The sequence below is a fragment of the Rhodococcus sp. NPDC060084 genome, from assembly GCF_042730335.1.
Lineage (GTDB): Bacteria > Actinomycetota > Actinomycetes > Mycobacteriales > Mycobacteriaceae > Rhodococcus.
Window position 1 is genome coordinate 1 of the sequence record NZ_JBHWWX010000033.1, and the last position, 48,113, is coordinate 48,113.

40 protein-coding genes are annotated in these 48,113 nt (G+C 68.1%); 20 read left to right on the forward strand and 20 right to left on the reverse strand.

Annotated elements, in window-relative coordinates; all coding sequences use genetic code 11:
- Positions 1-254 precede the first annotated feature (254 nt).
- Positions 255-1,982, reverse strand: a complete 1,728-nt coding sequence (locus tag ACFWBU_RS16060; RefSeq protein ID WP_378528719.1) for a DEAD/DEAH box helicase — start codon at positions 1,980-1,982, stop codon at positions 255-257.
- Positions 1,983-2,213: 231 nt separating this feature from the next.
- Here ACFWBU_RS16060 and ACFWBU_RS16065 point away from each other — a divergent pair, with 231 nt between their 5' ends.
- Positions 2,214-3,509 (forward strand): YihY/virulence factor BrkB family protein, encoded by a 1,296-nt coding sequence (locus ACFWBU_RS16065; protein ID WP_240952122.1) that lies wholly within the window; start codon positions 2,214-2,216, stop codon positions 3,507-3,509.
- Here the strand turns inward: ACFWBU_RS16065 and ACFWBU_RS16070 are convergent.
- A complete protein-coding gene (locus tag ACFWBU_RS16070; protein ID WP_169620671.1) occupies positions 3,479-3,718 on the reverse strand; it encodes a DUF3039 domain-containing protein in 240 nt (79 codons plus the stop codon). The genes ACFWBU_RS16065 and ACFWBU_RS16070 overlap by 31 nt on opposite strands.
- Positions 3,719-3,791: 73 nt before the next feature.
- On the opposite strand from ACFWBU_RS16070, the gene ACFWBU_RS16075 reads away from it, so the two are divergent.
- The 3 genes from ACFWBU_RS16075 (at position 3,792) to ACFWBU_RS16085 (ending at position 6,792) form a co-directional block, all read left to right on the forward strand.
- Positions 3,792-4,151 carry a DUF3099 domain-containing protein gene (locus ACFWBU_RS16075; RefSeq protein WP_169620670.1) on the forward strand — a complete coding sequence of 120 codons (360 nt, stop codon included), beginning with the start codon at positions 3,792-3,794 and terminating at the stop codon, positions 4,149-4,151.
- Positions 4,152-4,178: 27 nt separating this feature from the next.
- Entirely contained in the window at positions 4,179-5,657 is a 1,479-nt protein-coding gene (locus ACFWBU_RS16080; RefSeq protein WP_378528720.1) for a methyltransferase, read from the forward strand.
- A 172-nt stretch (positions 5,658-5,829) separates the two neighbouring features.
- Entirely contained in the window at positions 5,830-6,792 is a 963-nt protein-coding gene (locus ACFWBU_RS16085) for a sigma-70 family RNA polymerase sigma factor (protein WP_169620668.1), read from the forward strand.
- An 89-nt stretch (positions 6,793-6,881) separates the two neighbouring features.
- Here ACFWBU_RS16085 and ACFWBU_RS16090 read toward each other — a convergent pair whose 3' ends face one another.
- Together ACFWBU_RS16090 and ACFWBU_RS16095 are read right to left on the reverse strand one after the other, a co-directional pair.
- Entirely contained in the window at positions 6,882-9,566 is a 2,685-nt protein-coding gene (locus tag ACFWBU_RS16090; RefSeq protein WP_169620733.1) for a bifunctional GNAT family N-acetyltransferase/acetate--CoA ligase family protein, read from the reverse strand.
- Positions 9,567-9,621: 55 nt separating this feature from the next.
- Positions 9,622-10,893, reverse strand: a complete 1,272-nt coding sequence (locus tag ACFWBU_RS16095) for an acetoin utilization protein AcuC (RefSeq protein ID WP_296551177.1) — start codon at positions 10,891-10,893, stop codon at positions 9,622-9,624.
- A 104-nt stretch (positions 10,894-10,997) separates the two neighbouring features.
- Between ACFWBU_RS16095 and ACFWBU_RS16100 the strand changes: the two genes are divergently transcribed.
- Together ACFWBU_RS16100 and galE are read left to right on the forward strand one after the other, a co-directional pair.
- A complete protein-coding gene (locus tag ACFWBU_RS16100; protein ID WP_169620666.1) occupies positions 10,998-11,684 on the forward strand; it encodes a metal-dependent transcriptional regulator in 687 nt (228 codons plus the stop codon).
- A 52-nt stretch (positions 11,685-11,736) separates the two neighbouring features.
- Positions 11,737-12,735, forward strand: coding sequence for a UDP-glucose 4-epimerase GalE (galE, locus tag ACFWBU_RS16105; RefSeq protein WP_169620665.1), 999 nt, complete (start codon positions 11,737-11,739; stop codon positions 12,733-12,735).
- Position 12,736: 1 nt separating this feature from the next.
- On the opposite strand, the gene ACFWBU_RS16110 is transcribed toward galE, so the two are convergent.
- Complete coding sequence (locus ACFWBU_RS16110) at positions 12,737-13,864, reverse strand: DUF4192 domain-containing protein (protein WP_169620664.1); 1,128 nt, start codon at positions 13,862-13,864, stop codon at positions 12,737-12,739.
- A gap of 148 nt (positions 13,865-14,012) precedes the next feature.
- The gene (locus ACFWBU_RS16115) at positions 14,013-14,819 is read right to left on the reverse strand and encodes a sensor domain-containing protein (protein WP_346765352.1); all 807 of its coding nucleotides are present in this window, start codon (positions 14,817-14,819) and stop codon (positions 14,013-14,015) included.
- Between the two features lie 148 nt (positions 14,820-14,967).
- On the opposite strand from ACFWBU_RS16115, the gene ACFWBU_RS16120 reads away from it, so the two are divergent.
- The 4 genes from ACFWBU_RS16120 to ACFWBU_RS16135 all read left to right on the forward strand — a co-directional run bounded on the left by ACFWBU_RS16120 (position 14,968) and on the right by ACFWBU_RS16135 (position 20,540).
- Positions 14,968-15,912 (forward strand): proteasome assembly chaperone family protein, encoded by a 945-nt coding sequence (locus tag ACFWBU_RS16120; RefSeq protein WP_169620663.1) that lies wholly within the window; start codon positions 14,968-14,970, stop codon positions 15,910-15,912.
- 191 nt (positions 15,913-16,103) lie between these two features.
- Positions 16,104-17,141: an alpha/beta fold hydrolase gene (locus ACFWBU_RS16125; RefSeq protein WP_169620662.1), complete on the forward strand. Its 1,038-nt coding sequence runs from the start codon at positions 16,104-16,106 to the stop codon at positions 17,139-17,141.
- Between the two features lie 76 nt (positions 17,142-17,217).
- On the forward strand, positions 17,218-19,722 hold the full coding sequence (locus tag ACFWBU_RS16130; RefSeq protein ID WP_378528721.1) for a DEAD/DEAH box helicase: 2,505 nt from the start codon (positions 17,218-17,220) through the stop codon (positions 19,720-19,722).
- Positions 19,723-19,760: 38 nt separating this feature from the next.
- Positions 19,761-20,540, forward strand: coding sequence for a LysR family substrate-binding domain-containing protein (locus tag ACFWBU_RS16135; protein WP_378528722.1), 780 nt, complete (start codon positions 19,761-19,763; stop codon positions 20,538-20,540).
- 7 nt (positions 20,541-20,547) lie between these two features.
- Here ACFWBU_RS16135 and ACFWBU_RS16140 read toward each other — a convergent pair whose 3' ends face one another.
- On the reverse strand, positions 20,548-21,477 hold the full coding sequence (locus ACFWBU_RS16140; protein ID WP_169620659.1) for a hydrogen peroxide-inducible genes activator: 930 nt from the start codon (positions 21,475-21,477) through the stop codon (positions 20,548-20,550).
- 174 nt (positions 21,478-21,651) lie between these two features.
- On the opposite strand from ACFWBU_RS16140, the gene ACFWBU_RS16145 reads away from it, so the two are divergent.
- Both ACFWBU_RS16145 and ACFWBU_RS16150 read left to right on the forward strand, forming a co-directional pair.
- Positions 21,652-22,242 (forward strand): peroxiredoxin, encoded by a 591-nt coding sequence (locus ACFWBU_RS16145; RefSeq protein ID WP_169620658.1) that lies wholly within the window; start codon positions 21,652-21,654, stop codon positions 22,240-22,242.
- Positions 22,239-22,772 carry a carboxymuconolactone decarboxylase family protein gene (locus ACFWBU_RS16150; protein WP_169652381.1) on the forward strand — a complete coding sequence of 178 codons (534 nt, stop codon included), beginning with the start codon at positions 22,239-22,241 and terminating at the stop codon, positions 22,770-22,772. The genes ACFWBU_RS16145 and ACFWBU_RS16150 overlap by 4 nt, the downstream gene beginning before the upstream one ends.
- 72 nt (positions 22,773-22,844) lie before the next feature.
- On the opposite strand, the gene ACFWBU_RS16155 is transcribed toward ACFWBU_RS16150, so the two are convergent.
- Entirely contained in the window at positions 22,845-23,567 is a 723-nt protein-coding gene (locus ACFWBU_RS16155) for a hypothetical protein (protein ID WP_169620656.1), read from the reverse strand.
- A gap of 50 nt (positions 23,568-23,617) precedes the next feature.
- On the opposite strand from ACFWBU_RS16155, the gene ACFWBU_RS16160 reads away from it, so the two are divergent.
- Positions 23,618-23,881: a hypothetical protein gene (locus ACFWBU_RS16160; RefSeq protein ID WP_169620655.1), complete on the forward strand. Its 264-nt coding sequence runs from the start codon at positions 23,618-23,620 to the stop codon at positions 23,879-23,881.
- 4 nt (positions 23,882-23,885) lie between these two features.
- Here the strand turns inward: ACFWBU_RS16160 and ACFWBU_RS16165 are convergent, their stop codons facing one another.
- On the reverse strand, positions 23,886-25,148 hold the full coding sequence (locus ACFWBU_RS16165) for an aspartate aminotransferase family protein (RefSeq protein WP_296551188.1): 1,263 nt from the start codon (positions 25,146-25,148) through the stop codon (positions 23,886-23,888).
- A gap of 137 nt (positions 25,149-25,285) precedes the next feature.
- On the opposite strand from ACFWBU_RS16165, the gene hrpA reads away from it, so the two are divergent.
- Positions 25,286-29,179, forward strand: coding sequence for an ATP-dependent RNA helicase HrpA (gene hrpA, locus ACFWBU_RS16170; RefSeq protein ID WP_378528723.1), 3,894 nt, complete (start codon positions 25,286-25,288; stop codon positions 29,177-29,179).
- A gap of 21 nt (positions 29,180-29,200) precedes the next feature.
- On the opposite strand, the gene nrdR is transcribed toward hrpA, so the two are convergent.
- Entirely contained in the window at positions 29,201-29,671 is a 471-nt protein-coding gene (nrdR, locus tag ACFWBU_RS16175; RefSeq protein WP_296551190.1) for a transcriptional regulator NrdR, read from the reverse strand.
- A gap of 197 nt (positions 29,672-29,868) precedes the next feature.
- The gene (locus ACFWBU_RS16180; protein WP_378528724.1) at positions 29,869-30,300 is read right to left on the reverse strand and encodes a hypothetical protein; all 432 of its coding nucleotides are present in this window, start codon (positions 30,298-30,300) and stop codon (positions 29,869-29,871) included.
- A gap of 372 nt (positions 30,301-30,672) precedes the next feature.
- Here ACFWBU_RS16180 and lexA point away from each other — a divergent pair, with 372 nt between their 5' ends.
- Positions 30,673-31,398, forward strand: coding sequence for a transcriptional repressor LexA (gene lexA, locus ACFWBU_RS16185; RefSeq protein ID WP_296551193.1), 726 nt, complete (start codon positions 30,673-30,675; stop codon positions 31,396-31,398).
- Positions 31,399-31,497: 99 nt separating this feature from the next.
- On the opposite strand, the gene ACFWBU_RS16190 is transcribed toward lexA, so the two are convergent.
- The 4 genes from ACFWBU_RS16190 to ACFWBU_RS16205 all read right to left on the reverse strand — a co-directional run bounded on the left by ACFWBU_RS16190 (position 31,498) and on the right by ACFWBU_RS16205 (position 37,089).
- Positions 31,498-32,640 (reverse strand): acyl-CoA dehydrogenase family protein, encoded by a 1,143-nt coding sequence (locus ACFWBU_RS16190; protein ID WP_378528725.1) that lies wholly within the window; start codon positions 32,638-32,640, stop codon positions 31,498-31,500.
- Between the two features lie 104 nt (positions 32,641-32,744).
- Positions 32,745-34,052, reverse strand: coding sequence for a uracil-xanthine permease family protein (locus ACFWBU_RS16195; RefSeq protein ID WP_378528732.1), 1,308 nt, complete (start codon positions 34,050-34,052; stop codon positions 32,745-32,747).
- A 139-nt stretch (positions 34,053-34,191) separates the two neighbouring features.
- The gene (locus tag ACFWBU_RS16200; protein WP_378528733.1) at positions 34,192-35,262 is read right to left on the reverse strand and encodes a DUF2776 family protein; all 1,071 of its coding nucleotides are present in this window, start codon (positions 35,260-35,262) and stop codon (positions 34,192-34,194) included.
- A gap of 159 nt (positions 35,263-35,421) precedes the next feature.
- Entirely contained in the window at positions 35,422-37,089 is a 1,668-nt protein-coding gene (locus tag ACFWBU_RS16205) for a phosphoenolpyruvate--protein phosphotransferase (protein WP_378528726.1), read from the reverse strand.
- 113 nt (positions 37,090-37,202) lie between these two features.
- Here ACFWBU_RS16205 and ACFWBU_RS16210 point away from each other — a divergent pair, with 113 nt between their 5' ends.
- From ACFWBU_RS16210 to ACFWBU_RS16225, 4 genes are read left to right on the forward strand one after another with little or no spacing between them, the layout of a single operon-like run.
- Positions 37,203-37,970 carry a DeoR/GlpR family DNA-binding transcription regulator gene (locus ACFWBU_RS16210; RefSeq protein WP_378528727.1) on the forward strand — a complete coding sequence of 256 codons (768 nt, stop codon included), beginning with the start codon at positions 37,203-37,205 and terminating at the stop codon, positions 37,968-37,970.
- The gene (locus tag ACFWBU_RS16215) at positions 37,967-38,968 is read left to right on the forward strand and encodes a 1-phosphofructokinase family hexose kinase (protein ID WP_378528728.1); all 1,002 of its coding nucleotides are present in this window, start codon (positions 37,967-37,969) and stop codon (positions 38,966-38,968) included. Before ACFWBU_RS16210 ends, ACFWBU_RS16215 begins: the two co-directional genes overlap by 4 nt.
- A 9-nt stretch (positions 38,969-38,977) precedes the next feature.
- Entirely contained in the window at positions 38,978-41,092 is a 2,115-nt protein-coding gene (locus ACFWBU_RS16220) for a fructose-specific PTS transporter subunit EIIC (protein WP_378528729.1), read from the forward strand.
- 31 nt (positions 41,093-41,123) lie between these two features.
- On the forward strand, positions 41,124-41,381 hold the full coding sequence (locus ACFWBU_RS16225; protein WP_169620645.1) for an HPr family phosphocarrier protein: 258 nt from the start codon (positions 41,124-41,126) through the stop codon (positions 41,379-41,381).
- Here the strand turns inward: ACFWBU_RS16225 and ACFWBU_RS16230 are convergent.
- The 5 genes from ACFWBU_RS16230 to ACFWBU_RS16250 all read right to left on the reverse strand — a co-directional run bounded on the left by ACFWBU_RS16230 (position 41,362) and on the right by ACFWBU_RS16250 (position 46,534).
- Positions 41,362-42,408 (reverse strand): hypothetical protein, encoded by a 1,047-nt coding sequence (locus ACFWBU_RS16230; protein WP_378528730.1) that lies wholly within the window; start codon positions 42,406-42,408, stop codon positions 41,362-41,364. The two genes, ACFWBU_RS16225 and ACFWBU_RS16230, sit on opposite strands and share 20 nt — an antisense overlap.
- Positions 42,408-43,874, reverse strand: coding sequence for a GTPase HflX (hflX, locus tag ACFWBU_RS16235; protein ID WP_169652389.1), 1,467 nt, complete (start codon positions 43,872-43,874; stop codon positions 42,408-42,410). The genes ACFWBU_RS16230 and hflX overlap by 1 nt, the downstream gene beginning before the upstream one ends.
- A 73-nt stretch (positions 43,875-43,947) precedes the next feature.
- Positions 43,948-44,814, reverse strand: a complete 867-nt coding sequence (gene dapF / locus ACFWBU_RS16240; RefSeq protein ID WP_169652390.1) for a diaminopimelate epimerase — start codon at positions 44,812-44,814, stop codon at positions 43,948-43,950.
- Between the two features lie 62 nt (positions 44,815-44,876).
- A complete protein-coding gene (gene miaA, locus ACFWBU_RS16245; RefSeq protein WP_378528731.1) occupies positions 44,877-45,833 on the reverse strand; it encodes a tRNA (adenosine(37)-N6)-dimethylallyltransferase MiaA in 957 nt (318 codons plus the stop codon).
- Positions 45,821-46,534 carry a class III extradiol dioxygenase subunit B-like domain-containing protein gene (locus tag ACFWBU_RS16250; RefSeq protein ID WP_296551217.1) on the reverse strand — a complete coding sequence of 238 codons (714 nt, stop codon included), beginning with the start codon at positions 46,532-46,534 and terminating at the stop codon, positions 45,821-45,823. The genes miaA and ACFWBU_RS16250 overlap by 13 nt, the downstream gene beginning before the upstream one ends.
- Positions 46,535-46,686: 152 nt before the next feature.
- On the opposite strand from ACFWBU_RS16250, the gene ACFWBU_RS16255 reads away from it, so the two are divergent.
- A complete protein-coding gene (locus tag ACFWBU_RS16255) occupies positions 46,687-48,102 on the forward strand; it encodes a DUF349 domain-containing protein (RefSeq protein WP_296551218.1) in 1,416 nt (471 codons plus the stop codon).
- Positions 48,103-48,113: the final 11 nt, after the last annotated feature.

The window sequence follows — 48,113 nt, forward strand, 5'->3', positions numbered from 1 at the left end:
ACGACTCCAAGCCCTACCGGCGCTTCCTGATCGAGACCTACGGCGGCACGGTCCACGCGAGCCCGTCGGAATTGACCGAGGCGGGGCGTGCGGTGGGGGGCCCGGGCCCCCCCCCCCCCCCCCCCCCCCCCCCCCCCCCCCCGCCCCGCCGGCGGGGGGGCGGGGGGGGACCCCCCCCCCCCCACACCCCCCCCGCGGCGGCCCACACCCCCTGTTGGGGCCCCCCGCTTCCGTCTGTTCCGGCTCTCCGTCTGTCACCAGGTCCGCAGGATCGCGATCCGATCTCGCAACTGCTCGACATTGGCCATCGCCGTCGGCGGACCTCCGCACTGCCGGCGCAAATCCCCGTGGATCACCCCGTGCGGCTTACCGGTCCGGTGGTGTACCACCGCGACGAGCGAATTGAGCTCACGACGCAACTGCGCCAGCGAATCGGCGGTCGCGACCCGCTCCGTGACCTGAGGGGGAGGTTCGTGCGCGGGAACCGCTTTCGGCTTCTCGAGTTGCTGTTCCTGACGTTGCCGCAGCAGGGCTCGCATCTGGTCCGCGTCGAGCAGGCCGGGCAACCCCAGATAGTCGGCTTCCTCGTCGCTCCCGGAGAACGTGGCGGTGCCGAACGAGGAACCGTCGTAGATCACCTGATCGAGTTCGGCGTCGGCACCGAGCGACTGGAACGCCTTCTCGTCCTCCCCCGGCTCGTCCTTGCGGCGATTGGCGTCGGCGAGCAACTCGTCGTCGAACCCCTCCTTCACCCGGTGGGGTTTGCCGAGAATGTGGTCGCGCTGAGCCTCGAGCTGGCTGGCGAGGTCGAGGAGGACCGGAACGGACGGGAGGAAGACGCTGGCGGTCTCGCCTTTGCGGCGTGCACGCACGAACCGTCCGATCGCCTGCGCGAAGTACAGCGGGGTGGAGGCGCTCGTCGCGTACACCCCCACTGCGAGACGGGGCACGTCGACGCCTTCCGACACCATTCGCACCGCGACCATCCAGCGCTGGGTGCTGGCGCTGAACTCCGAGATCCGCTTCGAGGCGGTGGGATCGTCGGACAGGACGACAGCGGGCGCCTCCCCGGTGATGACCTCGAGCGCTCGGGCATACGCGCGGGCGACTGTCTGATCCGTCGCGATGACGAGCCCACCGGCGTCGGGCATCCCCCCGGCACGCAACTGTTCGAGGCGGGTGTTCGCCGCCCGCAGAACGGCCGGGATCCAGTCGCCCTCGGGATCGAGAGCGGTACGCCACGCTCGCGCCGTCTGTTCGGCGCTCAGCGGCTCGCCGAGGCGTGCGGTGAACTCCTCCCCCGCATTGGTACGCCACCGCGCCTCGCCCGAATAGGCGAGGAACACCACGGGCCGCACCACGCCGTCGGCGAGGGCGTCGGCGTACCCGTAGGAGTGGTCGGCTTTGGACTGCATCAGTCCGTCACCGTTCGGCTCGTACGTGACGAACGGAATGGCGCTGTCGTCACTGCGGAACGGGGTACCGGTCAGCGCGAGACGCCGGGTGGCGTCACCGAATGCCTCACGGATGCCCTCACCCCAGCTCTTGGCGTCACCACCGTGGTGGATCTCGTCGAGGATGACGAGGGTGCGGCGCGCTTCGGTGCGTACCCGGTGTTTGAAGGGGTGCGAGGCCACCTGTGCATACGTGACGACCACACCCTGGAAATCACTCGAGGTCTGGCCCGTCGAGTTCGAGAAATTCGAGTCGAGGGCGATACCGACGCGCGCGGCACCCGCCGCCCACTGATGCTTGAGGTGTTCGGTGGGCGCGACCACCGTGATCTGATCGACGGTGCGGTCGCGCAGCAGTTCCGACGCGACACGCAGCGCGAAGGTGGTCTTGCCGGCGCCCGGGGTCGCCACCGCCAGGAAATCACGAGGCTTGGTCGCCAGGTACTTGGTCAGGGCGCGACGCTGCCAGGCGCGCAGCTGTCCCGCCGGGGCGGAGGTCGTAGCTTGTCCGACGGTTTCGATGCTCACCGGTTTCTCGTGCTCCTTGTCCGCATAGCTCTGATCGACCTCCGCCGGTGCCGCGACGCAGTGCGCCTCGACCGGACGCCGACCGTCATGAAGCCTAACGTCTCCGCGCGCCGATCCCGGTCACGAACCGCGCGCCGACGATCACCTCCGGCGGGATCGTGGCAGACTTTCCCTGCACCTACCGGCCCGGCTACGCGCATGACGGCACGTCGTCGGGAATGCTGGAAGCAGATGAACGACACACCCCGATCCCCCACCTCTCAGCCCCGCGGCCGCCTGCGGCACGCGGTACGCCGGACTGGGCAGGTCATCGGCCACACCTTGGCGATGTCCTGGAATCACTCGATCTTCAGCAAGGCGGCAACCGCGGCCTTCTGGCAGACACTGTCGTTGCCGCCACTGCTGCTCGGGCTGCTCGGCAGCCTCGGTTACGTGGGCGGATGGTTCGGACCCGACACGGTGGACATCATCACCTCCAAGATCGTCACGTTCACCCGTACGGCGTTCAGCGACAGCGTGGTGGACCAGATCATCCAGCCCACGGTCGAGGATGTCCTCAACCGCGGGCGCGCCGACGTGATGTCCGTCGGGTTCGTGCTGTCGCTGTGGGCGGGGTCGTCGGCGATTGCCACCTTCGTCGATTCGATCGTGGAAGCCCACCATCAGCAGAACCACCGCAACCCGATCTGGCAGCGCATCTTCGGACTGCTGCTCTACGTGATGTTTCTCATCCTGGCGGTGTTCACCCTGCCGCTCGTCGCTCTGGGCCCGACGATGATCGGCCGGTTGCTGCCCGACTCCTGGTACACGCTCGGATCGAGCATCGTCGACACGTTCTACTACCCGGGTGTCGGACTGCTGCTGCTCCTCGGTCTCACCACGCTCTACAAGGTGGCCCTGCCGAAGTCGCTGCCCTGGCACCGGCTGCTCGGAGGTGCGCTGGTCGCCGGCGCGTTCTTCATCGCCGCGAGCGTGGGACTGCGCTGGTACCTGACGATCATCGCGTCGACCGGGTACACCTACGGAGCGCTGGCCGCGCCCATCGCGTTCCTGCTGTTCACGTTCTTCCTGGGATTCGCGGTCGTGCTGGGCGCCGAGTTCAACGCGACCGTTCAGGAGTTCTGGCCGGCGCGTGCGACCAGGATGGAACAGTGGAAAGAGTGGCTGTCGGCGCAGGCCGATCAGGTGCCGTCACCCGAACTCGGTCCGGTCACCAACCTCACGCGGCGGCTCACCGCGGCCAGCCCGATCCGGATTTCCGATCTGTTGCGCCCGGGAGACCAGCAACCCGAGGCGTGCCCGATCGACCGGCACGAGCGAGCCGACACCGACGGGGAGTGCATGGAACTCGAGCGGGGCGGCACGAAAGTCGACCGGCCCCGTCCGGACAGCACCGCACCCGAATATGCAGAAGCGGCCGGGGAAGAGAGTTCTCCCCCGGCCGACGATGCCGATGTACTACCGCTGGATCCGGGCGCCGGAACCGAGCCCGAGGCTCACTCGCCGCCTCTGCGGAGGCCTTCATAGACCTTCTTGCACTCGGGGCACACCGGCGAACCGGGTTTGGGCGATCGCGTCACAGGGAAAACCTCGCCGCACAACGCAACCACGTGGGTTCCCATGACCGCGCTCTCCGCGATCTTGTCCTTCTTCACGTAGTGGAAGAACTTGGGAGTATCGTCCTCGGTCGTCTCGTCGGGGGTGGTATCCGGCCGTTCCTTGGTATCCGTGCTCACGTATCCATGATGCCGCACGACGGCCGAGGATGCGCGTGTGCATCTCGGGACCTGTCGTGGGAAGGTGGAGGCTATGGCAAGAACTTCAGGTTTCGGTGGATCTCCCGACCACGGATCGCCCGATAACCCGGTTCTGATCACGGAGGCGTCGGCGTCTCTCGAGGACCAGCACCGAGCGCGGGTCCGCAAATACCTCACGTTGATGTCGTTCCGTATCCCCGCGCTCATCCTGGCGGCGATCGCGTACGGCGTCTTCGAAAACCCCTGGATATCGATGGCCATCATCGGCCTGTCGATCCCGCTCCCCTGGGTCGCCGTGCTGATCGCCAACGATCGGCCGCCGCGCAGCAAAGACGAGCCGAGCCGCTGGGACGGCCGTTTCGACACGAACCCCGCCATCGAGGCACCCGACCGCCGGGTCATCGACGGCTGACGCACGACGCCCTGCGAGAATGCCGGGGTGGACCGCGACCTGCTTCTGTCGATCTGCCCTGCCCTGCGCACGGCGCTGAACCGATCCCGCTACGACCTCGACGCCGTGCGGGAACTGCTCGGGCCCGAGGCGCACGCCGCATACGGTCGCGGGGAGCCGGTACCGGCGCGCCGCGCGGCCCGCGGGGCCGGTGATCTGGGCCTGCTCGTGCGCCTGTTCCTTTTGCAGGACACCTGCCCCGAGCACGACGTGGCACGCGCGCTCGCTCCCCTGTCCCCGGCCGACGCGATCCGGGCCGGACTCCTCGAACGCGACGGTGACGGCGTGCGCGCCGCACTCGACCTCCGCCCGTTCGACGCCGGGACCGGCACGCGGTGGTTGCTCTCGGACCTCGACGGCTCTCTCCGCCCCACCGTCACCCGCCCCGACCACGTTCTCGGCGTCGGGCAGGCCTCCCTGTCGCTGCTCCACGCCACTCCCACCGACCGGGTCGGATCGGTGCTCGATCTGGGCACCGGATGTGGCGTCCAGGCGATCCGCGCCGCCGAGTACGCGGAGACGGTGACCGCAACCGACATCACGCCGCGGTGCCTGACCCTCACCGCCGCCGGCGCGGCGCTCAACGAGATCGACCTGGAACTGCTCGAGGGATCGTGGTTCGAGCCGGTCGCGGGCAGGACATTCGATCGCATCGTCGCGAACCCGCCGTTCGTGGTGAGCACCGGCGACGTCGAGCACAGTTACCGGGACTCCGGGATGGATCTCGACGGCGCCAGCAAGCTGATGGTCTCGCAGGCGGTCCGGTATCTGAACCCCGGTGGAACCGCTGCGATGCTCGCGTCGTGGGTGCACGTCGACGGTGAGGACTGGCGGGCCCGCGTCGCCTCCTGGCTCCCTGCGCACGGCGTCGACGCCTGGGTCGTCCAGCGAGACGTCGCGGACCCCGCGCTCTACGTGGGGACGTGGCTGCGCGACGGCGACGCCGACGAGCGCGACCCCGACGGTGCAGCCCTCGCCGAGCAGTGGCTCGACCACTTCGAACGCAACGGCGTCGAGGGCGTCGGGTTCGGATTCGTCTATCTGAGGCGGACCGACGGCCCGTCGGACGTGCTCGCCGAAGACCTACGGCACGGATCCACCGATTCCCTCGGGGACGAGGCGATCGACTACTTCCGGCGCGTCGAGTGGCTCCGGAACCACGATGTGCTCGGCGCGCGGTTCACTCTGCGGCCCGACACCGCCCTCGAGCGGGTCTATCTTCCCGGCGCGGAGGGCTGGAAAGAAGCCGTCGTCCGCGTGCACCGCGGCAACGGACCCGGGTGGCAACACGAGATCGACGACCTCGCCGCCGCGCTGCTCGCAGGATTCCGGGCCGACGGATTGCCGTTGGAGGACCTGGTGACGTTGCTTGCCGCCGCACACGGGGAAGACGAGGACGCGCTGACAACGCACGCCGTCTCGCTCGTCCAGGGTCTGGTCCGGCACGGACTGGTCGAACCGGCCTGATTCCGGCGTCTGCGGCGGTGGCGGGTTCCGCCTGGACGATCTCTCAGGAACTTCTCAGGACGAGCGGCAGGTTTCCGCAGGTCAGTGCGGTCGTGCTCACAGTCTTACGGGAACTATCGGTGGGCTTCCGAGCGTTGAAGCTTGTAAGACACCACCGATGAGGAGGCACGTCATGGCACGCCCCGCAACAACCGCTCGCGTCGATTCGGACATCGACAGCCAGAGCCCCGCCGCTGATCTCGTCCGCGTTTATCTGAACGGGATCGGCAAGACAGCTCTGCTGACGGCAGCCGACGAGGTGGAGCTGGCCAAGCGGATCGAGGCCGGTCTGTATGCCAAGCACGTGCTCGAGACCAAGAAGCGGCTCACTGCTGCGAAGAAGCGCGACCTGTCGATCGTCGTTCGCGAAGGCCAGGCCGCCCGCAGCCATCTGCTCGAGGCGAATCTGCGTCTCGTGGTTTCGCTCGCGAAGCGGTACACCGGACGTGGTATGCCCCTGCTGGACCTGATCCAGGAAGGCAACCTCGGCCTGATCCGCGCGATGGAGAAGTTCGACTACGCGAAGGGCTTCAAGTTCTCGACCTATGCCACGTGGTGGATCCGTCAGGCCATCACCCGCGGCATGGCCGACCAGAGCCGCACGATCCGCCTGCCCGTCCACCTCGTCGAGCAGGTCAACAAGCTCGCCCGGATCAAGCGTGAGTTGCACCAGCAACTCGGCCGGGAAGCCACCGATGCGGAACTGTCGAGCGAATCGGGCATCGCGGTCGAGAAGATCGCCGATCTGCTCGACCACAGCCGCGACCCGGTGAGCCTCGACATGCCGGTCGGCAACGACGAGGAGGCGCCGCTCGGTGACTTCATCGAAGACGCCGAAGCCACGTCCGCCGAGAACGCCGTCATCGCGGGACTGCTGCACAGCGACGTCCGGACCGTGCTGGGCACGCTCGACGAGCGCGAGCAGCAGGTAATCCGCCTGCGGTACGGCCTCGACGACGGACAGCCCCGCACGCTCGACCAGATCGGCAAGCTGTTCGGGTTGTCGCGCGAGCGGGTCCGGCAGATCGAACGCGAAGTGATGAGCAAGCTTCGCGAGGGCGAACGCGCAGATCGCCTTCGCGCATATGCCAGCTGACCGGGCGCGTCAGCGGTAAAAGATCCCCGAGGACCGGGCTGGGTCCTCGGGGATCGTCTTGTCTGTGGGGCGCCCCCGCGGATCGGCGGTCAGCGCAGGCGCCGGGGCCCCAGATCGAGCGGGTGCGGTTCCGGGCCGACCCGCACGTGGGCGTCGGTCAGTTCCACACCCACAGGGGACGCGAGCAGCGGCTCACAGACGAGATCGCGCACCTCGGGCAGATCGTCGGCGAGAGCCGAGATCCGCTGGACGAAATCCACCAGCGCCGCCTTGTGCACCGGGGCCGCGTTGCGGTAGCCGGAGAGCAGCGGTGCGGCCTTCGGTGCGTCGATCAGTTCGGCCGCTTCGTCCTCGGTCAGGGGCAGCACCCGGTACGCCCGGTCGCCGAGAAGGTCGGAGATGACACCGGCGAGGCCGAACGAGATGAGTGCGCCGAACGACGGATCGTCCTGCACGCGGATCGCACATCCGATGCCTTTGACCGCCATCTTCTGCACGTGCAGCAGCGGCTCGCCCGACATCGCCGCAAGGTCGCGGTACGCGATCCGCACGGATTCCGCGTCGACGAGATCGAGCCGTACCCCACTCAGGTCGGGACGATGGCGCCACTGCGCCCCGGTGGCTTTCACGGCGACCGGAAAACCGATCTCCTTCGCCGCCGCGACCGCTTCGGACTCGGTGGTCACCGCCCGGAAATCCGCGACGTGCACGCCGTAACACGCCAGTAGCAGCGCCGCCTCCGTGTCGGACAGGTACCTGCCCTCGGGAGTGGTCTCGAGCCACCCCTGGACGAGCGCGCGGGCCCGGTCGGGATCGATCCCCGCCGGGCGCACCACCTGCGACGGCGGCCTGCTGCGCCACTTCGCATAACGCCATGCCCGCGCGAGCGCCTTGGCCGCACGCTCGGGCCCCGGGTACGACGGCACCGACCCGCGGGTGGGGTTGCCGGCGGAATCGCGCACGGCGAGAACATCCGGGATGCCTTCGGTGGCGAGGAAGGTCGTCACCACGGGCTTGTCGGATCCGGAGACCGCATCGCGCAGTGCCTGGGCGAACGGTTGCACGTCCACCGCGACCGGTGGCACGAACACCGCGATCACCGCATCGATGCTCGCCGAATCCAATGCGTGCGCCACGGCCTCGGCGAACTCGTCCGGGGTCGCTTGCGGCCCGAGGTCCACCGACTCCGGTGCCACGAGTCCTTCACCGCGTGCGGCGTCGACCGCGAGCACACCGAGAGCCGTGGAATTGCCGATGACGGCAACTCGCGGCCCGGCGGGCAGCGGCTGATACCCGAAGAGCAGAGCCGAGTCGAACAGTTGCGCAATGGATTCCACCTGCACGACACCGGCCTGTTCGAACAGACTGCGCACCATGGTGTCGTCCATTTCGCCGGTACGTGCCGCGAGGGCCGGCGGTACGGCATGGCGTCCGCTCTTGACCGCCACGATCGGTTTGCTGCGCGCCACCCGGCGGGCGATCCGCGAGAATTTGCGCGGGTTGCCGAAGCTCTCGAGGTACAGCAGCACCACCTCGGTCGCCGGGTCGGTGTCCCAGTACTGCAGCAGGTCGTTGCCGGACAGGTCGGCGCGGTTGCCGGCGGAGACGAACGACGACAGGCCCACCCCGGTCTTCGCGGCCTCGTCGAGGATGGCGATACCCAGAGCGCCCGATTGGCAGAAGAAGCCGACGTTGCCGAGCGACGGAAGTACCGGTGCCAGGGTCGCGTTGAGCAGAATCGACGGATCGTTGTTGGCCACGCCGAGCGCGTTCGGGCCGATCAGCCGCATGCCGTGGGAGCGGGCGGCGAGGGCGAGTCGCCGTTCCGCGTCGCGCCCCTCCGGCCCGGTTTCGCCGAATCCGGACGAGACGACGAGCAGCGCCTTGACGCCTTTGGCGAGACAGTCGTCGAGTACGGCGTCGATGGACTCGGCGGGCACCGCGGCGATCGCGAGGTCGACCTCGTCCGGGATGTCGCGGACCGTGGGGTAGGCGCGCACCCCCCGCACCGATCGGTGTTCCGCGTTGACCGGGTACACCGGTCCGGTGAACCCGCTGCGCAGCATGTTCACGAGCACCGCATTACCGACCTTGCGGCTGTCGGTGGACGCACCGATCACCGCGACGCTGCCGGGGCCGAGGATGTTGCGGACGCTGCGCGCCTCGGCGGCGCGTTCGCGGGCGTTCCGCACCGAGACGAGCGCTTCGGTGGGGTCGATGGCGAACTCGAGTCGCACCACCCCGCCCTCGAAACTGCGGCTGACCTGGTATCCCGCTTCGCGGAACACCGTGATCATGTGCCGGTTCTCGGCGAGAACCTCCGCGACGAAGGTGTGCAGGCCGTTCTCGGCTGCCGCACCCGCGAGATGCTCGAGCAGGATCGGCCCCAGACCGCGCCCCTGATGCGCGTCGGCGACGGTGAACGCGACCTCGGCGGACAACCCGTCCCCCTCGTCCGGGAGTCCTTCGTACCGCCCGACCGCGATGATCTCGTCGCCGAGCAGCGCCACGAACGCGACACGGGTGTGGTGATCGACGACGGTGAACCGGAACAGGTCCTTCTTCGAAATCGTGGGATACGGCCCGAAGTACCGCAGGTACCGGGTCCGTTCCGACAGTTTGCTGTGGAACTCCACGATGCGGTCGGCGTCCTCGGGGACGATGGGCCGCAGATGCACGACGCCGCCATCGGAGGCCAGGACGTCGGCGACCCAGTGACGGGGATAGTCCCGGGCGACGCTGAGCGCGCGCTCGCGTGCCGCATCGGCAGCGATCTCCGCCTCGCTTTTCCCGGACTCGAGGCCCGGGTCCGCCGGTACTTGCTGGGATTCAGTCACGCGGGTCCTCCGGATCCAGGCCGAGCAGCGGGAACGCCGATCGGCGTGTGGCGATGATCGCCGAGTCGATACGGGTGAGCGCCCGATCGAGAGACGCCACCCCGGTTTCCGGGGTACCTCCCGGGCCGTCCCAGGGAAGGTAGGACACGTCCGAGTCCTCCCCCATGACGGTCGGCAGATCCACTCCGGGTGCGAGGGCGCCGACCCGTTCGCGCCAGTCTTCCGGAACGGCGGTGGTGGGGTCGATCTCGCGGTCGAGCGCCGCCGCGATGAGGTGGGTCCATGCCCGGGGCACGACGCGAACCAACCCGTAACCGCCGCCGCCGACTGCGAGCCAGCGGCCTTCGCAGTGCCGGTCCGCGAGATCACGCATGGCGAGATAGGAGGCCCGCTGACCGTCGACGGTCAGCGCCAGATCTGCGAGAGGATCCTCGCGGTGACTGTCGGCGCCGCACTGGCTGATGAGGATCTGCGGGCGGAACGCAGCGAGCGCTCCGGGCACCACCGCGTGAAAAGCCCTCAGCCACAAGGAATCGACAGTGCCGGGCAGAACCGGCATGTTGATCGAGGTCCCCTCGGCCTCACCCGCGCCCACCTCACTCGACCATCCGGTGTTGGGCCACAGCGTCGCGGGGTGCTGGTGGAGAGAGATGGTGAGCACCCGCGGGTCGCCGAGAAAGGCGTGCTGGACTCCGTCACCGTGATGCGCGTCGACGTCCACGTAGGCGATGCGGTCGTAGCCGTTGTCGAGAAGCCAGGAGATCGCGATCGCGGCGTCGTTGTAGACGCAGAATCCGGCGGCCCAGTCGGCCATCGCGTGGTGCATTCCCCCGCCGATGCTCACCGCGCGCCGGGTCCGGCCCGAGGCGATCTCCCGGGCGGCGGCGAGTGTGCCGCCGGCGAGGGTGGCACTCGCCTCGTGCATGCGGGGGAAGATCGGATTGTCCTCGGTACCCAGGCCGTGCGGGGCGTCGGCGACGGCAGCGGTACCGGGGGCGACCGCGCCGGCCCGTTTGACGGCATCGAGGTAGGCCGGGGTGTGGATGCGCAGCAGGTCCACATCGTCCGCGGGAGACGGATGGACCGTCTCGACACCCTCGAGCAGACCGATACTCTTCGACAGCGCCATGGTGAGATCGAGCCGCGTGGGGTTCATCGGGTGTGTCGGGCCCCACCGGTAGTCGAGGTATTCGGGGCTCCACACCACCACTCGATCGCCGCCCAATTGTGTCGTACCGCCCTCGGCGGTGGAGCTAGTGGTCATGAACACAGACGCTACTGGTCCGGGATGGGACGCGCGAGCAACCAAGGGCACCCCCACCGCCCTATTCGCACGGTTAGAATCGGCGCAGACGAAGGGGTGTGAGAGTGAAGGACCTGGTCGATACCACGGAGATGTATCTCCGGACGATCTACGATCTGGAAGAGGAAGGCGTCGTGCCGTTGCGTGCGCGCATCGCCGAACGCCTCGAGCAGAGTGGACCCACCGTCAGCCAGACGGTCGCCCGCATGGAGCGGGACGGCCTGTTGCGCGTCGCCGGCGACCGCCATCTGCAACTGACCGAGAAAGGCCGCGACCTCGCGGTGTCGGTCATGCGCAAGCACCGTCTCGCGGAGCGACTCCTCGTCGACGTGATCGGCCTCGACTGGGAGAACGTGCATGCCGAGGCGTGCCGTTGGGAGCACGTGATGAGCGAGGAGGTCGAGCGGCGACTGGTCGAGGTGCTCAACAACCCGACGACGTCCCCGTACGGAAACCCGATCCCCGGCCTGGCACAGCTGGGCTTGGACAAGGATGCTGCTCCCGACGAGAAGCTGGTTCGGCTGACGGAGATTCCCGCCGGTAAACCGACCGCGGTCGTGGTGCGTCGGCTCGCCGAATACGTGCAGTCCGACCCCGATGTCATCGCGCGCCTGCGTGAGGCCGGAGTCGTCCCGGACGCGCGCGTTACAGTCGAGACGCGCCCGGGCTCGGTGACCATCACCGTGGCCGGGCACAACAGCTTCGAGCTTTCCGACGAGATGGCCCACGCCGTGCAGGTGAAACAGGTTTGATGCAGACCTCTTCACAGGCCCGCGGCGGGCCTGTGAAGAGGGGATCCACAGCGTGAGACTTCTGGTGACCGGCGGTGCCGGGTATGTGGGCAGCGTGTGCAGCACAGTGCTGCTCGAACAAGGCCACGAGGTGGTTGTGGTCGACGACCTGTCCACAGGCAACGCCGACGCGGTCCCCACCGGTGCCGAATTCGTCGAAGGCGACATCGCGACGGTCGCGACCGAGGTCCTCGGCTCCGGTGACGACGGCCCCCGCTTCGACGGCGTGCTGCACTTCGGCGCGCAGTCGCTCGTCGGCGAATCCGTCGAACACCCGGAAAAGTATTGGCAGGGCAACGTCGTCACAACCTTGACGCTGCTCGAGGCGATCCGGCGATCGCGCACTCCCCGTCTGGTGTTCTCGTCGACGGCGGCGACTTACGGTGAGCCCGACGAGGTACCGATCGTCGAGGACGCACCGACGAGACCCACCAATCCGTACGGCGCGTCCAAGCTGGCCATCGATCATGCGATTTCGTCGTACTCCCACGCGCACGGTCTGGCGGCGACGAGCCTGCGGTACTTCAACGTCGCCGGGGCGTACGGCGGTGCAGGTGAGAACCGGACGGTGGAGACCCACCTGATTCCCCTGGTGTTGCAGGTGGCGCTCGGGCAGCGAGACCACATCTCCGTGTTCGGCACCGACTGGCCCACCAAGGACGGGACCGCGGTGCGCGACTACATCCATGTCAAGGATCTCGCCGACGCGCATGTCCTGGCGCTCACGCGGTCGGAACCGGGTCGCCACCGCATCTACAACCTCGGCAGCGGTGAAGGTTTCAGTGTCCGAGAAGTGATCGCTGCGTGCGAACGCGTCACGGGACTGCCGATCGCGTCGGTCGACGCCCCCCGCCGGGCCGGCGATCCCGCGGTGCTGATCGCGTCGAGTGCTCGGGCGATGAACGAACTCGGATGGGCTCCGAAACACACCGATATCGACGAGATCGTCTCGGACGCCTGGGAATTCACCAAGAGCCTCGGCGATCGCTCGCACGCCGCACGTCGCGGCTGAGTCACCGGGCAGGTCCGTCCTGCGGTAGTGCGACACCCAGTCTCGCGGCGATCTCGTATCCGGTCGCTGCGAGGCTCCTGATCGCGTCAGGACGCAACCCTGCCTGCAACGCCTGATCGAGTAGATCGGAAAGCCGGTGTCGCGGATCGGATTCCAGCGCGACCCCGAGAGCGACGCCGGCGAACGGCCCGTCGCCGCGCACGTACGCTCCGAACGCCACCAGTGCGGCCGCATCGGCGCGTTCGGGGTCGGGCAGGGCGCGTACCAGATCCACCCAGAGGCGTTCGGCGGCGCCCGCCCACGGTCCTGTTGCGAGGGCCAGCGCGGCGTCCCGGACGGTCCGGTTCGCAAGGATCACAGCCAGTTCGGCGCATTCCCCCGGCAGCAGATGTTCCCCGTCGCGGCCCGGGAGGACCAGGGCCAGGAGGGTTTCCAGTTCGGCCCGGTCGGCGGCGGCGGATCCTCCGCTCCGTTCGGCACGCTCGTACGCGAGGTCGCGGGCGTGCACGGCCGCGTCGAGCCTGCTCGCGACGTCGGCGCGGAAACTCGCCGGGTAGGGCTCGAGGAGTGTGGTGAGTTCGCTGCGAGTTCGCCGGATGGGGTTGCCGTCGAACACCCGGGTGGCCGCCACGACGGAGGCGTCCGGGTCGGGCACCGTCCCGGAATCGTCGCGACCGGGAACGAACCACGTTGCGCCGGCATCGATGGCGGGGACCGCGAGCGCACCGCCGAGCACGATGTCGGCGGTCGCGAGATAGGCGGCGAACTCCTCGAGGAGGGCGTGAGCACGGCCGGCGGCAGGTCCGTGAGGGTCCTGAAGCCTGTCGTCGACGAGGATCGCGATCACCGAGTCGGCTTCCTCACGTGCGCACACGGCACGGAACCGGCGGAACGCCTCGCGCATCGGGTCCTGCGTCCCGTCTCGGGGTCCGTCGAGCAACAGGTCGTGCCGCATCACCGCTCCGATCGTGGCGGCCCCCGTCTCACCCGGCCGGGTTGTCACGGGCGAGAGGCTGAGAACGACGAGGGAGCGCGCGGGACGGAACCCGAGCAGCGCGGGCACCGCTGCGATCAGGTCTCCGATATCGGTGAGGCGGAGCGGGCGTGAGGACGAGGTGGGTGTGGTCATGCCCGAACGGTCTCCCGGCCCGAGGACAGGTCCGGTGCCTCCGGGGCTCCATCGGTGCGCTCTGGGGATCGACCCGCGCTCTGTGGACAACCGCGCGGCGTGCCGGTACCGCCGCGGACGCACGTGGCCGGCGCGTGGGTACCCGCGTCTACCGTGGCCGGGCTTCGAGCGCGTACCGCACCGCGTCCGCGTAGACCCGATCGACGTTCTCGGCGTCCGCGGCGCCCGATTCGAACGACATGTACGTCACCAGCACGCGCACGTCCCCGAGTTGGGCGGTATGCGTGAGTATCGACTGAGCGAGAGCGTCCGGGCCTTCCCCCGAGGTGACCGTCCGGGACAACGCCAGTGTCTCCGAGCCCGGGACGAGCACCGGCGGGTCGGGTTCGAGCGCCGTGGTGACGGTCGCGGTGACGCCCCGGTGGGTGGCCTCGACCCGCGCGCACTCGACCAGGTGGCGACGGTAGTCCGCGAGGGGCTCCGCCGGGGTCGTCACTTCGACGCTGAGCGTGGCGCGGCCGCCGGTGTCGGTGCCGACGGCCATCGCCGTCCCTCCCGGCCCGTAGTCCTGCGGCGGCGGCAGGCAGCCGCCTGGGTTCACGCGGGCACCCGGTGGGATCCCGGTGAGGTCCGGCGCCGCCTGCGCCACCGCCTGCGGGGGCAGGACCACGGCACTGTACGGCTCCGGGAAGCGGTCGACCGGCAAGAGCAATTCGGCTGGGGTGCTTCCGCTACCGGGAGCGGCGCCGGGTGGCGGCGCCGCGGTGGCCGGCGGGCTGCCGGTGTGCGGCGTGGCCTCGGGGCGTGCGACACCGGAAATGCTGGTCGTGCACGCTGCGACCAGGACTGATGCGCCGGTGAGGAGTATCGCTGCCGTGATCGTGCGGCGCGCGGCCGGGCGGGGCGGGCGAGGGTCGTCGGCGGTCCTGCACCGTGGAGCGTCGCACTTCGCCACCCGAACCTCCGTCGTCCACAGTCCAGCGGGGCCCGGACCCGGGAAATCGCCACCGCCGCTTCAATTAGACTCGGACACCACCATGCCACGCCGGTGCTGCACCGGCGGGAAGGCTACGACGGCGCAGTGTGATCGGAGTGGTTCCCCAATGGACGAGCAGTCCCGGATGTACGAGCTGGAGTTCCCGGCTCCACAACTCATGACCACCGACGGGCAGGGTCCGGTTCTCGTTCACGGCCTCGAAGGGTTCGCGGACGCCGGACATTCGGTCCGGCTGGCCACCACGCATCTGAGGGAGACGCTCGAGACCGAACTCGTGGCGTCGTTCGCGGTCGACGACCTCATCGACTACCGCTCCCGGCGACCGCTGATGACCTTCAAGTCGGACCATTTCTCCGACTATGCGGCCCCCGAGCTGAACCTGTACGCCCTCATCGACAATGCGGGAACTCCGTTCCTGCTGCTTGCGGGCAGCGAACCGGATCTCAAATGGGAGCGGTTCATCACCGCGGTGCGCCTGCTCGCCGAGCAGTTCGGCGTGCGGCGCACGATCGGCCTCAACTCCATCCCGATGGCGACACCGCACACCAGGCCGCTCTCGGTTACCGCCCACTCCACGAACAAGGACCTCATCGCCGGCCACCACCGCTGGTCCGGTGAGTTGCAGATTCCGGCGGGGGCGTCGTCGCTGCTCGAGCTCCGCATGGCGCAGCACGGACACGAGTCGGTGGGATTCTCCGTGCACGTGCCGCACTACCTGGCACAGACCGACTACCCGGCGGCCGCCGAGACGCTTCTCACCCACGTGGCGGAGATCGGCGATCTCGACATTCCGCTGCAGGCACTCGACGAGGCCGCGGCACGGGTCCGTGAGCAGATCGACGAGCACATCGAGGGCAACGAGGAAGTACAGGGAGTGGTGCAGGCCCTCGAACGGCAGTACGACAGCTACGTGGCCGCGCAGGAACAGCAGACCTCTCCCCTGCCGACCGACGAGAATCTGCCGACCGGCGAGGAACTCGGGGCGGAATTCGAGCGCTTCCTCGCGGAATACGACCAGCGCGGCGACGACGATACCGATCAGTCGCTCTGAGCGGAACGGGGCGCGTCACGACGCGGCGGGTCCACGGTGGGACGTTTCATGACCGTTACGATCGTCGCCCATCGCGTCACATACACTCGGTACGCTCTCGCGGCATGCAAGAGTGACTCCGGGCGGCGATTACCGTCAGGTCGAGAAACCGGCCGTACGTAGGTGCCTCCCCACGTCGGCAGGAGACGGTGATGACCACAGCGCGTCCGAGGAAGCTCCGCCCGGTTCCCGACAAGGAACCGCGCATGGTCTTCCGCACGATCCACGGCTACCGGCGCGCGTTCCGGATGGCCGGCAGCGGGCCTGCGCTGCTGCTCATCCACGGTATCGGTGACAACTCGTCGACGTGGACGGACGTGATTCCGCACCTCGCCGAGAAGTACACCGTGATCGCCCCCGATCTGCTCGGCCACGGCCGATCGGACAAGCCGCGAGCCGACTACTCCGTCGCCGCGTATGCCAACGGCATGCGTGACCTGCTGTCGGTGCTCGGGATCGACAAGGTTACGGTCGTCGGCCACTCCCTCGGCGGCGGAGTCGCGATGCAGTTCGCGTACCAGTTCCCGGGCAGGGTCGAGCGACTCGTGCTCGTGTCGTCGGGCGGCGTCACCAAGGACGTCCACCCTGTCCTGCGCATGGTGTCGGTACCCGTCGTCAGCGAGGTGCTCAAGCTCCTGCGCATACCGGGTGCGATGCCCGCCATGAGGCTTGCCGGCTCCGCGCTGGGCCAGCTCAACAAGTCGCCGCTCAAGCCCGGCGCACTCCTGCACGACGCCTCCGACCTGGTACGTATCCTCGGCGAACTTCCGGATCCGACGGCGTGCCAGGCCTATCTGCGGACCCTGCGGGCGGTTGTCGACTGGCGTGGCCAGGTGGTGACCATGCTCGACCGCAGTTACCTCACCGAGGATCTGCCGGTGCAGCTGATCTGGGGCGACCGCGACAGCGTCATTCCGGTGGGGCACGCTTACCTCGCGCATTCCGCGATGCCCGGTTCCCGGCTCGAAGTGTTCCGCGGCGCCGGCCACTTCCCGTTCCGGGACGATCCCCTGCGTTTCCTCCGGGTCGTGGAGAACTTCCTCGACAACACCGCTCCCCTGCAGTTCGACGAGGAGAGCTGGCGGAAGCTCCTCGTCTCCGGGGTGAGCGAATCGCGCATCACCGGCGGCCCGGCCACCCGCATGGCCGTGCTCGACGTGATGGAGTCCGACGAGCGCAGCGCCACGTAGCAGGCCTCGCGGTCCGCTGCCGCGACGGAACGGCAGCGCGGAAAGGCCCTCGCCACCGGGCGACTAGCCTGGAGCAGTGCTGCTTCCCGATCTGATACCCGACCCCGTCGACGACGACACCCTCTTCGACGCCTTCACCTCCTGGACGACGGATCGGGGACTGTCGCTCTACCCGGCGCAGGAGGAAGCGCTGATGGAACTCGTGGGCGGTTCGCACGTGATCCTCGCGACGCCCACGGGGTCGGGCAAATCGATGGTGGCGATCGGAGCCCATTTCTTCGCGCTCGCGGCCGGCAAGCGCACGTTCTACACCGCACCGATCAAGGCGCTCGTCAGCGAGAAGTTCTTCGCATTGTGCGAGGTCTTCGGAGCCGACCGGGTCGGGATGATGACCGGCGACGCCTCGGTGAACCCGACCGCCCCGATCATCTGCGCGACCGCGGAGATCGTCGCCAACCTCGCGCTGCGTGAAGGCCCGGACTCGGACATCGGCCAGGTGGTCATGGACGAGTTCCATTTCTACTCCGACCCCGACCGCGGATGGGCCTGGCAGGTGCCCCTCATCGAACTGCCCCACGCGCAGTTCCTGCTCATGTCCGCGACCCTCGGGGACGTGTCGTTCCTCCAGAAGGACCTCACTCGTCGCACCGGGCGCCCGACCGTCGAGGTCTCGGGGACCGAGCGACCGGTGCCCCTGACCTTCTCGTATTCGCAGGCCCCCATCGGTGAAGCGATCGAAGAGCTGGTCACCACTCACCAGGCACCGGTGTACGTCGTCCACTTCACCCAGGCCGCCGCGCTCGAGCGTGCCCAGGCACTGACCAGCGTCAACATGTGCACGAAAGCCGAGAAGGAGGCGATCGCGGCCGCACTCGGCGAATTCCGGTTCTCGACGGGATTCGGCAAGACCCTGTCCCGGCTCGTGCGGCACGGCATCGGCGTCCACCACGCGGGAATGCTGCCCAAGTACCGGAGATTGATCGAAAAGCTCGCGCAGGACGGTCTTTTGAAGGTGATCTGCGGCACCGACACGCTGGGTGTCGGAATCAACGTTCCGATCCGCACGGTGCTGCTCACCGGACTGACCAAGTACGACGGCACCCGCACGCGGCAGCTCAAGGCGCGTGAATTCCACCAGATCGCGGGCCGCGCCGGCCGGGCCGGGTACGACACCATGGGCACGGTCGTCGTGCAGGCGCCCGAGCACGAGATCGAGAACGTCCGGGCCCTCGCGAAGGCGGGCGAGGACCCGAAGAAGCGCCGCAAGGTGCAGCGGAAGAAGGCGCCGGAGGGGTTCGTCTCGTGGGGTGAGGGCACGTTCGACAAGCTCATCGTCGCGTCGCCGGAACCGATGCAGTCGCGGTTCGCCGTGAGCAACTCGATGCTGCTCAACGTGATCGCGCGGCCCGGCAACTGTTTCGACGCCATGCGGCATCTGCTCGAGGACAATCACGAACCCCGGCCCGCGCAGCGCAAGCACATCCTCAAGGCGATCTCCCTCTACCGGGGTCTGCTCCAGGCCGGTGTGGTCCAGCAACTCGACGAACCCGACGAATACGGCCGCAGGGCCCGGTTGACGGTCGATCTCCAGCGCGATTTCGCGCTGAACCAGCCGTTGTCGCCTTTCGCACTGGCCGCGATCGAACTGCTCGACATCGATGCTCCCGGCTACGCCCTCGATGTCGTCTCGGTGATCGAATCGACGCTCGACGATCCCCGGCAGATCCTCATGGCGCAGCAGCACGCGGCACGCGGGGAAGCCGTGGCCCAGATGAAGGCCGACGGTATCGAGTACGACGAGCGCATGGAATTGCTGGAGGAGGTCACCTGGCCGAAGCCGCTCGCCGAGCTGCTCGATCCGGCGTTCGAGACCTATCGCGGGGGCCATCCCTGGGTGTCGGAGACGCCGTTGTCCCCGAAATCGGTGGTGCGCGACATGATCGAGCGCGCGATGACCTTCTCCGAATTGGTGAGCCACTACGGTCTCGCGCGATCGGAAGGGCTCGTGCTGCGGTACCTCGCCGACGCCTACCGCGCGCTGCGCCAGACGGTGCCGGACGTGGCGCGCACCGAGGAACTCGAGGACATCATCGAGTGGCTCGGTGAGCTCATCCGGCAGGTCGATTCGTCCCTGCTCGACGAATGGGAATCGCTGACGAACCCGGGTGTCGAATCGGACGACCAGCAGGTCGCGTTCGGGGCCGACGTTCCGCGGCCGCTGTCCGCGAACACGCGTGCCTTCAAGGTCATGGTCCGCAATGCGATGTTCAAGCGCGTGGAACTCGCGGCGCGCCGCCGTTGGTACGACCTCGCCCAGCTCGGTGACGGTCTGGATGCGGAGGACTGGGAGGACCTCCTCGAGTTGTACTTCGAGGAGTACTCCGAGATCGGTACCGGGTCCGACGCCCGTGGGCCGCAACTCTTCTCGGTGGAGATGGACACCGACGTGTGGCGGGTCCGCCAAACGCTGCACGATCCTCAGGGCGACCACGGATGGGCACTGCTCGCCGAGGTCAACCTCGCGGAGTCGGATGCGGCAGGCGAGGTGGTGTTCGACGAGTTCGAGGTGGCAGAGGGCTGACGCGGTTCGGGCACGCGCCGTACCGGTAACCTGACCAGGTGAACGAAGAGTCCGCGCAGGCGTTCCGGCTGGCCTATGTCCCTGGGGTCACCCCCACCAAGTGGGTCCGGGTGTGGATCGAACGTATGCCGGACGTCCCGATCGAACTCGTCCCCGTGGAACCGACGGCGGGCGCCGACCCCCTGCGGGACGGAACCGCGGACATCGCTCTGCTGCGCCTGCCCCTCGAGCGGGACGGACTGTCGGTGATCAACCTCTACACCGAGGCCTCCGTGGTGGTTGTTCCGAAGGAACATGCGATCGCCGCGGTCGACTCCATCTCCGTCGCCGATCTCGCCGACGAAACGGTGCTGCACCCGCTCGACGACGTGCTGGACTGGGCCACCTTCCCCGGCGAAGAGGCGTTCGAGCGACCCGCCGACACGGAGACCGCGATCTCCCACGTGGCCTCCGAGGTCGGTGTGCTCGTCACTCCTCAGTCGCTCGCCCGCCTCCACCATCGCAAGGACCTCACCTACCGGCCCGTCACCGATGCGCCCGCATCGCAGGTCGGGCTCGTGTGGATGACCGAGAACACCACCGATCTCGTCGACACGTTCGTCGGTATCGTCCGCGGCCGCACCGCCAACAGTTCCCGGGGACGGCAACAGGATTCGGAAACCCCCGCGGAGAACACCAAGGACCGCAAGGGTCCTCGGCGCGGGGAACGACAAGGATCCCAGCCGCGGCGCGTCGTCGGCGACAAGAAGCCCAAGGCACGAGGCGGCAAAGCCACCCGGCCCAAGGGTTCGGGCCGGCCCCGCAAGGGACGCGGCTGACGCGCACTCAGGCGATGGGACGGACCTGCGGAGGCAGTTGCATCCTGATGAGATCGGCCAGCGCCCGATAGTCGGCCGCGCGGGCGGTGGACGACCGGACGACCAGCCCGACGGTGCGGCTCGGCGCGGGAGATGCGAAGTACGCCATCGCAAGATCTCCGCGCGCCGTCTCGACCGGAATCGACGACGCGGGAACGAGCGTGATCCCCAGTCCCCCCGCGACGCACCGCACGACGGTCGCGAGGGATGTCGCGCGGGTGTCGCCGGCCACCGGCCGGGCGTCGACGGACCGGCACAGATCGAGTGTCTGGTCACGCAGGCAGTGCCCCTCGTCGAGCAGCAGCAAGGGGGCGTTGTCGAGAGCGGAGAGCGGCACGTCCGTACGACCGGCCAGCTCGTGCCCCTTGGGCACGACGAGCACGAAGTCCTCGGAATACAACGGCATTTCGACCACCCCGGAGATGTCGGAGGGCAGCGCCACCACCGCAGCGTCGAGTGTCCCCGCCCGCAGCGCTCCGAGCAGCCGCGCGGTCTGGTCCTCGACGACGTGGAGCACCAGGTTGGGCATCGTCACACCGAGCGCGGGAAGCAGATCCGGCAGCACGTAGGGGGCGACCGTGGGTATGAACCCCAGACGGAGCGGGCCGGACAATCCGTCGGAGGCGCCGGCGGCCGCGGCGACGAAACCGTCGGCCGCGTCGAGGATCACCTGCGCCTGCGGCAACAGTCGTGCGCCCGCCGGAGTCACCAGCACGCGACGGGTGCTGCGCTCGATCAGATGGACCCCGAGACCGTTCTCGAGAGCCGCCAACGCCTGAGAAAGAGTGGGCTGGCTCACATTCAATCTCGTAGCCGCAGTACCGAAATGGCGATACTTCGCGACTGCCACGAAGGCACGCAGCTGCGACAGGGTGGGTTGATAACTCTGATCGGACACGCCTATCAGTCTAGTGCCACCAATCACCTTTACCTTTTGAAAGGTTTCCGGCAAGATGGTTTTCATACCGGAGAACGGTCCGACAGGATCGTCCGGTAACGCATGATTCCGTGCCGACCGGCGCGGAAGCGCGTGATCGACTCGCTTGTTCACGACTTATCGAGAGGACCGAGAATGGCACTGCTGACCATTGGCGATCAGTTCCCCGCTTTCAATCTGAAGGCCCTCGTCGGCGGAGACCTGACCCAGGTCGACGCCACCCAGCCCGATGACTACTTCACCACCATCACCAGCGACGACTACGCCGGTAAGTGGAAGATCATCTTCTTCTGGCCCAAGGACTTCACCTTCGTGTGCCCGACCGAGATCGCCGCATTCGGCAAGCTGAACGACGAGTTCGCCGATCGTGACGCACAGGTGCTCGGCGCTTCCGTCGACAACGAGTTCGTCCACTTCCAGTGGCGCGCACAGCACGAGGATCTCAAGACCCTCCCCTTCCCGATGCTGTCGGACCTCAACCGTGAGCTCGTCTCGGCCACCGGTGTTCTGAACAAGGACGGCGTCGCCGACCGCGCGACGTTCATCGTGGACCCGAACAACGAGATCCAGTTCGTCTCCGTCACCGCCGGTTCCGTGGGCCGGAACGTCGACGAGGTCCTCCGTGTCCTCGACGCTCTGCAGTCCGACGAGCTGTGCGCATGCAACTGGAAGAAGAACGACCCGACCCTCAATGCGGGTGAGCTCGTCAAGGCGGCGCTGCAGTGAGTGTCGAGAACCTGAAGAACGCTCTGCCGGAGTACGCCAAGGACCTCAAGCTCAACCTCGGCTCCCTTGCGCGTTCGACGGAACTCAACGAGCAGCAGCTGTGGGGCACGTTCCTCGCCGCCGCGGCCGCGACCAAGTCGCCGACCGTGCTCAAGGAGATCTCCGAAGAAGCTGCCGACGTGCTGTCCGCGGAGGCGTACAACGCCGCCCTCGGTGCCGCGTCCATCATGGGCATGAACAACGTCGCCTACCGAGCCAAGGGTTTCCTCGGTGACGACTACGCCCAGGTGCGGATGGGTCTGCGGATGAACATCATCGGCAACCCCGGCGTCGAGAAGTCCGACTTCGAACTGTGGTCGCTCGCGGTCTCCACGATCAACGGCTGCCACGATTGCACTGCTGCGCACGACAACGTCGTCCGCAAGGAGGGCCTCACCAAGGAACAGGTCTGGGAGGCCGTCAAGATCGCGGCAACCCTGCAGGGTGTCGCCCAGGCGATCACCACCGCCGAGCTTCTCGCCGGCGTTTGATCCGCCCTTCCGTTCGCTGAAAAGGACCCCTCCTCGGAGGGGTCCTTTTTTGCGCCGTCCCCGGTGCCGCGGTCATTCGGGAGGCGCAGCGCTCGCGGTGCCGCCGAGCGCCCGCCCCGTGGCGAGATCCTCGTCGTCGAGCAGAACCTCGATCTCGCCGCCGAAGTCCACGCCGGGCGCGAGGGGAAGCCGGTCCCCACTCCAGAACCGGCCCGGGTCGTACCAGTTGCTGCCGCGCCGCCGTTGCTCGAGCAGCCCCATTTCTTCCATCGTCACCGCCACCACCTCTGCGCAGTAAGCACTTTCGAGACCGCCTCCCCCGGGCACCCGGTCTCGTGCCGTCTTCCGGCTCAGCGGGAGCCGGCCGGCGAACCAGCGGCCCGTCAGCTTGGCGGTGGACGGGAACGGAGTGCCGTCGAGCCGGGCGACCGTTCGGAGCAACTGGTCCTCCTGCTCGGTGCTCACCGGCACGGAGATCTGCCGCAGCCATGCACGCTGCCCGTAGCGGGCGCTCCAGACCTGCACCGCACTGCGCAGGTCGTGCAACTGCACGCCGCGCTGGTGGCGGCCGGTCCACATGTCGGGCAAGGTTTTCCCGAGTTCCGCGTGCCACATCAACGGCGGCAGGTCGTCGAGCACGACCGCCATCCCGACGTGATTGACCGGAGCGTTGGTGAGGGCTTGGATCGCGCGATCCGCACCGCTGCTGCCGCGGAAGATCCAGAGATCGCCGGTGCGGGCGATGGACACCGCGTCGTCGAGGGTGATCTGCGACCGAGCCGGGTACGTGGGCATACCCGACAGCCTTCCACGCCGCGCGTGCGCACGACGCTAGGGTCGGGGGCATGGCACTTCGCGGCAGACAGTGGTGGAAGCTTCTCGGCTTGGCCGGAGTCGTGGGCGTCGCCGCGACCGGAGCGGTGACTCTGCGTGCGGAACGCAAGCGCCGCAGTTACACCCCCGACGAGGTGCGCTCGCGCCTCCACGAACGGTATGCGCGGGCCGTCGCGCAGCAGGACGGCCGCGGCGACCTCCCGCTCACCCAGGTCCCCGCGGGCGCACCGGCCCGGATCCGCCGTGTGCTTCGGCGGATCCGGGATCGCGGCTGAGCGGTCAGCCCAGCGCTGCGGCGAATCCGTCCGCGAGGTCGCGGACCTGCTCGTCGGTCATGACGAACGACGGCGAGATCTGCAACGCGCCCTGTCCTGCCGCCCGCCCCGAGATGCCGTGCGCACGGAGCTGTTTCACGAATTCCGGCGCCTCTGCCGGGTCGGTGAGCTGCACCGCTGCGACGGCTCCCAGTCCGCTGCGGACCTCCGCGACGCGAGGATGGTCGGCGAGCGGAGCCAGGGTCTCGTGCAGCGTCTTCTCGAGGCGCGCCGACTCGGCGAGCAGATTCTCGCGCTCGAGGATGTCGAGGTTCGCCAGAGCGGCCGCAGCGGCGGCGGCGTGGCCGCCGTACGTGTAGCCGTGACGCCACCACACGCCGCCCGCAAAGAAGGGCTCGGCCACCCGGGGAGCGATGAACACCGCACCCATCGGAAGGTAACCGGACGTCAGTCCCTTCGCGGTCGTGACCATGTCCGGCTGCAGATCGAACCGGGAGGAGGCGAACCACGAGCCACCGATCCGGCCGAAGCCGGTGACGACCTCGTCGACGACGAACAGGATGTCGTGCTCACGGCAGATGTCGCGGATCTCGGCGAGGTAGCCGTCCGGCGGCAGGTACACCCCGCCCGCGCCGATGATCGGCTCGCAGAAGAACGCCGCGATCGTGTCGGCACCGACCTTCTCGATCAGCGCGAGCAGTGCTTTCGCGTCGTCCCAGGTCACTGTCGCGGTGTCGTCCCACAGCCGGCCGTATCCGTCGCCGTTGACCGGGATACCCGCCAGCGAGGTGCCGCCGACGTGCATGCCGTGGTAGGCCTTCTCGCGTCCGACGAGCAGCGTCTTCGTGGGTTTGCCGACCTCCTGCCAATAGCGTCGCGCCAGTTTCGCGGCCGTGTCCACCGAATCGGAGCCGCCGGAGGTGAAGAAGATCTTGCTGCCCGGAACCGGAGCGATCGTCGCGAGGCGTTCGGCGAGTTCGACGGTCGGCTCGGAGGTCAGGTCACCGAAGTTCGAGTAGTGGGCCAGCTTCCCGATCTGGTCCGCGACAGCCGTCGCGATCTCGGTGCGCCCGTGCCCGACGTTGGTGAACCACAACCCTGCCGTCGCATCCAGGTAGCGGGTGCCCGCGTCGTCCCAGATGTAGGCGCCCTCACCACGGGCCACGACGAATGCGCCGTCACGCTCGACCACGCCCATATCGGCAAATCCGTGCCACAACGCGCCCACGACCAGCTCCTGTCCACGACCAAGATTGACGCCGGTCATCGTATGCGGCGACCGCGGTCGGGGCGCACACGCCCCGGCCCGGCACCGTGTTCCCTCGAGCCGGTCCCCGGTTTCCGGTTCGGCGCAGGCCTCCGCGAGCCCCGGGCCCGGGCGTTTCGCTAGGCTGTGTACTCAGCATGCCCATCTCCCCTGCCCCGAACCGCCGCGACCTGAAGTCGGCACTCGCCGACGTGTCGCTCCGCGACGAACACCGCCTCCGCCGCCGTCTCGACCGCGCACGTGGCGAGGACGCACTCGCCGGCATCGCCGCCGAGATCGAGCGCGCCCGCGGGCGTCTCGCCGACCGTGCCGCCGCGGTCCCGGCGATCACGTATCCCGAGGACCTGCCCGTTTCCCAGCGCAAGGACGACATCGCCGCGGCGATCCGCGACCACCAGGTCGTGGTGGTCGCAGGTGAGACGGGATCGGGGAAAACCACCCAGATTCCCAAGATCTGTCTCGAACTCGGTCGCGGGGTTCGCGGTCTCGTCGGCCACACCCAGCCGCGCCGGATCGCAGCCCGCGCGGTGGCCGAGCGGCTCGCCGAGGAACTCGGCTCGGAAGTGGGCGACACCGTCGGCTACACCGTGCGCTTCACCGACGAGGTGTCCGGGTCGACACTGGTCAAGCTGATGACCGACGGCATTCTGCTTGCCGAGATCCAGCGCGACCGCATGCTGCGCCAATACGACACCCTCATCATCGACGAGGCGCACGAACGCAGCCTCAACATCGATTTCCTGCTGGGATATCTCCGGCAGTTGCTGCCGCGACGGCCCGACCTGAAGGTGATCATCACCTCGGCCACCATCGATCCCGAACGTTTCGCCCGGCATTTCGCCGATGCGGACGGAACGCCGGCGCCGATCGTCGAGGTGTCCGGGCGGACCTATCCGGTGGAGGTGCGCTACCGGCCGCTCACCGTGGAGATCGGCGACCAGCTCGTCGACCGCGATCCCGTCGACGCGGTGTGCGAGGCGGTCGAGGAACTCCAGTCGGCCGGGGACGGCGACATCCTGGTCTTCCTCTCCGGCGAACGCGAGATCCGGGATACCGCCGACGCGCTGCACGACCGCAAACTCCGCAACACCGAGATCCTGCCGTTGTACGGCAGGCTCTCCGCCGCCGAACAGCACCGCGTGTTCTCCTCCCACACCGGCCGCCGGGTAGTCCTGTCGACCAACGTCGCGGAGACGTCACTGACGGTTCCGGGTATCCGCTACGTCGTCGATCCGGGTACGGCGCGCATCTCCCGCTATTCGGTGCGCACCAAGGTGCAGCGTCTCCCGATCGAGGAAATTTCCCAGGCCTCCGCTCGTCAGCGCGCGGGCCGATGCGGACGTGTCGCCGACGGAATCTGTATCCGGCTCTACTCGGAGGATGATTTCGAGAGTCGGCCGGAGTTCACCGAGCCGGAGATCCTCCGCACGAACCTGGCCTCGGTCGTGTTGCAGATGACCGCACTCGGTCTCGGCGACATCGGTTCGTTCCCCTTCGTCGAACCACCCGATCCGCGTGCGATCCGCGACGGTATCGCGCTGCTCGAAGAACTCGGAGCGCTCGAACCGGCCAAGCCCGGGGAATCTCCGCGGCTGACCGCGACAGGACGTGAAATCGCCCGGTTGCCGGTGGATCCGCGCATGGCCCGGATGATCGTCGAGGGCCATCGCAACGGATGTCTGCGCGAGATCCTCATCATCGTCTCGGCGCTGTCGATCCAGGACGTGCGGGAGCGACCCTCGGAGTTCCAGCAGGCGGCCGACGAGAAGCACGCGCGCTTCGCCGTGGAGGGCTCGGATTTCCTCGCCTTCCTCCGCCTGTGGGATTACCTGAAAGAACAACGGAAAGAGCTGTCCTCCAGCCGCTTCCGGAGAATGTGCCGCGACGAGTTCCTCCATTGGCTGCGCATCCGTGAATGGCAGGATCTGCAAGGGCAACTGCGCCAGATCACCGTCTCGCTCGGCTGGGAGACACATCACCGGACCGTGAGCGACGAGGCGATCCACCGCTCGCTCCTTGCCGGCCTGCTCTCGCACGTCGGCCTCCGCGAAGGCGACAAGCGCGATTACCTGGGCGCCCGCGGTACGCATTTCGCGATCTTCCCCGGCTCGTCCCTGTTCAAGAAACCCCCGCGGTGGGTGATGGCCGCAGAATTGGTGGAAACATCGCGGCTGTGGGCACGGATGGTCGCGCGCGTCGAACCGGAATGGGTCGAAAAACTCGCTCCGCATCTGATCAAGCGGACGTACTCCGAGCCGCACTGGTCCATCAAGCACGAGTCCGCGATGGCGTACGAGCGCGTCACCCTCTACGGCATTCCCCTCGTCGCCCAACGGCCCGTGCAGTACGGACGGATCGATCCCGAGGTCTCGCGTGAGTTGTTCATCCGCCACGCACTCGTCCAGGGCGAGTGGCGGACGCGCCACAAATTCTTCCACGCCAACCGGGCACTGCTCGAGGACGTCGAAGAACTCGAGCACCGCGCGCGCCGGCGCGACATCGTCGTCGACGACGACACGCTCTTCGAGTTCTACGACGAGCGGGTCGGTCCGGACGTCGTCTCCGCCCGGCACTTCGACACGTGGTGGAAGAAAACCCGGCACTCCCAGCCCGACCTGCTGACGTTCACCCCTGAAACCGTCGTCAACCAGGATGCCGCCGCGGTCCTCGAAGGGGACTACCCCGACGCCTGGCGTCAAGGGGAGATGCAGTTCCCGCTCACCTACCAATTCGAGCCGGGCACCGAGAACGACGGTGTGACAGCACGGATTCCGGTCGCACTGCTCGCCAACGTCCGCCCCGTCGGCTTCGACTGGCTCGTTCCCGGGATGCGGCAGGACCTCGTCACAGCGCTGATCAAAACGTTGCCGAAACCTCTTCGGCGCCAGGTTGTTCCCGCACCCGACTATGCGGCCGCGGTGCTCGCGTCGGTGACTCCTCGCTCCGAACCGCTCGTCAATGCGGTCGCGCGTGAATGCTCCCGGCTCGGCAACTGCCGTATCGAACCGGCCGACTTCGACCTTGCGGCCCTCCCCGACCATCTCCGCATGACTTTTGCGGCGGTGGACGAGAAGGGCACGGTTCTGGCGCACAGCAAGAGCCTGACCGAACTGCGGGCTCGACTGTCCACCCGGGTCGATGCGGAGGTGTCCCGGGCTGCGTCGGGCACCGAACGCGCGCCCGCAGTGGTCTGGACTGCGGAAACCCTCGGCACGCTCGAGCCGACCGTCACCCGCAGTGTCGGAGGCCAGCAGGTCACCGGTTACCCGGCGCTCGTGGCGGAGGGTTCGGGCGTGGCGGTCCGAGTCCTGAGCACCGCGTCGGCCCAGGCTGCCGCGACCCGACTCGGACTGCGGACGCTGCTCCTCGCGACCGCACCGACGAAGTCGAAAGCCATCACCTCCGGCCTCACCAACGCCGAGCGCCTCGCCCTCGGCCGCAACCCCGACGGGTCGTTCGACGCGCTGGTCGAGGACTGCCGCGCGTGCGCGGTGGACGAGATGATCGCTGCGCACGGCACGCCGGTACGCACACCGGCCGAGTTCGAGGAACTCGCGAGAACGGTTCGTAGCCGTCTTCCCGGTGCGGTCGCCCGTCTGCTCCGCGCAGTGGTCCCGGTCCTCTCGGGCGCACACGAGGTCAGCGTCGCACTCGAGCGGGTCCGCGGTGAGGCCGCGGACGACGTACGAGAACAGTTGTCCTCACTGGTCTTCCCCGGATTCGTGACCGACCTGGGTTCGCGCCGCCTCGCGGAACTGCCCCGCTATCTGGCGGCAGCGGTGCAGCGCCTCGATGCGCTGCCCGGTGGTTCCCAACGCGACGCGCAGGGCATGGACGTCCTGGACCGCGTGTACTCCGCGTACGACCGGTTGCTGGCACGGCTTCCCGAAGGACGCCGAACGGCGCCCGACGTCGTCGATATCTACTGGATGATCGAAGAGTTGCGCGTGAGCCTGTTCGCACAGGGCCTGGGTACCCGAATCCCGGTGTCCGAGAAGCGGGTCCTCAAAGCGATCGACGCCGTCCGCTGAGCGGAAGCGCAGACCCCGCGCTCAGTCGGCTTCGGGAACGCGCTGGGTCTGGTGCTGACGAAGTTCCGTGATCTCGCGCTCGAAATCCTCTGCCGAACTGAAGGACCGATATACCGACGCGAAACGCAGATAGGCGACCTCGTCGAGATCGCGCAACGGGCCGAGGATCGCCAGTCCGACCTCGTGACTGGGCACCTCGGGCGAGCCCTTGGCACGGATCGTGTCTTCGACCTGCTGAGCCAGTTTGTTGAGCGCATCGTTGTCGACGTCGCGCCCCTGACATGCGCGGGCGACACCTCGGACGACCTTTTCGCGGCTGAAGGGCTCGGTGACCCCGCTGCGCTTGACCACCGACAGAACGGCGGTCTCGACGGTGGTGAAACGGCGGCCGCATTCGGGGCATGCCCGGCGGCGACGGATCGCGGCACCCTCGTCTGCCTCGCGCGAATCGACCACCCGAGAATCGGGATGGCGGCAATACGGGCAGTGCATGTGGGTTCCTTCGTCGCTGCCGTGAGGGCCGCGACGCCGGCGTGGAACCGAAGCCGTCCTGGCGGAATCGCTACCACCCTCGGGTGCAGTGATGCCGACGCGACCACACGGGGTGGTGTGACTGACAGTCCACGACAATACCCGCATGTCCGGTTCGGCCGGGTGAGGCGGGTCGCCGGACGGCGTCGCCACCGGAATCACCCCCGGTCCGGCGCGGGCACCAGGAGTCGATGGCCCGAGGTCAGGTCCCCCGCGTCGAGGTCGTTCATCTCCGCGATCCGAGCGAGCGTGAGATCGACCGGAGCGTCCGGATCGACCCGCACAGCCAGCGCAGCAGGCGTCTCCCCGTCGCGTACCTCCGTCACGACTGCCGAGCCCGCGCCCGCCGTCACCTGGCTCGTCCGAACGTGCGCGACCGTGAGCAGCGCGCCGGTGGCGATCGCGCTGAACAGCACCACGGCGATCATCTGCCGCCACGTGACGCCGTCGGATACCGCTCGCTGCGACGGACGCGCCGCCACGATCCGGGTGCGCCGGAAGAGCGGATCCACCTGCGGCGCACGACCGGACCGGACACGCTCGTCTCCCGCCCACAAGGCACCGGCACCTCCTGGTGTCGCACGGGACATGAGCCGTGACGGCTGTCGCGTGCGGTTCCGTGCCGGTTGTCGCGTGCCGTTCCGTGCAGGTTGACCCGTACGAGGATGTGCCGGCGGCACCACACCCCCCGCTCGACTGTGCGCCGCATTCCGCCGAACCGCTGTTGCACCCATCGGAACCTCCGTGTGCGTTCGCCTTGTCGATCATACGTTCGATACCGTGAGGGTATTCGATCATCCGTTCGAACGAAAGTCTGTTCGAATTTCTATCACAGGGCGCGACGCACGTCACCCGTTCGCCGCATGAATCTCGAACAGGTGTTTGATATACGCGGGCGATGTCGATAGATTCGGTAGGTAACACCAATCGCATCCGACACTCGACCCACGGAGGTCACGACCATGGCGGACGGCAACTCCGCGGCAGGCCGGAGCCGGAAGGCGGCCGACGACACGACACCCGGCCTCACCGAGCGCCAGCGCCGCGTCCTCGAGGTGATCCGGGACTCGCTCACGGTTCGCGGGTATCCCCCCAGCATCCGGGAGATCGGCGACGCCGTCGGACTCAACTCCACCTCCTCGGTGGCGCACCAGTTGCGCACACTCGAGCGCAAGGGATTCCTGCGGCGTGACGCCAACCGTCCGCGGGCCGTCGACATCCGCGGACTCGACGACAACGGCTCGGTGACGGCTCCTGCCGAGACAGGCTCTGCCACGACGATCGTCGCGACCTCCGACCCCGATCTCATGGCCTCGGCCGCGATGGTGCCGGTGGTCGGGCGGATCGCCGCCGGCGGCCCCATCCTCGCAGAGGAGTCGGTGGAAGACATCTTCCCGCTCCCCCGCGAACTCGTCGGGCAGGGTTCGCTGTTCCTGCTCAAGGTCGTGGGTCAGTCCATGGTCGACGCGGCGATCTGCGACGGGGACTGGGTGGTCGTGCGGCAGCAGAACGTCGCCGACAACGGCGACATCGTCGCGGCCATGCTCGACGGCGAAGCCACCGTCAAGACTTTCAAGCGCGTGAAGAACGACGTGTGGCTCATGCCGCACAATCCCATGTTCGAGCCCATTCCGGGCAACGACGCCGTCATTCTCGGCAAGGTCGTCACGGTCATCCGCAAGATCTGAACGTCTGTTCCCGGACATGACGAGGCCGGGGTGCCGTCCGCATAGTGCGGGGCACCCCGGCCTCGTCCGATCCGGTCACCGGCCGAGCCGGTACGAAGGTCAGATCTCGAGTCCGCGCCCGATGACTTCCTTCATGATCTCGTTCGTTCCGCCATAGATCTTCTGCACGCGCGCGTCGAGGTAGGCGCGTGCCACGGGGTACTCACGCATGTAGCCGTATCCACCGTGCAACTGCAGGCAGCGGTCGATGAGCTCGACCTGCTTGTCGGTGGTCCAGTACTTCGCCATCGCGGCTTCCTGCACGGTGAGCGTGCCGGCATTGAGTTCCTCGATGCACTTGTCGACGAAGACACGCGCGAGCTTCGTTTCCGTCGCCAGTTCGGCGAGTTCGAAGCGGGTGTTCTGGAACTTGCCGATCGGCTTGCCGAAGGCCTTGCGGTCGCGGCAGTACTGGATCGTGTCCTCGAGGACCTTCTCCATCGCCGCAGCAGCGACGACTGCGATCGACAGACGTTCCTGGGGAAGGTTCTGCATCAGGTAGATGAAGCCCAGTCCCTCTTCGCCGAGGAGGTTGGCCGCCGGCACCCGCACGTCGGTGAAGTGCAGTTCCGCGGTGTCCTGGGCATCGAGGCCGATCTTGTCGAGGTTGCGTCCCCGCTCGAAGCCGGGCATACCTCGCTCGACGACGAGCAGCGAGAACCCCTGCGCGCCCTTGTCGGGGTCGGTGCAGGCCACGACGATCACCAGGTCGGCGTTGATGCCGTTCGTGATGAAGGTCTTCGAGCCGTTGAGCACCCAGTCGTCGCCGTCGCGTACCGCGCGGGTCTTGATGCCTTGCAGGTCACTGCCGGTGCCCGGCTCGGTCATCGCGATCGCGGTGATGATCTCGCCGGAACAGAAGCCCGGCAGCCAGCGCTTCTTCTGCTCTTCGTTGGTGAGCGCGAGGAGGTACGGCGCCACCACGTCGTTGTGCAGCATGAAGCCGACGCCGCTGAAGCCGCCTCGCGTGGTCTCCTCGGTGAGGACGGTGTTGTAGCGGAAGTCGTCCACCCCGCCGCCGCCGAATTCCTCCGGCACGGCCATGCCGAGGAAGCCCTGCTCGCCGGCCTTCTTCCACACCTCACGGTCGACGATCTTGTCCTTCTCCCACTGCTCGTGGAAGGGGGCCACCTCCTGTTCGAGGAACTTCCGGTACGACTCCCGGAAGAGTTCGTGCTCGGGCTCGAAAAGGGTGCGTTGCATCTGCGCTCCTGTGTGTGACGGCTTTCGACACCCCCAACCGTATGCACGGAAATGTGTGGTGACGCTGACAGGAGCGAGCGAGTTTTGTGACCGCGCACGCACCCTCAGCGACGAAGGTCACTCAATCGCCGAAGGATCGGGTACGCGATGAGGATGCCGATCGAGCCCCAGGCGATGCCCCCGAGCTCCACCGAACCGACGGACAGAGTGAGGTCACCGATGCCCGCGACCAGCGCCGCCGCGACGACGGTGAGATTCACCGGGTCGGTGAAGTCGACCTTGGCGTCCATCCAGATCCGCACGCCCAGAAGGCCGATCAGGCCGTACAGGACGAGTGTTGCGCCGCCGAGCACGCCGTCTGGCACGGTGAAGACGAGTGCGCCGAACTTCGGCGAGAAAGCCAGGACCACGGCGGTCACCGCCGCGACCCAGTAGGCCGCGGTCGAGTAGACACGAGTGGCAGCCATGACACCGATGTTCTCGGCATACGTCGTGGTTCCGGATCCGCCGCCGGCGCCGGCGAGGGTGGTGGCGAGTCCGTCGGCCAGCAGCGCATTGCCCGCCACGTCGTCGAGGTTCTTACCCGTCATGGCGGCTACCGCCTTGACGTGCCCGACGTTCTCGGCGACCAGGACGATGACCACGGGAAGCGTCAGCAGGATCACGGAGAGTTCGAACGTCGGCCCCCGCAACTCGGGCAGCCCGAACCACGCAGCCTCGCGCATGGCGTCGACGCGCTCGGATGCGAGCGATCCGGTCAACGCGGCGAAGATCCACCCGACGACGACGCCGACGAGGATGCCCAGTCGCCCGAGCATGCCCGGTCCTACCACGGTGACGAGAAGGATCACGACCAGTGTCACGAAGGCGATCAGCGGCTGCGCTTCGAACGAACCTGCCGCTGTGGGGGCGAGATTGAGGCCGATGAGTGCCACCACCGCGCCGGTGACCACCGGCGGCATGACGGCATCGATGACATGGGCGCCAAGCGCTTTGACGAGCAGGCCGATCAATGCGAGCACGACGCCGGCGACCAGGATGCCGCCGAGTTGAGCGGCGGGACCCGAACCGGCGGATGCGGTGAGCGGCGCGATGAACGCGAACGACGAACCGAGGTAGCTGGGCACCCTCCCACGGGTGAGTATCAGGAACAACGCGGTGCCGATACCGGAGAAGAGCAGCGTCGTGGTGACCGGGAAGCCGGTGATGGTGGGGACGAGCAGCGTCGCTCCGAACATCGCGATCACGTGCTGCATCCCGATGCCGATGGTTCGCGGCCACGACAGCCGCTCGTGCGGTGCGACGACCGCACCCTTGTCGATATGGCGTCCGTCGCCGTGCAGCGACCAACCCAGACCGCCGAAGCGTCGGCTCTCGGTGCCGCTCTCGCGGTCTCGCTCGGTCCCGTCCACTCGCTCGGACCCGCTCTCTCGCTCGGTCCCGTTCTCTCGCTCGGTCCCGTCCTCTTGTACGTTCACGAAACGCAATGTTAAGGCTCAGCGCCCACTGCCGCCCAGGTCGCCCCACCCGAGGTCGGCGACGCAGTGCGAATCAATCCCCGGATGAGGTGCCACTCTCCAAGATGCTGACGATGGAATAGAGCGAGAAGCAGATCGCGCCGAGCCCCACCAGCACCCGGGCGGCGATGAACACACTCTCGTCGTCGACGGCTGCCTGGAAGACGAATGCGGCCAGGAAGAGACACGTCAGCGCCGTCACGACCGGCAACAGCGGAACCCTGTTGGCGAGTTCGAACGTTCGGCGCCAGACGAGGGCGAGCAGGCCGACCTTGCTCAGAATGCTGAAACAGACGAGCCCCAGCCCGACCATTACGAAGCCCGGCGTCCGATAGTAGTCCGGCCCGTTCCACGCGAGCAGAACGATGCCCCAGACGAAAGCGATCGTCCCCGCCGCGATCACGAGCCAGGGCCAGATGATCCGGTGCCGAGGGCGGTAGGTGTCCTGGATCTGCCGCACGATGCTCACGACCAGCCCGATCAGCGCCGTACAGATCAGTGCCAGTCCTGCGACGACGTGCCCCACGGTGAAACGCGCGGGCGTCGTCCCGAGTACCAGGTTGGTGATCGCAAAGGCCCAGGCCACGATCGCAAGTACCACGGGAATCAGGCACAGCACCAGCGCGGTGGTCGGAGAGAAGGCCGTTTCCGGAGGCTCTCTGTCCCCCTCCGGCTCCGGTAGCTGTGAATTCTGCGGGATGAGCGAGAATTTCGTCGACGCGGTGGCAACGGTCGCGACACACCCACTGATCAGTCCGAGTCCGAACACCACGTGACCCGCCACATAGTCCGGGCTCTCCCCCGCACTCGATGCTCCGAGGAAGAGTGAGATGCCGTACGCGGCGGTTCCGATCGCCGCCGCGTATCCGAGCACCGGATAGAGGATCCGGTCGGTCTCGTTGAACCGGCCGATCAACTGGCGGATGATGGTCGCCGCAGTGCAGAACAGGCAGAGGCAGATCGCCCCGAGGAATGTCACCACCCTGCCCGCGACAAAGTTTGCCGGGTCGTCTGCCGCTGTCCAGACGTCGATTCCGTAGCCCACGCAGAGGGCCGCCATAGCGAGAGGGATAGCCCGGAACAGAACGCTCACCCAATAATTCATGCGGGTCACGATCCTCTCCACGCCGGCGGACCACGTCCCGGACCGCATGGCCGTCGGTGATGTCGAAGTCGAGCACGGAACCGGTTGTGCCTTCGAGAGTCCCGAGCAGCAAATTACGCTTCCCGCAACGTGACCGTTCCTGTTATCGCAGGATTCGCGTCACCCCAGGATCCGCAGCGCGGCCGATCGCGCGGCCGTCGCATCGACAGCGGTCGACACCGCGTCGGCCGCTTCTCGGCAGCGGTCCATGGTCACGGTGGACAAGCGCGCTCCCACCGAGCCGACCGCGGACGCCGCGCACGAGAGGGACGTCACGCCCATCCCGGCGAGCACACACGCAAGTAGAGGATCGGCACCCGCCTCTCCGCACACGCCCACCGGTTTGCCGACGGCTGCACCGGCCCGGGCGGTGTGCGCGACGAGCATCAGGACGGCCGGTTGCCAGGGTGTGGTGAGCGCAGCGAGCTGCGGCGACATCCGGTCCGCCGCCATCGTGTACTGGGCCAGATCGTTGGTGCCGATCGAGAGAAAGTCGACGTGTTCGAGTAATCGGTCGGCAAGCAGAGCGGCAGAAGGGATTTCGACCATGACACCCGGGGTTAGGTTGCGTTCCCGGACCAGTGCTGCGAACTCCGCGGCTTCGTCGATCGTCGCGATCATCGGAGCCATCACCCATGGGGACGCACCGGTCCGGATGGCAGCGTCGGCGACGGCGTCGAGCTGGCGTTCGAGAATGCCCGGTGCGGCCGACGTGATCCTGATGCCGCGAACACCGAGAGCCGGGTTCGACTCCTCGGGGTGGTTCGCGAAGCGCAACGGCTTGTCGGAACCGGCGTCGAGGGTGCGGACGACGACCTTGCGTCCGGCATACGCGTCGAACACCTCCGCGTAGATGTCGGCCTGTTCGGCCACCGTGGGCTCGGTTTCCCGGTCGAGGAAACACAATTCGGTACGGAACAGGCCGACACCCTGCGCGGGAGTCTCGCGCGCGGCTCGTGCGCCTGCCCCGTCCTGCACGTTGGCGAGGATATCGACGGGGTGACCGTCGGCGGTGGCGCCCGGTCCGGTCCATGCAGCGGTGCGCTCGCGCTCGGCGCGGTCGCGGCTCACCGCCTCGTCGGCCTCCTGCCGATTCGGTTCGATCACGATCCGCCCGGTGGCACCGTCTACGAGGACCGGCGTCCCGGGCGGGATGTCGTCGAGGCCGGTAGCCGCAACGACACACGGGATGCCGAGTTGGCGCGCGATGATCGCGGTGTGGCTCGTCGGACCTCCGAGAGTGGTCGCGATGGCCACCACGAGTGCGGGATCGAGGCCTGCTGTATCGGCGGGGGCCAGGTCGTCGGCGAACAGCACCGACGGCACGTCCGGGGTTTCGAGGCCGGGTTCGGGGAGACCCTGCAGTTCGGAAATCACACGGTCGCGCACGTCGAACAGGTCGGTGACACGTTCCGCCTGAAGACCGCCCATCTTCTCGAACACGGCAGCGAACTGTTCCGTGGCTGCGGTGGCAGCGGAGACGGCATCGGACCCGGAACGAATGCGGGTGGTGGCAGCACCCTTCCACGCGCGGTCCTCGGCGAGCATGGCGGTCGCGGCGAGCACCTCGGACGCGGCGCCGGACGCCCGGGACGAACGGACACGGAGACGTTCCGCGACATCGGCGACCGCACTTTCGAACCGGCCTACCTCCGCTTCCCGGGCCGTGTCCGGAATCGACACGGGATCCGGTGACACGATCGGCCGCGGAGCAGGGCGGATGACCGGGCCGAAGCCGATGCCCGGAACAACCGGTGTTCCGGACAGGACGCGTGCGGTGTTGCCCATGGATACCTCCTCGCAGGGGATCAATGTGATCGAGATTACTCCGAACCCTTGACATGTCAACACAGACGGGCGTAAAACAACATAAAGCAACAGAAAACCTCGAAGGAGTGTGGGTGTACGCGGAGGAACGCCAACAGGCGATAGCGGACCTGATCGGTCACAGAGGACGCATGTCCGTGGCCGCGCTCGCCGATCGGTACGGCGTCACCACCGAAACCGTGCGACGGGACCTCGCACTGCTCGAACGACTCGGCCACGTGCGCCGGGTCCACGGTGGCGCCATTCCCTTCGCGGCCCTGACGGTCACCGAACCCGCACTGGCGGACCGGGAACACTCGCGGGCCGACCAGAAGAACCGGATCGCCGCCGCAGCGGCCGCATTCCTCCCGTCCTCCGGCGGAAGCGTCGTCTTCGATGCCGGCACCACGACCGGCAGGATGGTCTCGGCCCTGCCCACCGACACCGAACTCACCGTCGCGACCAATTCCGTACCCATCGCCGCCCGCCTCGCCGCGCTTCCCTCCGTGCAACTTCATCTGATCGGCGGACGCGTGCGGGGCGTCACGCAAGCCGCAGTGGGACCGGACGCCGTGCAGTTCCTCGAGATCCTGCATGTCGACGTGGCGTTCGTCGGAACCAACGCGCTCACCGTCGAACACGGCCTCAGCACGCCCGACGCCGATGAAGCCGCCGTCAAGCGCGCCATCGTCCGCTGCGCGGAACGCGTTGTGGTGGTGGCTGATTCATCCAAGATCGGACGGAGGACTCTTCTGCGATTCGCACCTCTTGCCGCCGTCGACGTTCTCGTCACCGACAGCGACATCGACGAAACGGACCTGAAGCAACTCGCCGAACACGGAATCGAGGTGGTGATCGCGTGATCGTCACATTGACTGCCAATCCCAGCCTGGATCGCACCGTCGGACTCAACGGCGCGCTCGTGCGCGGTGCGGTTCTCCGCACCACCGGAACGACGGTCGACCCGGGAGGGAAGGGCATCAACGTCGCCCGCGTCCTGCGCCGTGCCGGACGCGACGTGGTCGCGGTTCTTCCCGCCGATCCCGGTGATCCGCTGCTGACCGCTCTCGACGAGCGCGCGGTGCCGTACCGGGCTGTCGCCACCTCCGGGCCGGCCCGCAACAACATCACGATCGCCGAACCGGACGGCACCACCACCAAGATCAACGAACCGGGGAACACGTGCACGGGTCGCACCCTCGGCGAACTCCACACGGCTCTGCTCGACTCCGCGCGCGACGCGTCCTGGACGGTCCTGTGCGGTTCGCTGCCACCCGGTATCCCCGACAGCTGGTACGCCGACCTGGTCACGGCACTGCGAAGCCTGGGATGCCGCATCGCGGTAGACACCTCGGAAGCCCCGCTGCTCGCGCTCGCGGAACAGTTTCCCGCAGCGGCGCCGGATCTGATCAAGCCCAACTCCGACGAACTCGCCCAGCTGACCGGCGCCGACGCAGTCACGTTGGAGGCGCGCGCCGCAGCCGGTGATGTCGGCCCGGTCGTCGACGCCGGCCGGGTTCTGGTCGAGCGGGGCGTCGGAGCAGTTCTCGCGACACTCGGGGCGGCAGGCGCAGTCCTCGTCACCTCCGACGGTGCGTGGCACGCATCGACGGCCCCGGCGACGGTGCGCAGCACCGTGGGCGCCGGGGACTCGTCCCTGGCCGGCTACCTCGTCGCAGAGCGTGCCGGGCACGGAAGCGCGGACCGCCTGCGGTACGCGGTCGCGTACGGCAGCGCCGCCGTCGAATTGCCCGGCACCGAACTTCCCGGACCCGAATCCGTCGATCCGAACGCCGTGCGCATCACCGGCCTTCAAGACCGCCCGGAGCCACCCACCCGCGCTCTCCCCTCACACCCGTAAGGACACGTCATGACACACAGCGCATCCGATCCCGGCGACCGCCCGGCGATCATCGACGCTGATCTCATTTCCCTCGACGTCGATCTGGGGTCCGACAAGGCGTCGGTCATCTCGGCACTCGCCGGACGCCTCGGTGCTGCCGGTCGCGCATCCGACGCCGAAGCACTCGCTGCATCGGTCCTCGACCGGGAAGCCAAGTCGGCCACCGGTCTTCCCGGCGGGCTGGCCATTCCCCACGCCCGGGCCGACTCCGTCACCACGCCTTCCCTGGCCTTCGCCCGATTGTCGCCGAAAGTCGATTTCGGGGCTCCCGACGGCCCGGCCGACCTGGTGTTCCTCATCGCCGCCCCCGAGGGCGCCGGTGCCGATCACATGAAGGTGCTCACCGCGCTCGCGCGGGCGCTGGTGCGGCCGGACTTCGTTGCCTCGCTGCGCGACGCGAAGTCCGCCGACGAGGTCATCACTCTGGTCGAGAGCGTCCTTCCGCCCCGGACACCGGGAACAGGAAGTGAACCGCAGCCGGCCGCAGCCGCCGCGGCCCCGCCGGGTGCCACCACGGAGAACCCCACGGGCGCTGTGGCCGGCACCCACGCGCGGGAGGACGCCGAGGCGTCGACCTCTCCCGATTCCCGGACGATCGTCGCGGTGACCGCGTGCCCCACGGGTATTGCCCACACCTACATGGCCGCAGACGCATTGACCGCTGCCGCCGAACGCGCCGGAGTGACCCTGCGCGTCGAGACGCAAGGCTCGAGCGGCAGCACACCGCTTCCCGCCTCCGCGATCGCCGACGCGGACGCGGTGATCTTCGCGACGGACGTCGGAGTCAAGGGACGCGAACGCTTCGGGGGTAAGCCCGTGATCGCCTCCGGAGTCAAACGCGCGATCAACGAACCCGACGTCATGATCGCCGAGGCGCTGCGCGCCGCGTCCGATCCATCGGCCCGCACCGTGGAAACCGACACGTCCGCCGCGACACCGGAAGGCGGCGACACGGGATCCGATCTGGGCTGGGGCACCCGCCTGCGGCAGATCCTGCTCACCGGCGTGAGCTACATGATCCCGTTCGTCGCGGCCGGCGGCCTGCTCATCGCACTCGGCTTCCTTCTCGCCGGACACGAGATCGGCGACTTCGCCGCCGACATCGTCCTCGACAACAGCCTCACCAATCTCCCCGACGGTGGCCTGACAACCTATCTCGGCGCGGTGCTGTACCAGATCGGGTCGCTGGCATTCTCCTTCCTGGTGCCGGCTCTCGCCGGATACATCGCGTTCGCGATTGCCGACAGACCAGGCCTGGCACCGGGTTTCACGGCCGGCGCCGTCGCCGTCTTCGTCGGAGCCGGGTTCATCGGTGGCCTGATCGGTGGCCTGATCGGCGGCTTCGCCGCGCTGTGGGTGGCCCGTATCCCGCTGCCTGCCTGGGCTCGGGGCCTGATGCCCGTCGTGATCATTCCGCTGCTCGCGAGCCTCATCGTCGGCGGCCTGATGTTCCTCGTGCTCGGACGCCCGCTCGCGGCGATCACCTCGGGATTGACCAACTGGCTCAACGGCCTCTCCGGAGGCTCGGCAGTACTGCTCGGCGTCATCCTCGGCCTGATGATGTGCTTCGACCTCGGAGGGCCGGTCAACAAGGCCGCCTACGCGTTCGCCGTCGCGGGACTGGACGTGAACAACCTCGCGTCGCTGCAGATCATGGCCGCGGTCATGGCTGCCGGTATGGTCCCGCCGCTCGCGATGGCGCTGTCGTCGCAGATCCGGCCGCGTCTCTACAGCGAGGCCGAACGCGAGAACGGTAAGGCCGCATGGCTGCTCGGGGCGTCCTTCATCTCGGAAGGCGCGATCCCGTTCGCAGCGGCGGACCCCTTCCGCGTGATCCCGTCCATGATGCTCGGCGGGGCTCTCACCGGCGGCCTCGTCATGGCCACGGGCGTCACGTTGTCCGCCCCGCACGGAGGACTGTTCGTCCTCTTCGCGATGGATCACGTGGTGTGGTTCCTCGTGGCGCTGGTGGCGGGCACGATCGTGGCAGGAATCGCCGTCACGATCGCCAAGGAAGTCACCCACACCACCGACGCCATCGCCGACAAGTCCGATTCTCAGCCCACCGCAGTCCGTTCCTGAACCCGTCCCGTTCGCGATCGAAGGAGATCCCATGCCCAGTACCACCGTCGCCGTCGGCTCGTCCATCGGCCTGCACGCCCGTCCCGCCGGAATCATCTCCGAGGCCGTGGTCGCCTCGGGTGTTCCCGTGACGCTCTCCGTGGCCGGAGGCGAGCCGGTGGATGCCGGTTCGGCCCTGATGATCATGACGCTCGGCGCCTCTCAGGGCACCGAGGTGACTGTCACGTGCGACGACGACGCCGTTCTCGACCAGGTGGCGAAACTGGTGGCTACCGACCTCGACGCCTGATCGTCACCACCGCTGCGAGCGCGAGCACGACCACCGCCGCAGCCACGGCGCCCACCACGGGCAACACTGCGGTCGACAACTCTTCGTCGCCGGCGTCCTCGGGACTGTCGGCGACGAAGAGGTCTGTGACCCCACGCACGATCCGGACAGGGGGCTGTTCCCCGGTGGCGGAGTCCACCTCCGACGCCGTCAGCAGATCACCGTCCGCGGTGAACGCTATCGCCTCGCCCTGTGGTTCTCCGGGCACGGCGATCCGCAGGTCCGGGCCGGACAACAGCGCCGCGACGATGTCGCGGTCCGGGGCGTGGAAGAGATATACGTCCGTGTAGGTCCGTACCGCCGCGACCGTCCCGTCCTCGCTGACGGCTCCCCCGGTGATCATCGACGAGGACGCTCCCGGGATCGGTCCGCCCGGGGTCTCGGTGGGGCCGAGGGCGAGAGTGCCGACCCGCTCGAGATCCGTGGGCCCGGGCGACTCGAGTTCGGTCACGGTGCGGGCGCCGGCCGGCCGGTAGATCCCGCTCGGCCCGAACAGCGACTTGGTGACGACGACAGGCTCGCCGTCGGCCGACACGAGAAGAGTTTCCGCGTCCTGGGGACCGTCCGGGTAGCGGAGGCGATACAGGTCGCCTGCGCCGGACTCGGGATCGAGCGAGACGAGCGCGACGGTCTGCCGGTTACGGGAGTTGTCACCGAGATCCGCGAGCCACAACCGGCCGTCGGACCCGGCTGCCATGTCCTCGACGTCGTACGGATCGGCGGGAGCCGGAAACCGTTGCACCACAGCGCACTCGGAATCGAGTTCGACGATTCTCTCGTCGGGGCCCGCGTCGGGTGTCGCGAACACCCGTCCGCCGAGCACCGCCAGACCCGACAGTTCGGCGAGTGCGGGATCGCTCGGGGTGCAGAGCACCTCGGGTACTACCCCGGCCGACGGGACCTGTCCGTCGTCTGCACCCGCCGGCGCCGCGAGCACGACGGCAAGCAGGAGCGGGACCCCCGCAGCCGAGCTGCGCACACCGCGCATCAGGCGGCGTATTCGCCCAATGCCGAGGCGAGCGCCATCGGAACCCTGGCATGCACACGCGTGCCGTCGGATTCGTGTGCCGAGTCCAGGATCTGCCCGTCGGAGTGGATACGGGCGAGCAGGTCTCCGCGGGTGTAGGGAACGAGCACCTTCACCTCCACGTCGGGGTCCTCGAGGACGCCGGCGAGCCGCGTGCGCAATTCGTCCATGCCCTCGCCTGTGCGAGCGGAGACGAACACCGCATCGGTGAGCAGGCTGCGGAGCTGGGTCAGCGTCACCGGATCGGCGGCGTCGACCTTGTTGACCACGATCAGTTCCGGCGGCGGCGGTGTGTCGCTCTCGCGCAACACCTCCGTGACGACCTCGCGCACCGCCTTGATCTGCTCGGTGGGCATCGGATCGGAACCGTCGACGACGTGCAGCAGCAGATCGGCGTCGGCGACCTCCTCGAGCGTCGACCGGAATGCCTCGACCAGCTGGGTCGGGAGGTGCCGGACGAACCCGACCGTGTCGGTCAGGACGAACTCGCGGCCGTCGGGCAGGGCTGCCCGGCGGGTCGTCGGATCGAGTGTCGCGAAGAGAGCGTTCTGCACCAGCACACCCGAGCCGGTCAGCGCGTTGAGCAGGCTGGACTTGCCGGCGTTGGTGTAACCGATGATCGCCACCGACGGAATCCGGTTGCGCAGCCGCCTGGTCCGTTTGGTGTCGCGCGCTGCCTTCATACCCTTGATCTCGCGGCGCAGCTTCGCCATCCGTTCGCGGATACGCCGACGGTCCGTTTCGATCTTGGTCTCGCCCGGACCGCGAAGACCGACGCCGCCGTTGCTGCCGGCACGGCCGCCCGCCTGGCGCGACATCGACTCACCCCAGCCACGCAGGCGGGGCAGCATGTACTCCATCTGTGCGAGGGAGACCTGTGCCTTGCCTTCGCGCGACGTCGCGTGCTGCGCGAAGATGTCGAGGATCAGCGCCGTCCGGTCGATGACCTTGACCTTGACCACCTTTTCCAGCGCTGTCAGCTGCGCAGGGGTGAGCTCACCGTCGCAGATGACGGTGTCGGCGCCGGTGGCAAGGACGATCTGACGGAGTTCCTCCGCCTTGCCGGAGCCGATGTAGGTCGCGGCGTCGGGTTTGTCGCGACGCTGGATCAGTCCGTCGAGGACCTCCGAGCCGGCAGTCTCCGCGAGTGCGGCGAGTTCGGCGAGGCTCGCGTCGGCCTGCGCGGACGTACCGCCGGTCCAGACGCCCACGAGCACGACCCGCTCCAGCCTCAGCTGGCGGTACTCGACCTCGGTGACATCTTCGAGTTCGGTGGACAGCCCGGAGACGCGCCGAAGGGCGGCGCGATCGTCGAGTTGCATCTCGCCGACGGACGGATCGTCGACGGTCCAGTCTCCGTGTGCGGTGTTCGCATCGTCGGGACTGTCTTCTGTGGTGGCACGGTGGGTGTGCGATGTGTTTGTCATACGCCTCCATGTTCCCATGAAGCCCGAATCGATGCATTCGAGTTTCTGCCGCCTCCACCGGGGAGAGGCCAGGTCACCGGAGGGACGACCACCAGTCGTCTGCAAGCTCACCCTTCGCGACGAGGACCGAGGGACCCCGCAGCCACGCACGGCCCTGCTCGATACGCACCTCTACGGAGCCGCCGGGCACACGCACCTGGACCACGCCTTCCTCGCTGCCGTCGTAGTTCAGCGCGGCAGCCGCAGCGGCCACGGTTCCGGTTCCGCAGGAGCGGGTCTCCCCCACACCGCGCTCGTGCACTCGCATGTGTACCGCCCCGGAGAGGATCGGCGTCAGAAACTCGATGTTGACCCCCTGCGGGAAGAACCCCGGGTCGAACCCGGGCGCAGTCAGATCGAGCGCTGCGAGACTCGACTCGGTCAGAGCGGGGTCGACGCACGCCAGGTGCGGGTTTCCGACGTCGATGCCGATTCCACTGTAGAAGCGGCCGTCGAGCGTTGCGGTGGACGTGCCGAGTTGCCGGACGAGTCCCATGTCCACGGTGACCTCGCCGAAGACGGGTCCGGTCGCATGCACCTGAACCGGCTTTCCGCCCGCGCGGCTGCCGACCACGAAGTCCCGCCCGGTCTCGAGACCGTGGGCCGTGAGGTAGTGCGCGAAGACCCGGACCCCGTTGCCGCACATCTCGGCGATCGACCCGTCCGCATTCCTGTAGTCCATGAACCAGTCGTCGGCGCCGGTGCCTTCGGGGAGTTCGGGTAGCACCCCGGCGGACACGAGGGCTCCGGTGCGCGCGACACGGAGAACACCGTCGGCGCCGAGCCCGCGGCGGCGGTCGCACAGCGCCGCGATCCGTTCGGGCGCGAGATCCAACCGCGCGTCGGGATCGGGGAGGATCACGAAGTCGTTCTCGGTGCCGTGCCCTTTGCTGAACTCCATGCCGGTCACCTTATCGAGGACAGGCCGTCAGCGACGGTCCGGCGTCATCCGAGAGCTCGGCGTCACACCGTTCTCGGCGTCAGACCGGTCTCGGCGTCCCGCACGGCACGCAGCGCGGACTCGGTGAGCTTCGGATCGCCGCCGTCGAGCCAGTGGATGCGCGGATCACGCCGGAACCACGAACGCTGGCGCCGGACGTAACGGCGGGTCCCGATGAACGTACGTTCGCGAGCATGGGCGAGGTCGTACCCGCCGTCGAGATACTCGAGAACCTGGGCGTACCCGATGGCGCGGCGGGCCGTGACGCCGTCGCGCAATCCGTTCTCGGCCAGCGTCCGGACCTCGTCCACGAGCCCGCGGTCGAACATGGTGTCGGTGCGGCGGGCTATGCGGTCGTCCAGTTCCCCGGTCTCGCGGTCGACGCCGAGGATCACGGTGTCCCAGCGGGGATCACCGATCGTCGGCTGGGATGCGGCGAACGGCATGCCGGTGAGTTCGACGACCTCGAGTGCACGCACCATCCGTCTGCCGTCGGTGGGAAGGATCGTCTCAGCCGCGACGGGGTCGGCGTGGCGTAGCGCCTCGTGCACGGCTGCGGGCCCGCCCTCGTCGAGCACTGCCTCCCACTTGGCGCGGACCTGCGGGTCCGTCGCGGGGAACTGCCACTCGTCGAGCAACGCCTGGACGTACATCATCGAGCCGCCCACGATCACGGGGACGCGTCCCCGGGCGAGTACGGCTTCGATATCCGCTGTCGCGGCAACCTGATAACGGGCGACCGTCGCCGTTTCGGAGACATCGAGAACGTCGAGTTGATGATGCGGAATCCCTCGCCGTTCCTCGACGGGAAGTTTGGCGGTTCCGATGTCCATGCCGCGGTACTGCTGCATCGCGTCGATGTTGACGATTTCGCCGCCCAGCGTGTCCGCGAGGTCCAGGCCGAGGTCGGACTTGCCGGTCGCGGTGGGACCGACGACAGCGATCGGTCGTAGTACCGTCCCGCCGGTCACGGGCGCCACAGCCCCGTGTAGTAGCCCACGCCGTACGGCGCCTCGGCATAGGTGACCGCCGCAGAGGCGGGCGCCCGAGTGAACGCCGCGGCGAACACCTGCCATGCCGCGCGGCCGGCCAGCCGGATCTCGGCGCACAGGGCCGGGTCGAACGCCGCCAGACCGTCGGGGTCGCCCGAGGCCAACGCCGTCGCAAGCTCCGAGTCGACGTTCCCGGATCGGGGGTCGAACGCTCCCGGCGCCTTGTCCGTCAGGGTCGCGGGACCGTCCGCGACCACCAGCAGCGCCCGTGGGACGGAGTCGGCGTCGAGCCGTTCGCGCACCAGGCGGCCGAGCTTCGCGCACGTCGCGGGGTCGGCGTCTTCGGCCAGGATGTGCACGTCGACGAGGGTTTCCGGAGCCACGCGGTCTCGAAGCCATCCGGCGACGAGAGCAGCGAGCGGGAGATCGGGATCGGGCTCGCCACGCGCACCCGGTCCCAGCGCGACAGGAACATCCGCCCCGTACCCGCGGAAGGTGCCGCGTGCTGTCGGGGGGACCTCGACAGCAACATCTCCTGTGCCGACGACGAGCCACTCGGGGACCGCAGCGAGTTCGCGGGCGACGTCCAGCACCGCACGGCGCAGGGCATCGGTTTCGGCCACGGCGAGACCGTTGAGCTCCGGTACGAGCAGCGGTGGGGAGGGCACGAAGGCCCCGGCGATCAACACACCGGCAACGGTAGTCGACCGGACCCGGCGCCCTGCACCGCCACGACCTGTTTCAATAGGGGGCGGATGTGTGGTCACGGACTCCCGCGACCCGACCTGCGGTAGAACGATGCGACCAGGCAGCCGTGCCGCGCGGCAGAGATGAGGTACTGATGAGTGACCCGAATGCACAGGAACCCGCAGTGGAGCGGACGCCCGGCGATGCACCCCGGCCCGGACCGCCCAAGCCGGGTGCCCCGCGTCCCGGCCCGGTGAAGGCTGCCGCGACCGCCGGCGTCCAGAGCACCGGCTCGCACCCCAAGCCGCACCCCGTCACCTCCCAGAGCCATCCACACATGCCCTCGGTGCCGGCCGGCGATCCCAGCAAGTTCGGCCGGGTCGACGAAGACGGCACCGCGTGGGTCGTCACCGCCGAGGGGGAACGCTGCATCGGTTCGTGGCAAGCCGGTGACGCGGCAGAAGGCCTCGCCCACTTCGGGCGCCGATACGACGATCTCGCCACCGAGGTAGCAATCCTCGAGACGCGGCTCGCCTCCGGCACCGGTGACATCAAGAAGACACGCGCCGCGGCGGAAGCCCTGGCCGAATCCCTCCCGACGGCCGCGGTGATCGGAGACCTCGACGCGCTCTCCGCGCGGCTCGCCGACATCATCACCGCGTCGGAGCAGGCTGCCGTCGCCGCCAAGCACGAGAAGGAACAACAGCGCGCCGAGAGCACCGCACGGAAAGAAGCGCTCGCCGCGGAAGCCGAGACGATCGGTGCCGAGTCGACGCAGTGGAAAGCGGCGGGCGATCGGCTCCGCGAGATCCTCGACGAGTGGAAGTCCATCCGCGGGGTCGACCGGAAGGTCGACGACGTCTTGTGGCGCCGGTACTCGAAGGCCCGCGAAGCGTTCAACCGTCGTCGCGGTGCACACTTCGCCGAACTGGACCGTGAGCGGGCAACCGCCAAGAGCCGCAAGGAAGAGCTGGTCGCGCGGGCCGAGTCGCTGCGGGACTCGACCGACTGGGGCGCCACTGCAGCCACCTTCCGCGACCTGCTCGCCGAGTGGAAGGCCGCCGGCCGGGCGCCGCGCGAAGCGGACGATCAGCTGTGGAAGCGTTTCAAGGCCGCGCAGGACGTGTTCTTCGCGGCGCGCAACAGCGCGAACGCCGAGCGCGAGGCCGAGTTCGAGGAGAACGCGCGCGCGAAGGAAGCCTTGCTCGAGAAGGCCGCGACGATCGACCCGTCCACGGACGTGGAGGCCGCGCGGGCGCAACTGCGGGAACTGCAGGACAAGTGGGAGGCGATCGGCAAGGTGCCGCGCGAGCGCACCCACGACCTCGAAGGCCGCCTGCGCGCCATCGAGAAGCGCGTCCGAGACGCCTCCGAGTCGGAGTGGCGCCGCACCGACCCCGAAGCTCTCGCCCGTGCCGCGCAGTTCCGTGAGCGGGTGCGTCAGTTCGAGGACCAAGCCGCCAAGGCGACCGCGAACGGCCGCGAGAAGGAAGCGGAGCAGGCCTTGGCGCAGGCTTCGCAGTGGCGTGAATGGGCCGAAGCCGCAGAAGGCGCCGTCGGCGAACTGTGACGGACAAACGA

Excerpts from the sequence above, each read along its gene's own strand:
- ACFWBU_RS16065 (WP_240952122.1), top strand. The coding sequence starts at position 2,214 with ATGAACGACACACCCCGATCCCCCACCTCTCAGCCCCGCGGCCGCCTG.
- ACFWBU_RS16075 (WP_169620670.1), top strand. The coding sequence starts at position 3,792 with ATGGCAAGAACTTCAGGTTTCGGTGGATCTCCCGACCACGGATCGCCC.
- ACFWBU_RS16085 (WP_169620668.1), top strand. The coding sequence starts at position 5,830 with ATGGCACGCCCCGCAACAACCGCTCGCGTCGATTCGGACATCGACAGC.
- ACFWBU_RS16095 (WP_296551177.1), bottom strand. The coding sequence starts at position 10,893 with ATGACCACTAGCTCCACCGCCGAGGGCGGTACGACACAATTGGGCGGC.
- ACFWBU_RS16110 (WP_169620664.1), bottom strand. The coding sequence starts at position 13,864 with ATGACCACACCCACCTCGTCCTCACGCCCGCTCCGCCTCACCGATATC.
- ACFWBU_RS16120 (WP_169620663.1), top strand. The coding sequence starts at position 14,968 with ATGGACGAGCAGTCCCGGATGTACGAGCTGGAGTTCCCGGCTCCACAA.
- ACFWBU_RS16125 (WP_169620662.1), top strand. The coding sequence starts at position 16,104 with ATGACCACAGCGCGTCCGAGGAAGCTCCGCCCGGTTCCCGACAAGGAA.
- ACFWBU_RS16145 (WP_169620658.1), top strand. The coding sequence starts at position 21,652 with ATGGCACTGCTGACCATTGGCGATCAGTTCCCCGCTTTCAATCTGAAG.
- ACFWBU_RS16155 (WP_169620656.1), bottom strand. The coding sequence starts at position 23,567 with ATGCCCACGTACCCGGCTCGGTCGCAGATCACCCTCGACGACGCGGTG.
- ACFWBU_RS16160 (WP_169620655.1), top strand. The coding sequence starts at position 23,618 with ATGGCACTTCGCGGCAGACAGTGGTGGAAGCTTCTCGGCTTGGCCGGA.
- ACFWBU_RS16165 (WP_296551188.1), bottom strand. The coding sequence starts at position 25,148 with ATGACCGGCGTCAATCTTGGTCGTGGACAGGAGCTGGTCGTGGGCGCG.
- hrpA (WP_378528723.1), top strand. The coding sequence starts at position 25,286 with ATGCCCATCTCCCCTGCCCCGAACCGCCGCGACCTGAAGTCGGCACTC.
- nrdR (WP_296551190.1), bottom strand. The coding sequence starts at position 29,671 with ATGCACTGCCCGTATTGCCGCCATCCCGATTCTCGGGTGGTCGATTCG.
- ACFWBU_RS16180 (WP_378528724.1), bottom strand. The coding sequence starts at position 30,300 with ATGTCCCGTGCGACACCAGGAGGTGCCGGTGCCTTGTGGGCGGGAGAC.
- lexA (WP_296551193.1), top strand. The coding sequence starts at position 30,673 with ATGGCGGACGGCAACTCCGCGGCAGGCCGGAGCCGGAAGGCGGCCGAC.
- ACFWBU_RS16190 (WP_378528725.1), bottom strand. The coding sequence starts at position 32,640 with ATGCAACGCACCCTTTTCGAGCCCGAGCACGAACTCTTCCGGGAGTCG.
- ACFWBU_RS16200 (WP_378528733.1), bottom strand. The coding sequence starts at position 35,262 with ATGAATTATTGGGTGAGCGTTCTGTTCCGGGCTATCCCTCTCGCTATG.
- ACFWBU_RS16205 (WP_378528726.1), bottom strand. The coding sequence starts at position 37,089 with ATGGGCAACACCGCACGCGTCCTGTCCGGAACACCGGTTGTTCCGGGC.
- ACFWBU_RS16220 (WP_378528729.1), top strand. The coding sequence starts at position 38,978 with ATGACACACAGCGCATCCGATCCCGGCGACCGCCCGGCGATCATCGAC.
- ACFWBU_RS16225 (WP_169620645.1), top strand. The coding sequence starts at position 41,124 with ATGCCCAGTACCACCGTCGCCGTCGGCTCGTCCATCGGCCTGCACGCC.
- ACFWBU_RS16230 (WP_378528730.1), bottom strand. The coding sequence starts at position 42,408 with ATGCGCGGTGTGCGCAGCTCGGCTGCGGGGGTCCCGCTCCTGCTTGCC.
- hflX (WP_169652389.1), bottom strand. The coding sequence starts at position 43,874 with ATGACAAACACATCGCACACCCACCGTGCCACCACAGAAGACAGTCCC.
- dapF (WP_169652390.1), bottom strand. The coding sequence starts at position 44,814 with ATGGAGTTCAGCAAAGGGCACGGCACCGAGAACGACTTCGTGATCCTC.
- ACFWBU_RS16255 (WP_296551218.1), top strand. The coding sequence starts at position 46,687 with ATGAGTGACCCGAATGCACAGGAACCCGCAGTGGAGCGGACGCCCGGC.